This is a genomic window from Lactobacillus melliventris (assembly GCF_013346935.1).
Lineage (GTDB): Bacteria > Bacillota > Bacilli > Lactobacillales > Lactobacillaceae > Lactobacillus.
The window spans coordinates 57672-107248 of sequence record NZ_JAAEEB010000007.1 but is presented as its reverse complement, the minus strand read 5'-3'; the positions used below and the strand labels follow the sequence as shown (position 1 = coordinate 107248).

The window sequence follows — 49577 nt, the reverse complement described above, 5'->3', positions numbered from 1 at the left end:
CTGACTTAGCTTAGCAGGGCTGATTTGATAATCATGCCAAAGATGATAGATTTCAATTTTATCTTGTTTAGATAATTTAGACATAAAAATGACCCCCAAATTTGTCCTAAATTTGGGGGTCATATCAAGCCTGCTTTTTTTTGGATACATTCTATATAAAAAAGGAAATCAAACATTGCTAAATTGTTGCATATCCGTGAGCCGTCCAGTATAAACAAAATTTAAGTTAATCTTTTTGGTTTTGTCACTTAAATCCTGTAGAAGCTTTTGCTGCATAGTTGTTAGATGCAAATGCTGCAGCACAACAGAAGCTTGAATGTACAATACTAATTTGCCAGTATAATCTAATGGATGGTCTTGATTGTCAAATTTGCGCATGACCATACCAATGGCGTCACGAATTTGCTTATATTTATTGATATTCAATTCATTATATATATTAGAGTAAAAACTCTGATAAAACTGCTCTAAATCCTGATAAACTTCTTCGATTAGTTGTTGCTGCTTTTTTGAAAACAAACTACCAAAAAAGTTATGCATAACCTCACTTCCTTAAAACCGAAATGATTTGGGTCTTCGGCGAAAAATTTTTCTGAAATTTTTCGGACAAAGGCAAATCTGTGATCAAAACGTCAATTTCATTAAGTGGAATTGACATGTAAGGAGAAGAATTTTCACTATCAAACTTATATTTTTCTGCAACAACAATAACTTGCTTTGCTCTGGAACATGCGGTTTTAATTAACTCCGAATCACTCATTTTTGCTGAATAAATACCGTCATCTTTAACGTTGGAGGTGCCAATGAAAGCAGTATTAAAACTTATCCTATGTAAAAGATCAAGTGAAGTTACAGAATAATTAAACCTATGCTCTTTATCAATTTTTCCCCCCAGCAGTCTTACACTTGGTAATTTTGTTTGCATCAATGCTAATGAGTTGTCAATCGAATTAGTGACTATTTGCAAATCTGTACCACAAATTAATTCACACAATTTTTTAAGAGTAGTTGAGGGACCAATAAAATCGCACTGGTTAGGATGTACAAAACGTCTAGCCATCTGGGCCATTTTAATTTTAATAGGTGAATCGATTTGGTTTCTGGTAAGAAAATTAGGCACCTCATTTTCATCAATAGCAATTAATCCGCCATGAACTCTGATTGCTTGCCCAGTTGTGGTTAATCGAACCACGTCTCGACGAGCAGTGTCAAAAGAAATATTGAAATAACGTGCTAAGCTGCGAGTTCGTAAATGTTTTTCATTTTTAAGCATTTGCTTGATTTTTAATAGACGGTCTTCCTGTGACATCATACTTCTCCTCTAAATAAATTAACACTACAGCGAATATTGTTTAACTACTTTTTCAGCGTTTAGCTATAAAAATAAGCACTTATCAGTATTTGAGCATAAATATGCTGATCTGTAAATAAAAAGTAGAGGAATAATAGTGTTTTTACTCTACTGACTTTAAACAAACACGTTTTTATAAAATTGGGACGAACCAATTTTCAAAATGGTTGAACTTTTATCAAAAATTGCTATAATATGTTTATAAAATGAAATTAAGCTAAACAACTAAGGGAGAATTAAAATGGCAGTTGATTATGATTCAAAAGAATTCCTTAAAAGCATTGACGCTCATTGGCGGGCTGCAAATTATTTATCAGTCGGTCAGCTTTTCTTAATGAGCAATCCATTATTAAAGCATGATTTAAAAGCAAGTGAGGTAAAACCTAAGCCAATTGGTCACTGGGGTACTATTTCACCGCAAAACTTTATTTATGCCCATTTAAACAGAGTTATTAAGAAGTATGGCTTAAATATGTTCTATATTGAAGGCTCAGGTCATGGTGGTCAGGTTATGGTTTCAAACTCATATCTTGATGGTTCATATAGTGAGCTTTATCCTGAAATTCAACAAGACGAAAAGGGCATGGCTAAGCTCTTTAAACGCTTTAGTTTTCCGGGTGGCTCCGCTTCGCACGCTGCACCTGAAACTCCAGGATCAATGCATGAAGGTGGAGAATTAGGTTACTCACTTTCCCATGGTACTGGTGCCATATTAGATAATCCTGATGTGATTGCAGCTGTGGAAATCGGTGATGGAGAAGCTGAAACTGGTCCGCTTGCAGCAAGCTGGTTCAGTGATAAATTTATTAACCCTATTAAAGATGGTGCTGTGCTGCCGATCTTGCAAATTAATGGTTTTAAGATTTCTAATCCAACGATCGTTTCCAGAATGTCAGACGAAGAACTGACCAAATATTTTGAAGGTATGGGCTGGCATCCTTATATTATTTCCGCATATAATGGCGGCGAATTTGACGGTTATAAAGACCATATGCAAATTCACGCAGAAATGGCCAAATTAATGGATACTGTCATTGAAGAGATTAAAGCAATCCAAAAGAATGCACGTGAAAACAATGATTTAACCTTACCTCACTGGCCAATGATTATTTTCCGTGTGCCTAAGGGTTGGACTGGTCCCAAGAAAGACCTTGACGGTAATCCAATTGAAAACTCCTTTAGAGCACACCAAATCCCAATTCCAGTTGCTCAAGATGATATGGAACACAAAGATATGCTCGTTGACTGGCTTAAGAGCTATAAACCGGAAGAACTATTTGATGAAAATGGTACACCAACTGCAGTGGTAACAGCGGATAATGTTGCTGGTGATAGTCGAATGGCTATGAACCCAATTACTAATGCTGGTGGTGAAAAAGCTAAGCGCCTTAGCTTGCCTGATTATCGCAAGTACGCTTTGAAATTTGATCAACCAGGTTCTATTGAAGCTGAGGATATGACCGAATGGGCTAAGTACTTAAATGAAATCGCTGAACTTAATCCAAATACTTTCCGTGGCTTTGGACCAGATGAGACCAAGTCTAACCGCTTGTTTAAGTTCATTGATGAGCAAAAACGGCAATGGGAAAGCTCTGTTCATACTCCTAATGATGAAAACTTGGCGCCAAGCGGGCGTTTAATCGATTCTCAATTATCAGAACACCAGGACGAGGGCTGGCTTGAAGGTTATGTTTTATCAGGTCGTCATGGCTTCTTTGCTACCTACGAATCATTTGGCCGGGTTGTAGATTCAATGCTGACCCAGCATATGAAATGGTTAAGAAAAGCTAAGGAACAATATTGGCGTAAGGATTACCCCTCACTTAACTTTATTGCAACTTCAACTGTGTTCCAGCAAGACCATAATGGTTATACCCACCAAGACCCAGGTGTATTGACTCACATGTATGAAAAGAATCGTCCTGATTTAGTTCATGAGTATCTGCCTGCCGATACTAACTCATTATTGGCAATTTCCCAAAAAGCTTTCACTGATCGTGAATGTATTAATATTTTGGTAACTTCTAAGCAAGAAAGACCACAATGGTTCTCAATTGATGAAGCAACTCGTATTGCAAATCACGGCTTATCTTACATTGATTGGGCTTCAACTGACCATAATGCTAAACCTGATGTTGTGTTTGCTTCAACTGAAACTGAACCAACAATGGAATCTCTTGCCGCAATCGATATTTTGCACAAGAATTTCCCTGACCTGAAAATTCGTTACATCAATGTTATTGATGTTATGAAGCTAATGAATACCAAGGATAATCCAGAAGCAATTTCAGATGAAGAATTTGAGCAATTGTTCCCAAGCGATGTGCCAGTGATTTTTGCCTGGCACGGTTACAAGGCTATGATGCAGTCAATCTGGTTTGGTCGCAAACGCAGCAACGTTCACATTCACTGTTACGAAGAAGAAGGCGACATTACTACTCCGTTTGATATGCGGGTAGTTAACGAACTTGATCGCTTCCACTTAGCTAAAGATGCCATTTTAAGTGTTCCTCGTTACGCTGAAAAGAGTGCCGGCTTTGTAGCAGAAATGGACAGATTGCTTGCTAAGCATCACCAATACATTCGTGATAATGGTAAAGATATGCCTGAAGTTACAGAATGGCAATGGACTGGTCTTAATTAACAGAACATTGAGCGAAGGCAGTTTCTAAGTGACAGAAACTGTTTTTGTTTTAGCTAATTTTAATAGTCTTATTCTTGTTAAAAATAAAAAATTTATTTATAATAAATATCATCATGAGGGAGTAACAGCAATTACTTGCGATAAGCCCAACAACCGAAGGAATCCTTCTGGACTTATCTTAAATAGTGAGACTTGTGTGTGTTAAACATATGGGTCTCTTTTTTGTTAGTAGGAGGTAACAATGCCCCAGAAATTTTATAACCAAGAAATTGAAAATGTAGCTCAAGAGTTGTCAACATCAACTAGTCAAGGTTTGCAGACCAGTCAGATTAGTGCCTTGCGTGCAAAATATGGCACTAATAGTTTGGCCAGCAAAAAGAAAACTAGTATTTGGCAACGTTTTTTGGCTCAATTCAAAGACTTCATGATCATTGTTTTGATAGTTGCAGCGCTACTTTCAGGCTTTGTCGCACAAGAATGGACAGATGCTGCAATAATTATGATAGTGGTTATTTTGAACGCGGTCCTAGGCGTCTTCCAAGAAACACGCTCGGAAGAAGCAATTAACGCATTAAAGAAAATGGCTACTCCTAATGCTCATGTTCGGCGAGATGGTCAGATTGTTGAAATTCCCAGTCCAGAATTACTACCAGGTGATGTGGTTTTACTTGAAGCAGGAGATGTAGTTCCAGCGGATTTGCGCTTAACTGTTACCAAGAGCCTTAAAATTGAAGAATCCGCTTTAACCGGTGAATCAGTTCCAGTTGACAAAAATGTCGCCCCTATTAATGATGAAAAGGTGGCACTGGCAGATCAGGACAATATGGCTTTTGCCAATACCAATGTGACCTATGGCCGCGGTGAAGGTATAGTTACTGAAACGGGAATGAACACTGAAGTCGGTAAAATTGCCACAATGCTTAATAACACTGATGAAACGGATACACCATTAAAGCGCAACCTTAATCAGTTAGGTAAGACGCTGACGATCATGATTCTGCTAATTTGTGCTGTGGTATTTGTTGTAGGCTTTTTTACCAAAAAAGGAACGGAACCAACAGATAAATTAGCAATTGACATGTTCTTGGTGGCCGTGTCACTTGCAGTTGCAGCTATTCCAGAAGGACTGCCTGCTATTGTTACTATTATTTTGGCATTAGGCACGCAGGTAATGGCGAAACATAATTCTATTGTGCGCAAGTTACCTGCAGTTGAAACCTTAGGCGCAACAGACATCATTTGTTCCGACAAAACTGGTACCTTAACCCAAAATAAAATGACAGTTGAGCAGATTTATTATGATAATCAAGCACATAAATCTTCCAGCAGTATTAGTCATGATAATCATGCTTTAATGGCGATGGTTTTAGCTAATGATTCTAAACTTGATGAAAGTAATCAATTGCTGGGTGATCCTACCGAAACTGCCCTAATTCAATACGCTCTTGATCAAAAGATAGATGTGCATAACCTACTTACAAGTCATAAAAGACTGCAGGAAGTGCCGTTTGATTCTGGTCGTAAACTGATGAGCACCGTCAATGAAGACAATGGAAACTACTTTGTAGCTGTTAAAGGAGCACCGGATCAGCTGCTGAAACGAGTAACCCGGATTGAGCTAGACGGCAAAGTTAGTGCAATTAGCGAAAAGCAAAAAGACGAAATTATGCTTGCTAATCAAAATATGGCTAAAAATGCGCTGCGAGTTCTGGGCCTAGCCTATAAATCGGTTGAGAAGTTATATGATGACCCTTCAACTGATAATGTTGAACAAGATTTAATTTTTGCTGGGTTAGTAGGAATGATCGACCCGGAACGTCCAGAAGCCAAAAAGGCCATTGTTGAAGCCCATAATGCCGGAATTAGGACCGTTATGATTACAGGTGACTTTCAGGTAACTGCACAAGCGATTGCGGAAAGATTAGGGATTTTAAAACCTGGTGAAGATGAACGGGTTGTTACTGGTGCACAACTGGATGAATTCAGTGATGAATACCTGGAAAAGCACGTAGCAGATTTTAACGTTTATGCCAGAGTTTCACCTGAACATAAGGTTCGCATTGTCAAAGCTTGGCAGGCACAAGGCAAAATTGTGGCCATGACAGGTGATGGCGTTAATGATGCTCCTAGTTTGAAGCAGGCTGATATTGGGATAGGTATGGGGATTACCGGTACCGAAGTTTCTAAGGGGGCCAGTGATATGGTCTTAGCGGATGATAATTTTGCTACGATCGTTGAAGCTGTCAAACAAGGACGTAAAGTCTTTAGCAATATCCAAAAGGCCATCCTTTACTTGATGAGTTGTAATGTCGGTGAAGTTCTGACAGTATTCATGATGACGATGCTAGGCTGGGACATCTTAGCCCCTGTTCAACTATTGTGGATTAACTTAGTTACCGACACGCTACCGGCTATTGCTCTAGGGCTTGAACCAGTTGAAAAAGGCATCATGAAGCGGACACCACGGGGTAAAAAATCAAACTTCTTCAGTGGTGGAGTCGCAAGCTCGATTGTTTACCAGGGAATTTTAGAGGGTGCTATTGTTTTAACCACTTATCAGCTAGGATTAAATTTTGGCCCTCATATGAATGATGCTAACTTGCAACATGGTGATGCATTAACTATGGCCTTTCTTACCTTAGGCTTAATTCAACTGTTTCATGCTTTCAACTCTAAGTATATTCACCAATCTATTTTTTCAAGAAGAACCTTTGCCAACAAGTGGTTTAACTGGGCAATATTAATTTCTGCCGTGGTAATGGCAGCAGTAGAGTTGCCGTTTATGACAAAATTCTTTGATGTCACGGAATTGAATTCCACACAATGGTTGATAGTTTTAGGTGCCGGAATTTGTATGATCGTGATAGTTGAAATTGTCAAAGCATGTCAACGTCTAGCAGGCAAGAAATAAAAGTATCTTTAAAATAAAAAGTCCCGCAATCTTAATTTAGATTGTGGAACTTTTTTAGTTTATTTTGAAACAAGCTCAGCTATTTTTAGTAAATATTCAGCATCAATTTTGTCAAATCTGTTGAAACTGTTACTGTCAAGATCAAGAACTGCAAGCATACTGTTATTTTTAATAAGCGGCACGACAATTTCAGAATTTGTAGCAGCATCACACGCAATATGACCGGAAAATTCGTGAACATTGGGCACGATTTGAATTTGCTGAGTTTTTGCAGCGACACCGCAGACTCCCTTTCCGATTGGAATATGCATGCAGGCAATAGGTCCCTGAAAAGGTCCTAAAATTAATTCGTTATCTTTGAAACGATAGAAACCTGCATAACTAATTTCAGGTAAACTATTGTAAAGCAGCGAGCTAATATTACTCATATTGGCAATTAAATCATGCTCATTTTGAAGCAAATTATCAGCTTGTTTCAAAATCAACTTGTAATCTTTCATTTTTTCCATAAGCATTCTCCTAATGAAAGTGTAAGCCAGTTTAACTCTTTTTAAAAGTACCAATCTGTAATTGAAATAAATTTCTCACAGATATTTTTAATGATAAATCACATTTTTTGACAAAAAAATATTAGTATTGAACATACAATATAGCCATTATTATTGAATATTTGCTTATATGGCGGGAGCTAACAGACTTTTAGTTTGACGTAAATCAAACAGAGCTTTATCTAAATTTTTATTAAAAAAACTGTATTACTTTTAAAATTCTTAACCGTTATAGTAAAATAGAAACTACAACTTATTATTTCATGCATTGATTATGAAAGGGGCGATGACAATGTCGATGATAGAGTTCCATAACGTGCAAAAATTTTATGGCCATTTTCATGCACTGCACGACATTAATTTACAGATTGATCAAGGTGAGACGGTGGTTCTGATCGGGCCATCCGGTTCTGGTAAAAGTACACTTGTACGGACCGTTAACGGACTTGAATCAATCCAGAAGGGTAAGTTGGTAGTTAACGGTCACGATCTTTCTGACCCAAAGACTAATCTCAATATTTTACGTAGTGATGTTGGGATGGTTTTCCAGCATTTTAATTTGTACAAGAATAAAGATGTACTGGAAAATATTATGCTGGCACCTAGAATAGTAAGCCATATTCCTGAAGAAGAAAATAAAAAACAGGCATTAGACTTGCTCGATATGGTTGGGTTACGCAAATGGGCACATAATATGCCTTCACAAATTTCCGGTGGTCAAAAGCAGCGTGTTGCAATAGCACGAACTCTGGCAATGAAGCCAAAGCTTATCTTATATGATGAGCCAACGTCTGCTCTTGATCCGGAAATGATTGATGATGTTTTACAAGTTATGAAGAAAGTTACCAACGAAAGTGGTATGACTTCATTAATCGTTACTCACGAAATGGGCTTTGCCAAAGAGGTGGCTAATAGAGTTATCTTCATGGATCAGGGTCGGATTGTTGAGGATGATGATAGCGAGAGCTTCTTTAAACAGCCAAAGACGGAGCGGGCACAACAATTTTTGAGTAAAATTATTTCTCACTAAGGAGGCCAATTATGAAAAAGAAATTTTGGCTACTTCCTTTATTGGCATGTATTTTAATGTTAACCGGCTGTGGTAAAAGCGTTAATGATCAATCAGTTTTAAAAAATGCTAAGCAATCTAATACGATTGTTTGGGGTGTTAAAGGTGACGTTAAGCTTTTCGGTTTAATCGATGTTCGTGATGGCCAGCAAAAAGGTTTTGACGTTGATATGGCTAAACATCTTACGAAGCATATTTTAGGTCCTCAGGGTAAGGCAGAATTTGTCACTACAACCTCTCAATCCAGAATTCCTCTATTAAAGAATGGTAATGTGGATGCTGTGATTGCTACGATGTCGATTACGCCAGAGCGTAAAAAGATTATTTCTTTTTCAAAGTCATACTTTGATGCTGGTCAATCGCTTTTAGTTCCTAAGGATTCTTCAATTAAAAGTACAAAAGATCTAAATGGTAAGACGGTTATTGGTGTTGTAGGTGCCAATTCGGTTGCAAACATAAAAAAGGTAGCTCCCAAAGCTAAAGTGATCGAATTGCAGGATTATGCTCAGGCAATGAATGCATTGAAGTCACATCAAGGAGATGCTCTTACTACTGATAACGGAATTTTATTTGGTTTGGCAGTGCAGAACCCGGGCTACGAAGTTCGTGGTGGCACTTTTACTGTTGAACCTTACGGTGTTGCGGTTAATAAGGGACAAACCTCATTTACTGAAGCTGTAGACAAGGCAGTACTTGAAATGCAGCGTAACGGTGAATATAATCGCTTAATTAAAAAGTGGTTTGGCGACGTTCCAGGATTTAAGTATAAGGAGCTGTATCGCCGATGATTAATATTTTTTCAAAATTCAGCAGCCAGCTATTTGTAGGCTTAGGCTGGACAGTATTATCTAGTGTAATTGCTCTATTTTTCAGTTTAATAATTGGAACAATTTTTGCAATTATGGAAGTTCTTCCAAGTAAAGTAATGCGTGTAATTGGCCATGCATATGTAGAAATTATGCGTAACATTCCTTTGCTTGTAATCACTATGTTTTTCTATCTAGTAATTCCGATGTATATTGTCAAAATCAATGGCTTTACTGCAGGAACTATTGGCTTAACACTCTATACTTCTGCCTTTATTGCGGAGACTATTCGTTCAGGTATTCAATCGGTCTCTAACGGGCAAATGGAGGGAGCCAGATCAACCGGTATGACCTATTGGCAGGCAATGCGTTACATTATTTTGCCTCAGGCATTTAAAATAGTAATTCCGCCTTTAGGTAATCAATTCGTTAACTTAGTTAAAAACTCTTCAGTTTTAGCCTTTGTTGCAGGGTTTGATTTGATGTACCAGGCAAACTCAATTGCGTCTACTACTTTTGACACCATTAACAGTTATTTAGTTGTAGGTGTTTTATACCTGATCGTTACTTTGCCAATTAGCTACTACATGCGACACTTAGAAAAGAAATTAGGTTAGAAGGAGGTATTAGAAAATGCAAAATTGGATTAATGCCTTTTCATGGCTTAATGTGCGCTTTTTGTTGATGGGCCTCTGGGTAACTATTTATATTTCAGTAATTTCGGTTATCTTAAGTTTCATTTTTGGTTCAATTTTAGGCATAATCAGGTATTCTAAAATAAAGTATGTTTCACAGATTGTTGGCTTTGTAATTGATATTATTCGTAATATTCCGTTACTTCTAATTATCTTCTTTACTTACTTTGGACTACCTAACTTTGGCTTAAGACCAGAAACAATTCCAGCAGCGATAATCGCCATGACTGTTTTCGAATCGAGTATGATTGCTGAAATTGTACGTTCGGGTATTCAGTCTGTTTCTGTTGGTCAAATGGAAGGGGCTCGGTCTACAGGAATGTCATTTGTACAAGCACTATGGCATGTTGTTTTGCCACAAGCTTATAAAAATATGGTTCCTGCAATTATTAGTCAGTTTGTTTCCCTCATTAAGGATACATCTCTCGCAACGATTATTGTTGTTCCTGAAATGATGCAACATGCACAAGTTATTTACGGACAAGATGCAAACTATATCTTACCAATGTTTGCTGCACTTGCGGTTTTATATTTTGCTGTTTGTTTTACATTGTCAATTATTGGTAATGTGATTGGTAAGCACTTGTCTTAAAGGAAGATCGTTTTATTATTTAAAGCATTTCACTAATTGTGAGGTGCTTTTTTAGTATTTAAGAAGCTGCTAGAAATATTTATTATTAGATAATCATATATGTTAAAATACTATAAAGATAAAAACTAAATTTAAAAGGGAGAACTTATGCCTCGTCCTAAAACCAAACAAGAATTAATAGATGCAAGTAATGCATCTTACCAAAAGATTGTTGCTTTGATTTCTAAGTTGCCGGAAGATGCTCGCACAGGTAGCTTCAACTTTGATACTAGTAAATTAAAAGAAGCCCATTGGAAAAGAGATCGCAATGTTCGTGACGTGTTGATTCATTTATATGAATGGCAGAGATTATTACTGGAATGGGTTAAAAACAATCAGGCCGGTCATGCACAAGAATTTTTACCAGAAGGGTACAATTGGCGCAATTATGGTGAAATGAATCAGCAATTTTGGGAAAAGCACCAAGCTACTGCGCTAGAAGAAGCTGAAAAATTATTGGCGGAAAGTCATAAGCAAACGATGGCTTTACTTGATACTTTTACTGAGGATCAACTTTTCCAAAAGAAGGTATTTCCTTGGACTGGAACGAACGCTTTAGGCACGTACTTTATTGCAAATACCTCTAGTCATTATGAATGGGCGCTAAAAAAATTGCGTAAATATCAAAGATCATTGAAATAAGAAATAGAAGCAAACTAAAACAGATAGTCATATCAAAAGGACTATCTGTTTTTTTGATTAGTTAAATAATTTACTTCGTTGACATTTGATTTCTTTACAGATATAATTTCTAAAAAGAAAATATTTAGAAAGAGAAATTATAATGGAAAATAAAGCATTATATCAGACCTTGATGAATTTGCAATGTGAACTGGTTGCGGAAAGAAACTTGGTGAATCCAGGTCAAATAAGCTGGTTGCAATACGATATTTTGAATGCTTTACAAGAACATTCTAGTAAACCTACTGTTTTAAGTAGACAACTTGGTATTACACAAGCCAAATTGTCTAAAAATTTTACCAAATTAAGAGATTTAGGTTATATCAGCCAGACTCCAGATATACACGATCATAGAGAGATAATAACAGAGATCACTGAAAATGGGATTAAGTTTATGAATGGTATCGCTGAAAAGCACAATCAGTTATACAGTCAGGCCAAAGCAATTTGGACAAAAGAAGAGCAGGAACAATTTATTTTGTCAGCTAATGAGTTAATAGCTATTTTGAAAAAAGAACGGCTTAAAAATGAAAAGTAATTCAATAATTGTCGAAGGCGCACGTACAAACAATTTGAAAAACATTTCTGTTGAATTTCCCAAAAATAAAATTACTGTCATCACTGGTCTTTCTGGTGCAGGCAAATCATCATTAGCACTATCCACAATAGCAGCTGAGGCTCAACGGCAAGTTAATAAGACTTACAGTGCTTATATACAGCAACTTTTACCTCATTTTAAAGAACCTGAAGTTGATAAAATTAAAAATTTGCCATTTACTGTAGTAGTTGATCAAAAAGGTATCGGAAACAACAAGCGTTCAACTCTTGGTACTTATTCTGATATTTATTCAGCATTGAGATTGTTGTTTTCACGTTTGGCAAAGCCGTTTATTGGTTATTCAATGAACTACTCTTTTAATAATCCAGTGGGCATGTGTCCCAGATGCCAAGGATTAGGAGAAGTTAGAGAAATTATTCCAGAGGATTTGTTGAATATGAGCAAATCACTTAATGAAGGAGCGATAGAATTTCCTACCTTTCAACCAGGTGGTTGGCGATTAACTCGTTATACTGAGTCAGGCTTTTTTGATAATGATTTACCACTAAAAAAATGGTCTGAATCAAAAATTACTCTGTTATTGAATGGTGAGAAGCAAGTACCACCAAACCCAACGCGAAAATGGCATAAAAGTGCGAAGTATATTGGTCTTATCCCCAGGATAACTCAAACTTTTTTAAGCAAAAATAATTCTCAATACCAAAATGATTTAAAGAAGATTGTTAAAGTGAAGGTCTGTCCAGCTTGTCATGGGCAAAGGCTAAATGCGAAAGCACTTTCTGCTAAAATTAATAATAATAATATTGCTGATTGCAGTATGATGAGTTTAGTTGACTTAAAGGAATGGCTGAACAATATTAATGATGCAAAGACTAAAGTTATCATAGAGGAAATAGAAGTTAAGCTCACTAATTTAATTAATGCTGGTTTAGGATATTTGAATTTAAACAGAACAACTGCTTCTTTATCAGGAGGTGAAGCTCAAAGAGTCAAATTGGCAAATTATTTAAACAGTGATTTAACAGACTTGCTTTATATTTTTGATGAACCCAGTGTAGGGCTGCATCCATATGATCTTCAAAACATCAACAACATTTTTAAAAGACTAAGAGATAAGGGTAATACGGTCGTTATTGTTGATCATGATCCCCAAGTAATCGCAATTAGCGACAAGATTGTCAATTTAGGAGAGCTTGCTGGAAATAAAGGCGGTTATGTTACTTTTTCAGGAAATTTTGCAGATTTAATTCAAAGTAATACACTAACGGGAAAAAGTTTGCGTCACAAAGGAAAACTAAAAAGCAAGCAGAAATCATTTAAAGAGTTTTATTATATAAATAACGCATCTTTAAATAACCTGCATAATGTAAAAACTAAAATACCTCAACAGTCACTGACAGCAATTACTGGTGTTGCCGGTTCAGGTAAAAGCAGTTTAGTAAAATTAATCAAAAAAAGATATCCAGAGGCTGCAATATTAGACCAACATGAAATTCATGGTAGTAACAGATCAAACGTATTAACTTATTTAAATGTTTTTGAGCAATTACGACAGTATTTTGCTCAGGCTACCAGACAATCTTCAGGTTTGTTTTCTTTTAATAGTTTAGGAGCTTGTCCCGTATGTAAGGGTAAGGGAGTACTTAAACTTGATTTGGCCTATATTGGTGAATCTGTTACGACTTGCGACTCTTGTCACGGGCAACGTTATTCACAAAAGGTGTTAGAACTGAAAGTTTGCGGTATGAATATTGCAGAAGCTATGGCTTTAAGTCCTACAGAGTTTGCTGCTAAGTTTCCTATTCTCAAATACGCAATGGCAATACTAAAAGAAGTAGGCCTAAATTATATTAAATTAAATCAATCGTTAGATACTTTTTCAGGAGGTGAACTGCAGCGGCTTAAATTGGCTAAACTTCTCTTAGGTCAGTCCAGTAAAATTTTAGTTTTGGATGAACCAACTAGTGGTTTACACGAATACAATGTTCAGGACTTTATTAATCTTTTGCAAAATCTTATTTTTAAGTACGGTATAACAATTATTGTTATCGAGCATAATTTACGCTTAATTGGACAGGCAGACTGGGTTGTTGACATAGGTCCTAATGCAGGCAATAAAGGAGGCAAAATTATGTTTGCGGGTATCCCTAGGCAATTAGTTAAGCAAAAAACTTTAACGGCTAGAGCGTTAAGATATTATTTTGGCATTTAGGTTCTAAAAAAAAACAATAAAATTTATAGTTTTAAACTAAATTTTTATTATTTGCGGCAGTAGAAACTAATTTTTGCTTTAATATTTTACAAAATAAAAATGATAGCTGTTGAACATAGTTCCAGCTATCATTTTTTTGTTAGTCAATAATTATTTTTACTTTGTCACTAATAATAAAACTAGGAAAGCTAATGTATCAAACAAGAAATGTACTAAAAAGCTTACCCAGATATTATGCGTTTTGATAAAAGCCCAGTTTAAAACCAGACGTGTAAATGCTAATCCTAAAATGACATAACCCAGATTGTAATCATAAGTTGACAAATGAAGTAAAGCAAATATTAAAGCTGAAGCAATGTTGCCCCAGAAAAGCGGGAGTGGCATGTGCATAGAATCAGCTAATTGGGTCACAGCTAACAGAGGCATAATTGCTAAAAACTCCTCACCCAATATTTGAATAGCACTGCTGAAGCGCTGATAAATGAAAATGAGCCAAACGTGGGGTGTACTCATGGTTAGTCCAGCAGCTGCATTGCCAGAAACAGCACCAAACAACTTCTGAGAAATCGCTCCTGAAACAACGGATACGAAATAAGCTAAAATGAAAAAGACTAGAACCCAAAGCCATTCTTTGGCACGAGGAGTATGAAATAATTGCTGCCATTTACTCCCAGTAGCAATTTGCACTCCGATTATTTGAATTATCAGAAAGACAGTTACTACTAAGATTTGAAAGCCTGCTGCTATTAAAGTGGGATGACTTTCGTCAAAAATTAGAGAATCCGGGATTTGCACACCGGGCATAATCAAACAGCAGTATGCTATCAAATTTGAGAGTAATATTATCAGCCATTTTTTACCAGATAATTTGTATGAACTATTTAAATTGTTAACCATGTTTATTCTTCCTTTTATTTTGATTTTATATTGTTAATTTATAAAAGACAATTTGCTGGCTTGTGAAAGTATCACAAATTAAATTTAATTTTTAGCTAAATTGCCTTGCGCTAAAATTCAAAAATAACCTATAAATTAATAAACTTTCTGGCTAAGTGCTACAATTATCTTGGAAGCTAACAGTATTTTAATTTGTTTTATATTAAATTTAAAACCAGCAGTCATCAACTTTATATCTCAAAATATATTTATTTAACTAATTAAGAAGGTTCATTATATGAAAAAAGTCACAATTAATAATCAAGTATTACCAGCGCTAGGAATAGGTACTTGGGAAATAGGAGATGATCCTAAACTTCGAGATGAAGAAATAGCAGCAATTAGAGCCGGTCTTGATGCAGGCTTAAGTGTGATTGACACCGCTGAAATGTACGGAAATGGTCGCTCTGAAGAGTTGGTGGGCGAAGCCATTAAACCATATCAACGCGCAAAAATCTTCTTGATTTCTAAAGTTTTACCGCAAAATGCGTCTAGATCAAAAATGCGGCAAAGTTTGCAAAACAGTTTGCAAAGGCTCCAAACTGATTATCTGGATTTATATCTATATCATTGGCGGGGAATGGTACCTTTATCTGCGACCGTTTCTGAATTGCAAGCTTTACAAAATGAGGGACTAATTCGCTCTTGGGGCGTATCGAACTTTGATATAGACGATATGCAGGAATTATGGCAACTGCCGGAAGGCCAAAATTGTGTAGTTAATGAGGACTTATATAATTTAGAAACCAGGGGAATTGAATATAGTCTTTTACCTTGGCAAAGAGAGCATCACGTTCCACTAATTGCTTATAGTCCTTTAGGACGTGGACCAAAAATGGGCAGCACAATGATGAAAAACGAGGCTGTTTTACAAGTTGCTGAGGAACACGAGGCAAGTGCTTATCAAATTTTACTTGCCTGGGTAATGCAACAGCCCGATGTTTTGGCAATACCAAAGAGCAGTAGTTCAAAGCATTTATTATCCAACCTGAAAGCTTTGGATATTGAGCTAACCCCAGAAGACCTGCAAATTTTAGGAAAGGCATATCCTAAGCCTGAACACAAAGAGCCCCTAGCAATTTATTAAAACGAGTTTTAATTGTCCTTATAAGCAATAATCATTAAAAAACTAAAAAATAAAGTAAAAAAGCTTGAGTTATCTCAGGCTTTTTCTGTACCCTTATACTAGGTAAGAAATTGGGAAGTTAAATAATGAAAAGTTTTTTATTTCGGTTATATTTGACGGCAATGAAACTAATTGCTCGTTTTACACCAATACAAAGTAATAAAGTGGTTGTTCTTAATGGTGCAGGTCGTTCTGGCTCAAATGGCTATCTGTTTGGTAAATATTTGCAAAAAAGCCATCCCGAATATGAAGTTACTATTGTAGAGCCTTGGCCATCCTCACATTTGCCACTTAAAACTTGGCGAAAAATTGGGGCAGCGAAATTTGTGTTGACCACACATCAGCCATTTAAAGTTCATGCCAGGCAGGTTAATATTCAGTTTTGGCACGGTATACCCCTTAAACGCATGGGCTTCGTGGCCAATAATACTAGTTCCAAAGTTGACCTGCGCAATGCTAAGTTATGGCAAAAAAATGCTGATATAGTTTGTTCAAGCAGCGATTTGTATGAAAGCTTGATGAGTGCCTGCTGCGGAATTGAATCTAATAAGTATCACAAAACGGGTTTTCCTCGTATTGATGCTTTGAAAAATCCAGTTATTAGTAAAAAACAGCTTCTCAGTGATTTATTTAAAACTCAGGATGATGAGGCGCAAATTGGTATTTATATGCCAACATTTCGTTATGAAATGGAAGACAACCAAATTATGGACCAGGTTCAACAGGGTAATTTTTTAACTCTGTTTGATTTTAACATTGAGCAGTTAAATAATTCATTAAAAAAGAATCACCAATATTTAATAGTGAAACTGCATCCTTATGAAATGAAACTTTTTAAGCATTTGCAGAGTAATTATTCTAATATTGTCTTTCTTAATAATGATTATTTATATCAGCAAGATATTGACCTTTATGAGCTTTTGGGTAATACTGCTTTTCTGATTACTGATTTTTCCTCAATTTACTTTGATTATTTAAATATTGATAAGCCGATAATATTTGTGACCAATTATTTACGACAATACGAAGAAAAGCGTGGCCTCTTAATGGGTCCTTATGAAGAAATTGTACCTGGAATATGTGTAAAGACACAGCAAGAGCTAATGCAAGCACTGACAATGCCAGATCAATACAGTGCGAAACGGCGTTACTGGCTAAAATTAACGAATCAGGTTCAGAACCAATCAAGTTGCGCCAATGTAGTTGAGTTGTTAAAGAGTATTAGAGGGTAAGTTGTGAAAAGAACTTTTTTAAATATTCTATATAATGCGGTTTACCAAATTTTTCTAGTATTAGTACCGTTAATAACAGTTCCTTATCTTTCGAGAATTTTGGGTCCCAAAACGTATGGTATTTACAGCAACGTTAATAATATTGTTCAGTTTTTAATGATTTTCTGTACTCTTTCAGTCTCCTATATTGGGATGAGGACTATTTCTCAGATTAGAGCTTTCGGCAGTGAGCAGGATTTAACTAAAGCATTTTGGGGCTTATGGTACTTTCAGGCCATAGCGGGATTTGTCACAATTGGGATTGTAATTGCTGTTACCAGCTTTTTTAAGATTAAATATGGGCAATATTTACTATTAATGGTGCCCTATCTTATTTCAGCTCAAGTTGATATTTCGTGGTTTTTTCAGGGATTAGCTGATTTTGGCCGTGTGGTTTTAAAAAATACTGCGGTTAAGCTGGTCTCTGTTATCCTAATTTTATTATGGGTAAAAAGTCCGGGTGATCTCTGGAAGTACATGTTGATCATGTCAGTTTCAACAATGCTGGGTTCATTTGTTTTTTGGTTTGACATTCACCGCTATGTTGGTGGACCGGTCAGACATTTCTATCAATACCGCGCGACTGTTAAAGCAATCATTACCCTGTTAATTCCCCAAATTGCTACCCAAATTTATACCTCGCTTGATAAACCTATTTTGGGTCTTTTTCAAAATTCAACCCAGGTTGCTTTTTATGACAATTCCCAAAGAATTTCTAACATGGTTTTGGGTATTGTCACTAGTATATCCTTGGTAATCATGCCTAAAATGGCTGGTGAGGGGAAAAAAGAACAACGAATAGTTTTAAAAAAGTCCCTTGAAGCGACGGTTATGCTGGGCACTTTGTTTGCAGTTATTATTATGGCTAATACCAAGGAATTTGTACCCTTCTTTTTCGGTCATAAATTCATTCCTATGACGCCATTGATGTTTTTCTTTACTCTCACTATCATTATGATTCCAACTGGCGGAGTATTCGCTAATCAATTTGCGCTTGCCAATCATCGAGATCGCGATTATGCCATTCCAGTCATAGTTGGTGCTTTCTTGGAAGTAATATTAAGCTATTTTCTGGATCAACTGTACGGTGCAACAGGTGCTATGATAGCAATTTTAATAACCGAGTTTATAGTTTTACTTTTGCGTTTGTGGATTGTGCGGGATGGTTACGATTTTAAATACTCTTTTCGTGAAATTCCCAAGTATTTTATAATTGCTGCTATTGTTTTGCTAGTAGGTCTCCTTTTGCCCCAAATGTTTGCTTCGGCATTTCTTAATATGCTCTGCAAATCAATCATTATGTTTGTTTTATATATCGCGTTAATGTTTTTGTTAAAACTTGATTTTAACCAAGACATAATTTTGTTATTGAAAAAATTTTTTACCAGAGGTTAATAAATGATTCCCAAAATAATTCATTATGTGTGGGTAGGGGGTAACCCTAAACCACAAAATATTCAGCGTTGCATGAAGACCTGGTCAAAGCACTTGCAGGATTATCAAATTATCGAATGGAACGAACACAATTTTGATATTCACGAAAATAAATATGTAGAACAAGCATATCAAGCTAAAAAATGGGCCTTTGTTTCAGATTACATTCGAGCTAAAGCAGTCTATGAAATGGGCGGTATCTATATGGATACGGATGTTTTAGTTTTGGATAATTTACACGATTTGTTAAATAATAAAGCTTTTGTTGGCTTTGAAAATAAGGATAATCCTTTTACAGCAGTATTTGGAGCGGAAAAAGGTCATCCACTGATTAAAGACATGCTTTCTTATTATGATGACCGTAATTTTACGTTTGACAAACAAGACCAATTAGCAGGAGTGAATACTGTTTCTGTATCTGATATTTTAAAAAATAAATATGGTGCTCAGCCTAATAACAAGGAGCAGCAATTGCAGACCGGTATACACGTTTATCCGGATGGCGTACTTTGTAATCCTTCTGCGCAGTCAAAGACCATCCATGTTTTTACCGGAACATGGATGGAAGGAGCTAAGCCACTGAAAAGAAAAATAGTGACAGCTCTGAAAGTCAGGATCAAAACGAAAAAAGAGGCAGCACTATATGCCAAAGTTTTCAGATAATCTGACTGAAGAAGAATTACAGAACCTGGTGCAAGAAGTTTCTCTTAAATATTTTGGCAGACAGTTTAAGCACAAAGTAAAAATTAATAAGCGCATGACAACAACTGGTGGTCGGTATCACTTAGATGATCACCACATTGAAATTAATGCGCATTTTTTAGTGCCGCAATATTATCAAGAATTGATTGGCATAATTAAGCACGAATTGACGCATTACCACCTACATTTAAATCACAGAGGATATCGTCATCAAGACCATGACTTTAAAGTTTTACTTAATAAAGTTGGTGGTTCAAGATATGCACCAGATATTGGTCTCAGGCGCAAAAGAAGAGCAAAATACTTATACATTTGCACAGTTTGCGGACAAAACTATTGGCGAGTTCGCCGGTTAAATTTACGACGATATGCGTGTGGTCATTGTAAAGGTAAATTAAAACTGGTTGACTACGGATGAATAAAAAAATTTAAACATTTTTGTTTGACAAAATGTTAGGTACCAAACTATAATTAATTTATAAAATATATTAGGTACCTAACTTTTTATTAAAGGAGTTTAACTATGAGTCAAACAAGTGATCAATTAATGAAACAACTTCATTTTATTATGCGTGCCAGTCGCTACTACCTGTTTCAGAATAAAGAGCCGATATCTGGTCAAAAACGAGTTTTAGCAATCTTAAAGTTGGAAGACGGCTTAACTCAAAATTATCTGGCTGAGATTTTAGCTCTGAAGCCGGGCTCTTTAGCAGAATTATTGAAAAAAATGGAGTTAAAAGGCGATATTCGACGTGAAGTTGATGAGCAGGATAAACGGGTTAAACGAGTTTATCTAACAGAGAGCGGAAAAGAAAAGGCCGCAAAGTTAGCCGAACAAAAAGCCAAGCAAGATACTGCACCGTTTTTTGCTGGTTTGACTGCGGAAGAGCAAGAGCAATTTGGGCAGTATCTGCAAAAAATTGCTGCGGGCTGGGATGATGATTTTAAGGATAAAGCCAGTTCTTTTGTTGATCCGACCTATCGAATGGAAAGAATTAAAAAATGGCGTGAATATGCCGCTGAGCATAACTTTTCAAGATCTGATATGCGCGCTATGTGTCATCATATGCATGAACGGCATCACTACCATCATGACTGCCCTCGCGCTGATTTTAACAGAAATTATTGCAATTATGATAAGATGCACGGTTATGACCGCGACTTTTGGCGAAAATTTTGGCATAATGAAGATGAAGATTTATAATTAGCAACATGATTAAAGTTTTTCAATTATTGAAAAACTTTTTTATTTAGTCTAAATAAGGAAAGCCGGTATCTTTTATGGCATTTAAGTCACGTAAAGATGGAAAGCAAAATGTTAAAATTAGTGACTTTTTAGACCTGCTAAAAAGTTTAAATGTGAAAAAGTCTTTGTTCATAATTGGCTTATTACTTAGTCTTATCACAAGTGCGGCCAATTTAGCATTACCTTTATTAACCAGGCAGCTGGTGGACACTAGTAAATGGGATAACTTTAATTATTCAAGTTTAGTTATTATCATCGTGGTTTTTGTGTTGCAGCTAGTTTTAGGAACTTTGGGCGGATACGTACTGCGCTATTTTGGTGAAAGCGTAGTCAAGACCCTGCGTGAACGGTTATGGGCTCACCTGTTAAAATTACCTGTTACTTATTTTGATGCTAATAAAGTGGGTGAAAGCAGCTCGCGACTAGTCAATGATACTGGAATAATAAAAGATTTACTGGCTTCGCAGTTTCCTAATTTTATTACCGGCGCAATCCAATTATTTTTCTCATTAATCATTTTATTTGTGATGGATTGGGAAATGGCCACCTTAATGTTTGTCGTAGTTCCTATTGTGGTAGTAATTTTATTACCGGTTGGTCGCATAATGGTGAGACTAGGTCGGAAGCTACAAGCGGAAACAGCCAAATTTAATGGTGAGGTCAGTGAAAAACTATCTGAGGTCCGCTTAATTAAATCCAGTAACGGCGAAAAACATGAGCAGGAAGCTGGTAATCACCGAATCAATAAAATTTTCACTATTGGAGTTTTAGACGCACGCGTCGAAGCTGTTTTACAGCCAATCATTATGACCTTGATGATGGCTGCTTTTGCCGGCATTTTGGCTTTTGGCATTATTCGCGTTGGTCAAGGTTCTTTAACAAGTGGTTCATTAGTGGCCTTTTTACTGTACTTATTTAATGTTATTGGCCCTGTTGCCAATTTTGCCACCTTTTTCTCCCAGATTCAAAAAGCCTTAGGCTCAACTGAACGTATCCAAGAAATTTTACGAATGGAGCCCGAAAAGAACTTGGGTCAACAGACCTGCGATTTAACTAATAAAACTTTAACTGCACAAAATCTGAATTTCAGCTATGTGAAAAATGAACCAGTTTTACAGTCAATTTCATTTGTTTCACGACCCAATTCTGTGATTGCTTTTGCTGGTCCCAGCGGTGGCGGGAAGTCAACTATTTTTGCATTACTAGAGCGGTTTTACCAACCGGATAGTGGCAAAATAACTATTGGAGAGCAGGATATTCAAGATATTGACCTGGCAAATTGGCGCTGCCAAATAGGCTATGTTTCTCAAAATAGTGCTATTTTTTCTGGAACAATTCGGGAAAACCTGGTTTATGGTTTAACTAAAAAGATGACCGATGAAGATCTTTGGCATGGACTTTCTTTGGCTTATGCGGACCAATTTGTCCGTGAATTTCCTGATCAGATGGAGACTGAAATAGGTGAGCGCGGAATTAAGCTCTCTGGTGGTCAAAAGCAACGCTTAGCTATTGCCCGGGCCTTTTTACGTGATCCCAAGATTTTAATGCTGGATGAAGCTACGGCAAGTCTCGATTCAGAATCAGAGGGAAAAGTGCAACAAGCTCTTGATAAACTGATGGTTAACAGAACTACTTTGGTAATTGCACACCGACTGGCTACGATTGTTAATGCCGATCAAATATATTTTATAGAACACGGTAAGGTTACAGGCCATGGAACCCACCACGAATTGATGCAAAAGCATAGTTTATACGCCAAGTATGTCACCGAGCAGATGGTAAATTAACCGCTTTTACATAAAAATGATTAAGAAAACTCTTGTGCTAAATTCAATTTTGGGTTATAGTATTGAATGTGTTGCGGGCATGGCGGAATGGCAGACGCGCAAGACTAAGGATCTTGTGATCGCTTTTAGATCGTGGAAGTTCGAGTCTTCTTGCCCGCATTTGCTTTAATGGAGCTTTGGCTCCATTTTTTTGTGCTTAATTTTTTTAAGCAGATTTATTTTGCAACCGACTAACTTTATTTTAAAAATTAATTATGTTGCATAGTTTTATAATTAAGAGAGGTTATACTTAAGAAGAGATTTTTTAAAGCAAGGGAAAACAAATGGCGAGAAAACGAAGAAGCAAGAAGTTATCTAATACAGCAATCATTATGCGAACTTTTATTATTTTATTTTTGTTAATAATTGCTTTTGTGGCTTTTCGTTATTATCGGAGGCAGGCAATTCAGTCTGAACAGATTAGACAAGAGCAACTTGCGCGTGAAGAGGCAAGGCAAAAGATTATCAGACAGCATAAGGCTTTTATCCGCGAAATTGGACCGATAGCTAAAGAAGTAGATAAATCTTTTGATCTTTTACCCAGTATTACAATTGCTCAAGCCTGCCTCGAAAGTGATTATGGTAAAAGCGATCTTTCGCAAAAATACAATAACCTCTTTGGCGTCAAGGGGAATAACCCTAATACCTCTGCTGTCTTAAAAACCAAAGAATTTGAAAAAGGTAAGTGGATTGAAATCAAAGCTCGCTTTCAAATTTATGACTCTTATGAAGCTTCAATCAGGGCTCATGCGCGGCTGTTCCAAAAGGGAACAACTTGGGATGCTAAGCAGTACCGGCACGTTCTGGCAGCCAAAAATTATGAGGCTCAGGCTCGTGCGTTAGTTAAAGATGGCTATGCCACCGACCCTGATTATGCGGACAAACTGATTAAATTAATTGAAGAATACAATCTTGACCGTTTTGATAAATAGAATGCACAGGGTAACAAATAAGGCTACGATTTTTGGTACAATAGAAGAGTTATAAAATTTGGGGTGAGAGGATTCAGAATGAGCGTAGAATCAATTTTAAAGGGTTTAAATCCACAGCAAAAAAAAGCAGTACAGATTACAGAAGGGCCTTTATTAGTCGTTGCTGGAGCTGGTTCTGGGAAAACGTCCGTGCTAACGCGGCGAATTGCTTATCTAGTTGCTGAAAAAGGGATCGCGCCTTGGAATATTTTGGCTATTACTTTTACCAATAAAGCCGCTACTGAAATGAAAGAGCGCGAATATAAGTTATTGGGCCAGCAGGCTGACGGTATCTGGATGTCGACTTTTCATGCTATTTGTGTCCGTATATTAAGACGGGATGCCGAAAAAATTGGTTATAGCAGTAATTTTTCGATTGCTGATTCAGCTGAACAGCTCACTTTAATTAAACATATTCAAAAAGAGCAAAATATTAATCCCAAAATGTATGAACCACGGAGGATTTTGTCTGCCATTTCCAATGGCAAAAATGATTTACTTACTCCAGCTGCATTTTCAGCCAGCGCTGCCTCACCTTTTGAAAAAATAACAGCTCAAGTGTATCAGGAGTATCAAAAACGCCTAAAGAATGATCAAATTATGGACTTTGATGATTTGATTATGCAAACTCTGGTTTTATTCAAAAAGGCTCCGACAGTTTTACATTATTATCAAAATAAATTTCGTTATTTATTGGTAGATGAATACCAGGATACCAACCAGGCACAATACGAACTGTGTCATGCTTTAGCTGCACAATATAAAAATATCTGTGTTGTCGGTGATGCGGATCAGTCAATCTATGGCTGGCGCGGTGCTAACATGGAAAACATTATGAATTTTGAGCAGGACTATCATGATGATGGCGTTCAAACTGTCAAACTGGAGCAAAATTACCGTTCAACTGGTCATATTTTAGCAGCCGCTAATGCCGTAATTAAGAATAATCGTAACCGCAAAGCCAAAAAGCTGTGGACAGACCAAGGTGAAGGTGCAAAAGTAACTTATTATCGCGCCCAAAGTGGCGACGATGAAGCGCACTTTATTATTGCTAAAATACAAGAAGAGGTAAAAGAGAAAAAGCGCTCTTACCACGATTTTGCGGTATTATACCGTACTAATGCGCAATCCAGAACAGTTGAGGAGTCCTTTGTTAAGTCAAATGTTCCTTACCAAATTGTTGGTGGTCATAAGTTCTATGATAGAAAAGAAATCATGGATATTATGGCTTATTTAAAGTTAGTTGCTAATCCCAGCGATTCCATGAGTTTCAACCGGATTATTAATACCCCTAAGCGCGGTATTGGACCAGTAAGTGTGCGGCGTTTTATGGACTTTGCCCATGATAACAATTTATCAATTTTAGGAGCCTTTGATCACATTAGTATGTCAGGCGTTACTGCTCGGGCAGCCGTTAGACTAAGTGATTTTGGCGCTAAACTACGCGATGCGATTAATTTTGCTAAAGATCATACAGTTACTGGTCTGACTGAAAAAATACTGCAGGACTTTGGCTATACTGCTGCCTTGAAAGCTGAACATACAATTGAAGCAGAAACTAGATTAGAAAACCTGGATGAATTTTTGTCTGTTACTAAGCGCTTTGATGATGAATATGAAGAAAATGATGACGCTGAAAATGCTTTGAGTGAATTTTTGGCCGAGGTTTCTCTTTTAAGTGACCAAGATGATTTGGCCAATAATGATGATCAAGTTGCGTTAATGACATTACACGCCGCGAAGGGACTGGAATTTCCAGTAGTCTTTTTAGTGGGAATGGAAGATGGACTTTTTCCTTTGTCCCGCGCTTTGATGGAAGATGATCAGCTGGAAGAAGAGCGCAGATTGGCTTATGTGGGTATTACCCGAGCTAAGCGCGAACTGTTTTTAACCAATGCTTACTCACGCATGATGTATGGCAGAATGCAAAATAATCCTCCTTCCAGATTTTTGGCAGAAATTGATCAAGACGACCTGAATATTGAAAATTCCGTTCCAATTACTTTGACTAGTGTCAACTTGCAAGCTGAAACCGCACCTTTTGCTAATAGTGATGAACGGGCACGTGCACAGGTTTATACTCCCAAAGTTAAACCTGCTGGTGCAGTAGGAGCGGAGAAAAAAGGCTGGAATGTCGGAGACCAGGTAGAGCATAAGTCCTGGGGCAGAGGCGTTGTAACTAAAGTTAACGGCAAGGGCGAAGATATGGAGCTTGATATTGCTTTTAGTGGTAAAGGAATCAAGCGGCTTCTAGCAGCATTTGCACCAATTAAAAAGGTATAATAAAAGCAGAAATAAAAAAATAGTTTTAAATCAGGAGGAAGAAAATGGCAGATTTAACTCTTGATGAGGCCAGAAAAGAAGTCGCAGCTCTAAGAGATAAACTAGATGAATGGGCAAATGCCTATTATACAAAGGACACACCTGAAGTTGAAGATAATGTGTACGATAAAAACTATAATCGTTTAGTTGAACTTGAGCAGGAATTTCCACAACTGGTGTCACAAGATTCCATTACTCAAAAAGTAGGGGGACAGATTGACAATCAGTTTACTAAGGTTTCTCATGAAATTCCGATGTTATCAATGGGAGATGTTTTTTCTAAAGAAGAACTGCAGGAATTTGATGACAGAGTGCAAAAACAAATAGGTCACGAAGTTGCTTATAATGTCGAATTAAAGATAGATGGTCTGTCTATTGCCTTAGAATATACTGACGGTAAATTAACCAGGGCTTCTACCAGGGGAAATGGTCAAGTAGGTGAAGATGTTACTCCTAATGCACGCTATATTTCTGATATACCGCAAACCTTGCCTGAAAAATTGACCACAGAAGTCCGGGGTGAATGTTACATGGGTAAAGAACCATTTGCTAAACTCAATGCGGAACGTGATGAAAACGGCGAAACAACTTTTGCCAATCCGCGTAACGCTGCAGCCGGCTCTTTACGGCAATTAGATGCAAGTATTACCAAACACCGGCACTTGAGTACATTTATTTATACCTGGGTTAATCCGCCAGCAGAAATTACCAGTCAACACCAAGCCATAGAAAAAATGACGCAGCTGGGTTTTCACACTAACCAAACCGGGCGCAGAATTGCGAAAATGGCCGATATTTTTGCTTTTATTGACGAGTATACTGCTAAAAGAAATTCGCTAGATTACGGTATTGACGGGATTGTTTTAAAAGTTGACGATTTGGACTTACAACAAGAACTGGGAAATACCGTCAAAGTGCCACGGTGGGAAATAGCGTATAAATTTCCTCCTGAAGAGCAGGAAACTGTGGTTCATGAAATCAAGTGGACGGTTGGTCGTACTGGAGTTGTAACGCCAACTGCGATTATGGATCCTGTCCAGTTAGCTGGTACTACAGTTTCTCATGCTGTTTTGCATAACGCCGATTTATTGCAACAAAAGGATGTCCGTATTGGCGATACCGTTATGTTACATAAAGCGGGCGATATTATACCCGAGATTTCAGAAGTGGTATTAGCTAAAAGGCCGAAGGATGCTCAACCTTATCCGATTCCGACAACTTGCCCGTCGTGTGGAGAAAAATTGATTCATCTAAAAGATGAAGTAGCATTGCGCTGTGTTAATCCGTCGTGTCCTGCTCAAATTGAAGAGGGTATAACTCATTTTGCTTCAAGACCGGCTATGAATATTGACGGCTTAGGGCCTAAGATCGTGCGGCAGTTAATTAAGAATGGTCTAGTTCATAATGTAGCTGATTTGTATCATTTAACCGCTGCTGATTTGGAAAAACTGGATCATTTTAAAGATAAATCTATCAGCAATTTATTAAACGCCATCAATAATTCAAAAAGAAATTCCGTTGAATTATTGTTAACTGGACTTGGAATTGATCATGTCGGAGCAAAGGCTGCCAGATTAATTGCACAAAAGTTTAAAAATATGGCAAAGATTATAACTGCAGACGTGCAAGATGTAGCTGCTATCGCTACAATAGGAATGACAATTGCAGAATCTTTAACCACTTATTTTGCTCAAGATGAAGTTAAAGATCTAGTTAATGAACTTAAAAATAGTGGTGTTAATATGGATTATCTGGGTGCAGAACCTGAAGACACTACAGCAATCCCAGACAATTACTTTAAAGATAAAACTGTCGTTTTAACAGGAACTCTGGCGCATTATACTAGAAGTGAATTTACCAAGAAATTACAAGCACTTGGTGCTAAGGTAACTGGTTCAGTTTCTGGAAAAACCGATTATGTAATTTATGGTCAGGACGCTGGTTCCAAATACACCAAAGCGCAGAAGCTCGGTGTCGCATTATTGACTGAGGAAGAAGCAATTGCTCAAGTTAAATAAAGGAACTTTTAAAGTGAAAAAATACTTGCAAATATTAACGCTTTTGGGAATATCATTGAGTTTGACGGCTTGCGGCAACTTGAAAAATTCCAACTTGGCGAATAACGCTAAAACATCATCGAATTCAAGCCCTAAAACATATCAAACTACTGATACTGGTAATAATGGGTATACTGTTTTGCTAAAAAACGGGCATTATGTAACAAGCCCAATATCTGGCCTGACAGCGACTGATAATGATAATTCTGTTGACACCAGAGAATTAGAACGAGGCTTGGTCCAGATTTCTAAAGGTGTTTATTCAACAAATTCATATGTCTTTCAGGAAGGCCAGTACATTTCTGCCACTGTAGCCAATCAATGGTTGGGACGAAAGTCAAAGTCAAATCCCACTGGCCTTAATCCCAAAATAGGGACTAAGAAAAATTACCAGCCAATTTATTTAGAAGAAATAATTGAACAAGATTTTTTGACGGGTTCCGGTTCAAATTACCACATAGGTGGTATTAGTATTGGGCTTGCTCTTAATTCAATTGACTATTATCAAAAGAAAAAAGATGGTCCTGAATACCAGGCACAAATTTCACGTGCTCAGCAAAAGCAGTACGGACAAGAAGTGGCCCAAAAAGTAGTGGCTCGTTTGCGGAAAAAGAAAGCTTTAAAGAACATTCCAATTACGGTTGGTCTTTTTGCCAAAGAAAGTAAGGACTCTTTAGTGGCTGGAACTTACTTTTTGAGCGGGACAGCGGCCGCTAATAGTAGTAAAATAACTAAATGGAAAACTATTAATACTCAAGCGGAAGTTTTACCAACGGTTGGTGGTAAAAAAGCAATTAATAGCAGTGATGCTTCCAGTTTCAATAGTTTTAAAGAATCTATTCAAAATTATTTCCCTAATATCAGTGGTGTAACAGCAACTTTACGCTATGAAAATGGTAAGTTAGCTCAAGAAAATATTACAATTACTACCCAGTTTTATGGGTATGAGCAGATTCAAAGTTTTACCAGGCTGGTTTTATCAACCGCAAAGAAGTATTTGGCTAATAACGTGCCCATCGAAATTAAGATTGGTTCAGTTAATGATATCCAGGCTTTAGTTGCTAAAGAAACAGGGGATAGTAGTTATCAAGTCCATATTTATGGTGGCGAATAAGGAGGTATATTTGCGTGGAAATTACAGAAGATACAATTAAACACGTTGCGACTTTGTCGCGGCTTGAGATTGATGAAAAAGATATCAGCAAGGTAACTGAACAAATGAGTTCAATTATTAATATGGCTGATCAATTATCAGAAGTTAATACTGCTGGTGTGAAAGAAACCGTTCAGGTTGTTGATCGCGATACGGTTTTCAGAGAAGACAAGCCTGAACACTGGCAAGATCGAGCTGAATTAATGAAAAATGTTCCTGAACAGGCCAATGGCTTCATTAAGGTTCCGGTAATTATTAATAAGGATGAGGACGAGTAATGAATTACTTAAATGAAGATATTGACTCTTTAAATGAAAAACTTGCCCACAAGACTTTGTCAGCCGACAAATTAGCGCAAGATACAATTGATAATATTAAAAAGACAGATGACAAGTTGAACGCCTGGATTACTGTTCAAGAAAATGCAAAGCCACAAAATGATTTAGACTTTGCTCATAATAAACTTGCTGGCATTCCCATTGCCATTAAAGACAACATTATTACTGATGGTGTTAAAACAACGGCAGCTAGTCACATTCTAGATAATTACATTCCGGTATATGATGCGACTGTCATTGAAAGATTAAAAAAGGCGCAAGTGACTTTTGTGGGTAAAACCAACATGGATGAATTTGCGATGGGTTCTTCTACTGAACATTCATACTTTGGCATTACCCACAATCCATGGAATTTGGATAAAGTACCGGGCGGTTCATCTGGTGGTTCAGCTGTTGCTGTTGCCTCGGGCCAAGTCGTTGCTGCTTTGGGTTCAGACACTGGTGGTTCGATCAGGCAGCCTGCCGCGTTTACCGGCATTTTTGGTATCAAGCCAACATACGGCCGCGTTTCTCGCTGGGGCTTAATTGCTTTTGCTTCTTCATTAGATGAAATCGGCGTGATGAGTAAGCGGGCAAAAACTTCGGCTCAAGTTTTAAATGTTATTGCGGGTAGTGACGAGCACGACTCTACTCTTTCGACTAGAGCAGTGCCTGATTTTACCAAGTACATTGGTCAAGATGTTAAGGGTATGCATGTAGCGGTAGTTAAAGAATACATGGCTGCTGTTGATGGCGATATGCGCAAGGCAATTCAAGAACAAATTGATGCTTTGGAAAATGCGGGAGCAATCATTACTGAGGTATCTTTACCTTTAACCAAGTATGTAGTTCCCGACTATTACATTATTGCTTCAAGTGAGGCTTCATCAAACTTGCAAAGATTTGATGGTATTCGCTACGGCTACCGTGCTCAAGATACTAAGAACCTATTAGATGTTTACGTTAAGTCGCGTTCAGAAGGCTTTGGCGAAGAAGTTAAGCGCCGGATTATGCTAGGTTCCTTTGCACTTTCGGCTGGCTCTTATGATCGTTTCTTTAGACAAGCATCTAAAGTCAGAACGTTAATTTGTGACGAATTCGATCAGATTTTTGCTGAGAATGACGTGATTGTGGGCCCGACTACGACAACTCCTGCTTTTGGCATCGGTAGTGAAATTTCCGACCCAATTAAAATGTACAACAACGATATCTTGACAATTTCAGCCAACTTAGCCGGAATTCCTGCTGCCAGCGTTCCTGCTGGTTTAGTTGACGGAATGCCTGTAGGACTGCAGATTATGGCCAAACGCTTTGATGAAGGCAGCATTTTCCAAGTTGCTGACTTTATCGAAAGAACTAATAAGTTTTATGAAAAAACACCAACTGGAATGGAGGATTAACTGATGAATTTTAAATCAACGATTGGGTTCGAAGTTCACTTTGAATTAAAAACTAAAAGTAAGATTTTTTCACCTTCGCCAGTAAGTTATGGTGCAAAGCCCAACACGGAAACAAATGTCATTGATTGGGCAATGCCAGGTGTTTTACCTTACGTTAACAAAGACGTTTACCGTTTAGGAATTATGGTCGCGTTGGCCACACATGCTCATATTTTGCCAACCACTCATTTTGACCGGAAAAATTACTACTATCCAGATAGCCCTAAGGCTTACCAAATTACCCAATTTTTCCAACCACTAGCTCGTGATGGCTACGTTGAAATTGAATCTCACGGTAAGAAAAAGCGTATTGGAATTCATGAAATGCACATCGAGGAAGATGCCGGCAAGAATACTCATGGGACCAACGGTTATTCTTACGTTGACTTAAACCGGCAGGGTGTTCCTCTACTTGAAGTTGTTTCTGAGCCCGAAATTGCAGATCCTGATGAAGGCTATGCTTACCTTGAAAAATTGCGTAAGATAGTGCAATTTACCGGTGCTTCCGACGTTAAGATGGAAGAAGGGTCAATGCGTGTTGATACCAACATTTCCATTAGACCTGCCGGGCAAAAGAAACTGGGTACCAAAGTTGAAATGAAGAACTTGAACTCTTTTGAACATGTGCGTAAGTCTTTGGCATATGAAGAAAAAAGGCAAGCGCAAGTTCTCCTTTCTGGTGGTCGAGTGCAACTTTCTACTCGCCGTTTTGATGAAGCAACTGGTAAAACTGTTTTGGAGCGTGTCAAAGAAGGCGATGCAGATTACCGCTACTTCCCTGAACCTGACATTGCTCCTGATCATATTAGTCAAGAATGGATTGATGAAATCAAGTCAACTTTGCCGCGTTCAGCCGAAGAACGTTACAACCAATATGTGAATGAATTTGGTCTGAAAGAATATGACGCAAATGTTCTTCTGCAAACCAAAGAAAGTTCAGATTTCTTTGATCAAACGGTTGCTGCTGGAGCTGATCCACAACTTGCTGCTAACTGGATGAACACCCAGGTTAATGGCTATTTGAATGATAATCGGGTTGAACTGGCTGATATTAAGTTGACACCGGAGCATTTAGCTGCCATGATTAAACTGATTAAAAATGGCACGATTTCTTCTAAAATAGCTAAAAAGGTCTTTGCAGAGACAATCGCTAATGGTACAGACCCTAAGAAATACGTTGAAGACAAAGGTATGGTGCAGTTATCTGATACCAGCGTCTTAGCACCTATGGTTAAAGAGGTTGTTGATAACAACCCACAATCGGTAGAAGACTTTAAGAACGGTAAGGATCGGGCAATTGGTTATCTTGTCGGACAGTTGATGAAACAAACCAGGGGCAAGGCCAATCCAAAGATAATTAATAAGTTGCTGAATGAAGAATTGCAAAAGCGTTAAGTAAGTTTTGAAGTAATAAGGGTAGAAATTATGACTGAAAAAGCAAGATTGATCTATAATCCTGTATCTGGTCACGAACAGATGCCTAAAAATGTCGCGGATATATTGGACGTTTTGGAACAAGCTGGGTATGAGGCAAGTGCATTTAGAACTAAGCCAGAAAAGCAGAGTGCGCAAAAAGAAGCAACTCGGGTAGCTAATGAAGGCTTTGATTTGATTGTTGCCGCCGGCGGTGATGGCACCATCAATGAAGTGGTCAACGGTATTGCGAATTTGGAAAAAAGACCAAAGATGGCAATTATTCCTGCCGGTACTACTAACGATTATGCTCGTGCTCTGCATATCCCGCGAGATGATATTGCCGAAGCAACAAAGGTTATTCTAAAAAATAAAACCCGTAAAATGGATATTGGTGAGGCAACTTTTGCCAAGGATATTCAGTATTTTGTTAATATTGCGGCTTGTGGCTCACTAACCGAATTAACTTATGGAGTTCCATCAGAAGTAAAGTCTGCACTTGGCTATACTGCCTACTTAATTAAGGGTGCGGAAATGCTGCCTCATCTTACTGAAAACGAACTTCGTCTTACCTATGATGAGGGCGTATACGAGGGCAAACTTTCAATGTTATTGCTCGGAATGACCAATTCCATCGGGGGCTTTGAACAAATTATGCCTGATGCTGAATTAAGTGATGGCTTGTTTCAATTAATAATTGTCAAGCCGTCTGAACCAGTAAAGTTGTTAAAATTAATGGCTTTAGCTTTAAACGGCAAACACGTTGATGATCCTGACATTATTTACACTAAGACGCGTAGTTTAAAGATTGAATTAATGGGTAAAAGCAAAGGCGAAAAATTGCCGGTTAACCTTGATGGTGAAATTGGTGATTATTGTCCTGTTACTTTTAAAAATTTACAACAACGAATTGAATTTTTCGTTGGTGAATAGATAAAGCACAAAAAAGAAGCAATTACTTTCACGAGTAATTGCTTCTTTAGTTTAGTAACAAAATCTATTAGTTGCGACTATTGCCACTGCCACCAAAGATTTCTAGTAAGAACATAAAAATGTTAATGAAATCAAGGTAGAGTTGTAATGCACCAAGCACTGCTAAGCCGTTAGTTGAAACTTGGTCGCCATAATTAGTGTAAATGGCTTTCATTTTGTTGGCATCGCTGGCAGTTAAACCTGTAAAAAGAATAACCCCAATAAATGAGAAGACATAAGTAACGGCCGGGTTACGTAAAAACATATTAACTATCAAGGCAACAACAAAGCCAAGTAAAGCGGCACTCAAGTAAGAGTTCCAGTTAGTCATATCTCTTTTAGTAAAAGTACCAAATAAAGCCATGGCAATGAAAACCGCTGCTGCTGAAACAAAGGCAGAAGTGATTTGCGTGCCGGTATAAAAGCCAGCAATTAAAGCAAATTCAAAACCATAAATTGCTGATAATATTATTAACATAACTAAACTGGCAACTGGATTGCGATCAGCTTTAAAACTAATACCCATTGATAAGCCAAACGGGACAAATAAAATGAGCCACATCATGGCCACTGGCATGTTCATCACAGCACTTCTGAAAACAGTCATTGTTAAGTAGGCTGCTAATGCAGAAACAAGTACCGCGCCGGCCATCAAAGCATACATTTTAGTTAAAAAAGTATTGGTTTCGGAGATGGTGTGGATTTGGCGCCTGTCTGAATTAGTATCATAATTGTTCATGAAAAACGTCCTTTCTTTAAGTTATTAGTATTAAAAGTAACACAGACAACAATAAGTGTGAAGGGATAAAGTTGAAATTAATCCAATATTAAGAAACCGACTTGTGCATTACTTTTGCTAGGATTTTTAGTAAAATAAAGATATTAATTAGTGTTTGTAAAAAAGGACAAAAATATGGAAAAGAATCAAATTATCAAACTTGAAATTACAGATTTATCATATGAAGCTATGGGAGTAGCTCATTATGAGGGCATGACAGTATTTGTCAATAATGCTTTACCGGGAGAGACGGTAGAAGCCAAGATTTTAAAAGTCAAAAAGCACTTTGCTTTTGCTAAAATCGAGCAAATCATTAAGGAAAGTCCTGATCGGGTTAACATTAAACTTAACCAATGGGTTCAAACTGGCTTGGCATCTTTAGCACACATCAAATACGATAAGCAGCTGGAGTTTAAACGTAATCAAGTAGTAAATTTACTGCAGAAAGCACATTTAGATGATGTAAAAGTAGGCGAGACTTTGCCTAGTCCAGAAGAAACAGGCTACCGTAATAAGGCACAAGTGCCTGTTCGTGAAGTTAAAGGCCAACTTGAAATTGGCTTTTTCAGAAAACATTCACACGACTTAGTGCCTCTGACCAATTTTTTTACGACTGATCCTGAAATTGACCGCGTTTTAGTCGCTGTGCGTGACATTTTAAGACAGTATCATGTTCCAGCATACGATGAAATTCATAATCAGGGTGAAGTCAGGTACTTGGACGTTCGCCGCAGTAAAGCGACTGGTGAAATTATGGTCATCTTGGTTTGCCTGCATAAGGATTTTCCGCAACTACCTAAAGTGGCAGAGGCAATTAAACAAATCGATGGCGTAACTAGCCTAGTCTTGAACTATAACCCGAAGAAGACCAACGTTATTTTAGGTAAAGTTGATTACTTAATCTTTGGTAAGCCACAAATTACGGATCAAATAGGTGAAGTTAAGTTTAAGATTTCCCCTGAAAGTTTCTTTCAAATCAATTCACTGCAAACTCCCCGCTTATATGATTTAGCTATCAAAAAAGCTGATTTAAAACCTGATGATATCGTGATTGATGCCTATTCTGGTATTGGAACTATTGGTTTAAGTGTTGCTAAACACGTTAAATCTGTTCGCGGAATTGAAAGTGTGTCTGACGCGGTGAAAGATGCCAATAATAATGCCAAACTGAATGGTATCAGTAATGCGAAATACGTGACTGGTAAGGCTGAAGAAGTGATGCCAAGATGGGCAGCTAAGGGGATGAAAGCTGATGTCATCTTTGTCGACCCGCCACGAAAAGGATTAACACCAGAATTTATTGAAGCAGCAGTAAAAACAAGTCCGAAGAAGATTGTTTATATCTCATGCAATCCCGCAACCATGATTCGCGACCTGCAGGAATTTATGAATGAAGGCTATACCTTTAATCAAATCGATCCTGTTGATATGTTTCCACAAACGCCGCATGTTGAAGCGGTTACGGTGCTGAAACGGACTAGGAAATAAATACTAAATGTTTGTATAGTGGTATTTTTAATAGAATAAAAGCGTACTAATTCATTTTTAATGATTTGAATTAGTACGCTTTTTGTTTTCTACTTGGTAATATCTTAAATTATTGGTCTTATTGACGTCTCCAGATAACAGTGTTATATTGTTAATTGCAGATAACGATGTTATTTAAGGAGGTATGTAAAATGGACAATACACAAGATAAAATCATTCAAGCAACGATAGAATGGATTAAAACAGATGATTATAAGAACTTATCGATGCGTAAATTGGCAACAAAAATAGGAATGACTACTGGGGCCATTTATAAATACTTTCAAAACAAGGATGAGTTGTTTTACCAAGTGTCGATTAAATTATCACAGCAATTTGCTGAACAACTGATTACTACTTCTGAGAGTTCACCAAAGGATGAATTACTTTCATTAGCTAATGAATTCTGTAAGTTGAGCCAGGAACAGGCGAAGCTTATCAACTTCCTATTTTTTAATTCAAGTTTGCAGAATTTTTACCAACATGCCAATCATGATTTTCAATTTTACGATCAGGTAATGAGGTTAGTTCATCAGATAAACAGTGGTGCAGTTACTGATCAACAATTCTTTACTCAAATTTGGGCCTTTATTCAAGGGTATTCGTTGTTAATCATAAACGGGGTAGCTGAATATGAGCCCATTTTAGTTGAAAAAACCTTAAATGAAATGATTGGGGGTAGTAAAAAATGATTTTGATAATTTATTGTCATCCCTATGATCAGAGCTTTAATCATGCGGAACTAGAAATAATTAAAGAAAATCTAAGTGCTGCTCATCAGAAATACGAAATAATAGACTTGTATGCGGATCAATTTAATCCAGTGTACTCAAAGGAAGAATTGAGGCTCTATCATCAAGGTCAAACTACCGACCCTTTAGTTACTAAATACCTAAAACTATGTCAACAAGCGGATACTTTGATTTTTATTACACCCTACTGGTGGAATGATATTCCTGGGATGCTAAAAGGCTTTATTGACAAGGTGATGAAAGAAGGAGAAGGTTTATCACATACTGTTACTAAAATAGGAGTGAAAGGTGAGTTGACTAATGTTAAACACTGTTATGTGCTAACCACTTCAACTTCACCAACATGGTATATCCGTTTCTTTTTAGGTAATGCTATTAAAAAAATTCTCATTAACAAAACTCTGCGCCAATTAGGTTTTAGGCACTGTTATTGGCAGAATTTTGGTGGTATTACTAATTCTTCGCTTGAACGAAGGAGGAAATACTTAGATCAATTAACTAAGCAGACTTTTAGCTAAAAAGTTTCCACTTGTTTTTTCAATTGTTTAATTAACAAGAGAAATTTGTACTAAATAATTTGTTCTTAAATCATGCTTTATTTATTTCAAATGCTTTGTTAACAAAATTAATTGATATAATTTTGAGCATTAACAGGTATTTTGGTAAAACAATTAATAGAAGTAAACTAAAAAGGAGGCATAGTTATGAACCGCGTTTTGATTGGTAAAGTTTCACAAAAAGGACAAGTTGTTATTCCAGCACCAATCAGGAAAGCTTTAGGTTTGAAAAAGGGAAGCAAAGTGTTATTCGAGTTAAATAATGGTGAAATCACTATCAAAAAATTACCAACGGCATTAGATTGGTCTAATTTGGTTAAGCAAATTCCAGTTGAGGATGTCAAAATCGATGAAAATGGTTATTTTGATCCCAAAAAATCACCGGATTTCCATGACTGGATGGTTAATGGCTAATAAAGTCAGGGGGAACGAACGACTTTTGCAAGTATACTTAAAAAACATTGAACGTTTGAAAAATTTCTATCAAAGTGATTATTACAGTTGGTTGGAAACTAATGATCCTAAAATGGTCAAAAATGTTGAAGATACTCTATATGAAGATCCAGATAATTGTGATGTTGAATTATACAAAGATCTAGCTCTTAAGTATGATTTAGAGTGCAAGAAATGTAATTTATTTGTTGACGTCAATAATCAAAAAATAAAAATGTCAGCAGATATTATTTGTGGAGTTAAGAGTTCAAAAAATCTGGGGTCAACTACTTCAGAATTTTTATCCAATTATGCCAAAATCAGATCAAGTGTAAAGTTACATTTCATATGGCCCCAGCATAAAGTTCCAACAATAAATACTTATCGTTATCAAATTTATCACGATCGCATTGATTACTTGTTATATGATTTGAAACATTACTTTATCGGTGAAGCAACGCCGATGCAAAAAGCCTATCAAAATAATAATACTAAAATTTGGCTAGATGCCTTTACTGATGATTTTCCAAAATTTATTCATGAAATGCACTTTGAAGATTTTGTTAATGAAAATTATGATGTGTTAGATATTGAATTTGGACAAAGAAAAGTTGTTACTGGCGGTTTACAGCAACTTCAGAGTAAATCTAAGAATAAAATTGTTCAAAGACAATACATGAAACAGCTGTTAACTTTGGACAAGTTGTTTTAATAAATTTAGTTTGAATCGTTTGTTGTGAAATAGTATTTAGTAATAAAATTTAGTTAGGAAGAATTTATTATTAATAAAACTATGCATTTAAATGCATAAAAAATAGGACAAATGAAAATGGATAAATGGCAAGAAGAGTGGGCCTATAATAAATATTGGGTGATGGCTCATTCGCAACAGTGCTATGAGCAGATTGGGCTGCTAGCTAAAGACAACGAATGGTCAGAACAAAAGAATATTGAATTTAAGGACTTATTAGAAAAAGCAGCCAGTCAAACCCCAACGGTTAAAACTTTAACTAACGCTTATCAGCATGTCTGGGGCTACTTTAAAAAAATATGTACACCAGAGGAAAAACAAACATATTTACATTTATTGCAAAACTTATCACCAACAGAAGATGAATTGGGTCCATTTTTAAGTCGTTTAGCTGAAAAGTATCAAGTTTCTTATTTACTAAATTCACGTTTAATTCAGGAGAATAAAGAAAAATCATGAGATTATGGCATCAAGACTTAATTTGGCGTTTGCCTAGGCAACAATTATTAGGGCAACACCGCGAAATTGCTGCTTTGCGTGGACGTGGCTGGGGTAAGCCCCACGCTACCGTTAACTATGTTTTTCAACATTCACCTTACAAATTGTATCAATTTCATTTGTTAGTATTAGCTGAGATGCAACGGCGCCATTATCATCCAGATCTTAAATGGTTTGATCCTTATTATAGAGGACAACATTGTCCTAAGTACGAAAGTTTACCAGCTATTCCGTGGACTGATCCAATTTATCCAGAGCACAATGATGCCTATTTACAAAGTTGCTTAGATAATTTGCACCAAAAAGGAATTGATTTATATTAAGTTTAGTTTACTAAAAAGCGGAAGATTAACATGGATTGATGATATTTTCCTAAATCTCTTTATTAAGAAACGCAAGTAAAAAAGTTGAGCACTTTGATATGAATGCTCAACTTTTTTGACATTGTAATTAGATTACTCTTTTTTGATTTTATGATTAATATTTGCAATTTCCTTTGCAATTTTATGGTAATTATAATACCAGCAAATTAAGTAGATGATGACAAAAATCACAGTAAATTTTGTGAAGTTAATCAAGTCTAACGAAACCCAACCAGCTAAAAGGGCTAAAAAAACAAACCCAAGATAGTAGGTAAAGAAATTTATAACCGTCTTCTTTAATAATGACCAATGGTTAATAGTGAAGATAAAACTGCCAAAACCGAAAAATATTCCAGTCACTGCCCAAAGAATAATTGAGGCGGTAAAAGCATTAAGCAAATTGCTAAAGTTTGTCGTAAAAGATGGGCTGGATGGAACATAAACTGGACTATTCGATGCATAACTGCAAAAGATAGAAATCATTAAACCAATGAAGATTCCCCTAACGGCAAAATTAAACAAATAATTGATAAATCTCTTTGTATTTTTCATATTCCTAACCTCTCTTTCAGGGTCTTAATATTTCTTCTTGATATTTGTACGCGATGCTTATTAGTCAGAACAACATCGATTAATCCATTATTAAGTAATTCAAGGTGATCGATGTGTTGATAATTAAATATAGCGCTGCGTGAAGCTTCAATAAAATAGTTGGGTAAATCTGCTTTCAAATTTGATAAACGATCATTATATGTAAGTTGCTGTTTTTCTGTATAAACATTAATATCTCTATTAGCAACTTCAAGTGAATAAATGTCTTCAAAATTAATCGGATAAATTTGAGATTGATAATGGCACCATAAAGAATTTTCAGACTGCGATAATTTTTGCAAAAGTTCATTAATTGCTGGTGTCATTTTTTTGATCCATAATTCACCGTGCTCCTCACTAATATTAGGATCGATGTGACAATTAATTTTCATTTCTGGCTTCTCCTTTCTGTTAATAAGTATAGTAGATGAATTTCATTTTTATCATGGAATACTGCAAATGGTTGATTGAATGTCATTAATGGTTACAAAATTTGTGTTTTTGGCTAAAATTTATCTTTTATAATTAAAAGAGAGTTTGAGTGCATAAATATACTAAAGTATAATTTAAAAGAAATGAACTAAGATTAGATTGCATCTATCAAATCAAATAAGGTGATCAACTTAAAATTGCATTTTTGAATAGAAAGGAAGATAATTTTGAAAAAAAGAGATCTAGAACCAACTGAAGAAAATATAATAGATACTTTTGTTAAGAACAGTGTTGGAAGAAATAATAGCTTATTTAAGTTTATAGAAATGCTTAATTATCAGGATGATTCATACTCAATTGCTTTTGATGGTCGGTGGGGTTCAGGTAAAACCTTTTTTGTAAAACAATGTAAATTAGTATTAGATTGTTTAAATGAAGAGAATCAGTACTCATATAAAGATCAAATTTTAGATGTAATAGGTCAAGATGAAATTGCTAAACTTACAAAAATTAAATTTAAAACTGTTTATTTTGACGCTTGGAAAAATGATAGTGATTTGGATCCGATTGTGTCTTTATCTAAAAGTATAGCTACAACTGCTTTTAACATTAAAACGAAAGCTAAGACTGTAGCTATTGAAGCGGGAAAAGAATTAGTTAAAATAGCAGCTAAAGAAATTGCAAAAGCTGATATTGATAATATCTTAGATATATTTCATACAGAAGAAGATATTGAAGCCAAATTCAAGAAGGAATTAGCTTCTTTAATTCCGAAAAATGGACGTCTAATTGTATTCATCGATGAATTAGATAGATGTCGTCCAACATATGCTGTTAAGCTATTAGAAAGAGTACAACATTTTTTTGATAACAAGAAAATTACCTTCGTTTTTTCCGTCAATCTTTATGAATTAAAAAATACAATAAAAAAGCTTTATGGTTCAAGTTTTGACGGTGATAGATACCTTGATCGATTTTTTTATTCAATTATCAGCTTACCGGATGCAAATTATACTTCTGAAAATATACAAGGTATGTCTTCAGATGAAAAAACGTATTTAAAGTATTGTGACGAGATCACTCAGAAATTCAATTTTAGTCTTAGGGAAGAGAATCATTTTACAAGCATGATAGATATTACTGGTGTTAAAAATAGATTCTTGTCTTCTAATTACCATGCAGATGTATTCGGAAATGGTAATGAAATAATAGATTTCTTTATAATTCCCTATTTGATTGCACTTAAGATGGTCGATAGCGATCAATTCAATGCTTTTGTTTATTATAATGATGGTACAGACTTTATTGATTTCTTAGCATCGAGTAAAATCTTTTCAATCTTTTTGTTGATTAATGATTCAAACACTCTTAAGAAAGCTGCAAAAGACATTTACGATTGTATTTTTGTGAGAAATGAAATTGTAGAATCTGTTGGAATTACTCAAGAACCCAAGAACATCTATATTAGAGAACCTTATAAATTAAAAACAGAAGTCAATGATATTTTAAGTTTGGTATCAAATGATTCGGTTTATGAAGATAAAGATACCAAATCCACTAAGAAATAAGTATATTAAAATTTATCTGATTGATAAATATATAATGGTACAATTAAATAGACATTGATTGAGCTAATTTCAATCAACTAATTAAATTAGAAAATAACTTTGAATATAAATTTTAAAATTAAAGGAGATAACATTGTCAAATACAACTACAAGTTTACAGCAAGGACTGTTTAGTGCAGCAGATTCATTACGATCGAAAATGGATGCGAGTCAATATAAAAACTATTTATTGGGCACAGTCTTTTATAAATATTTATCTGATCACATGCTTTACAACGTTTTGGAATTATTAGCTGATGAACCTGATGGAACGCTAGATGAAGCTCAAAAAATTTATGAAGATAATGCCGATGATGCAGAACTAGTTAATGAGTTGCGGGTATCATTAGGTTATGTAATTGAACCTGAATATACATACAATAGTATTTTAAAAGCGGTCAACAATCATACTTTTCAGGTCAAGCAATTAGGTGATGCTTTCAATAAACTTGAAAGCTCGGATCAAGACTTTGAAGGGTTATTTGATGATTATGATTTGTATTCTAAAAGTTTAGGAAGCACAGCGCAAAAAAGAACAGATAGTATAGCTGGAGTTATTCAAGCAATTGGCAAAATAGAATTGGTTAAAACTTCAGGTGATAGTCTGGGAGATGCTTATGAATACTTAATTAGTCAGTTTGCTTCAGAATCTGGCAAAAAAGCGGGTGAATTTTATACACCTCAACAAGTTTCTGAGCTGCTAACGCGCTTAACATTAGTGGGTAAAGATTATTCTGCCGGAATGACAGTTTATGATCCTGCTATGGGGTCTGGGTCTTTGCTCTTAAACTTTAAAAAATATGGTTCAGCTCATGATCGAGTTACTTACTATGGGCAAGAAATTAATACTTCTACGTATAACTTGGCCAAAATGAACTTGATTTTGCACAACATTGACCAAGCAAACAGGCATTTGCGTAATGGCGATACTTTAGACGAAGATTGGCCAGCAGAGGAAGCCAATAATTTTGACGCGGTTGTTATGAATCCACCGTATTCATTAAAATGGTCAGCAAGAAAGGGCTTTTTAGATGACCCCCGTTTCTCACCTTATGGAGTTTTACCCCCAAAATCGAAGGCCGATTATGCCTTCTTACTTCACGGTTATTATCATTTAAAGCATAGTGGTGTGATGTCCATAGTTTTACCTCATGGCGTTCTTTTCCGTGGCGGTACTGAGGGGAAGATCAGACAAAAGCTGCTTGAAAATGGTGCTATTGATGCAATTATTGGTCTGCCAGCAAATTTGTTTTATAGTACTGGTATTCCAACTGTGATTGTTGTACTTAAAAAAGATAAGCAAGACCGGGATGTCATGTTTATTGATGCGTCTAAAGGCTTTGAAAAGGTTAAAACGCAAAACAAATTACGTGAAGAAGATATAAATCGAATTTTAACTACTTATTCTGCTCGTCAAGATTTTGAAAAATATGCTCATTTGGCAAAATTTGATGAGATTAAAGAAAATGATTTTAATCTAAATATTCCACGTTATGTTGATACTTTTGAAGAAGAACCACCGGTTGATGTGCAAAAACTAGTTGCAAATATGTCTAACATTACAAAAGAACAAAAAGAAATAACTGATGAAATTAAGCATTCTTTGGATGAATTGGTTGGCACAAACCCAGAAGCACAAAAAACACTTGATCAGTTAAAAGAAATTCTATAGTAAGGTTTGTTGAAAAATGAAAAAACATAATTCAGTGCCAAATATGAGATTTAGTGGTTTTGAGGATGAATGGAAAGATAAGAAACTTGGAAAGATAACAAAATATGTTAAAGGTTTCGCATTTGAATCAAAGTTATATACAGAAGACGGAATAAGAATTATTAAAGTAACCGATTTGACTAATAAAAAAATAAAAAACGAAAATGGAAGCTCAACGTATATTTCTGAAACTATGGCTACTAAATTTAAAAAATATATAATTCATCAAAAAGATATAATCATTACTACTGTAGGATCAAAAACAAAGTTAAAGAGTTCATCAGTAGGTAGAGCGATTTACATTGATATGAGTAAGAACTATTTATTAAACCAAAACTTAGTTAAGTTGACTGCTTTAAGTGGTTTTGATAGTTTTTTTATTTATTCTCAACTAGAACAACCTAAATACATAAATTATATTTCTAAAATAGAACGTGGAAATGCTAATCAAGCTAATATTGAAATTAAAGACTTATGGAATTATATCGTTAAGGCCTCAAGTATTAAAGAACAACAAAAAATCGGTAACTTTTTTGCTAAATTAGATAAGCTACTTGATTTGCAGCAGCAAAAGATTGACAAGTTGGAGCTATTAAAAAAGGCTTTGTTGCAGAAACTATTTCCTAAGCATGATGCTAAAATACCTGAATTACGATTTAAGGGGTTTGAAGATGACTGGACAGATAGAAAATTTGTAAATTGTTTAACGAAAATTATTGACTTTAGGGGAAAAACCCCAAAAAAGCTCGGCTTAAGTTGGTCTAATAATGGTAAATATCGGGCTTTATCAGCTATTAATGTAAAAAATGGTTTTATAGATAAAAATATTGATGTTCATTTTGGTAACTATGATCTATATAAGAAATGGATGGGTAAAACAGAACTAGAAAAAGGGGATATACTTTTTACTACCGAGGCACCTATGGGCAATATTGCTATTATTAACGATAATGAAAAATATATTCTTAGTCAAAGAACTATTGCCTTTAGGGTTGATGAAAAAAATATAAATAGTCGTTTTCTTTTATATAGATTAAATACAGTTTCAGCTAAAAACAAGTTAATGAGTTTATCTACTGGTGGTACAGCTCAGGGAATTAGCCAAAAGAATTTATCATATCTATTTATTTCTATTTCTAATAGTATATATGAACAGAAAAGAATAGGTAATATTCTAGCTAAAGTTGATCATCTAATTTATCTAGAAAATAAAAAATTACAAAATTTTCAACAAGTTAAAAAGTGTCTTTTACAAAATATGTTTGTTGAATAGTAGGGAAAGGAGACAGATATGTCAGTGGCAACTGTTAAAGAAGATCAAATGGAAAAAACTTTGATTGAGCAATTAACTCAGGGTATTAATCAATGGCGCTTACGTGAAGATTTAAAAACAGTTCCGCAATTATGGGCTAACTTTTTTCAAATTCTTGAAGATAACAACCGTGATCAACTTCATGATGTTCCACTAACACAAAATGAAAAGGAAACTATTCGTACGCAAATAACCCAGCCTAATTTTTACCAAGCTGCTAAATTCTTGGCTGGTGCTAACAGACAGGTTAGGCATCACTTAAAACGTGATAATTCTTCTTTGCCGGATGCCGATTTGTTGATTTTAGATAACACCAATATTGCTGGTGGAACTTCCGTTTATGAAGTGGTACACCAAGTAGAAGTCAATAAGTCGAGCTTGTCACCGCTTGATCAAGATAGGCGCTTTGATGTTACTCTCTTGATTAACGGCTTACCCCTAATTCATATTGAATTGAAGACACCGAATTTTCCCTTTATGGATGGGTTTCGTCAAATACAAAAGTATATAGATGAGGATAAATTTGGTGACATCTATAATTTTGTAGAAATGTTTGTTGTCACCAATGGTACTAATACTCAGTACATTCCTGCTGGGCAAAATTTACGTGCTAATTTTTTGATTTCTTGGATTAATCAAGATAAGCAACAAGTTAATGATTACTTAGATTTTGCTCGTGATGTCTTATCCATTCCGATGGCACATCACATGATTGCTGACTATACTGTTTTAGATGATAATGCTCAAAGAATTATTCTGCTGCGCCCGTACCAAATTCAAGCAATACAAGCAATTTTCCAAGCATCGCGTGAAGGAAAATCTGGCTTTATTTGGCATGCTACGGGTTCAGGTAAAACCTTGACTTCCTATAAAGTTGCCCGTAATTTATTACAAATACCAGCTATTGATAAGACAATCTTTCTAATAGATCGTAAAGATTTGGACATGCAAACTGTTTCAGCATTTCAAACTTATGCAAATAATGACACGATTGATGTTGATGAAACCTCAAACAGTTTTGAATTGGCTAAGAAATTGGGTGATGGCAACCGCAATGTGGTTGTAACTACCAGGCAGAAACTGCAAACGATTTTTAAACGAAGGGAAAATTCACCTGAAATTGCTAAAAAATATGAAAAGTTGAAAGATTTACGATTAGCTTTTATTGTTGATGAATGTCATAGAGCAGTTACGCCAACTCAAAAAAGAGAACTAGATCGATTTTTTAATCGTCAACCATTATGGTATGGCTTTACCGGTACCCCAATTTTTGCGGAAAACGCACGGGCTGAAAATGGGCAAGATGCCCGCACCACAGAGCAACTTTATGGTCCAATATTGCACAAATATACGATTGAAGACGCAATTCATGATAAAAAAGTACTTGGTTTTAAAATAGATAACGAAGGAAATGCGAATCAAACAGATAGTGATGATATTTATCTCACAGATGCTCACATGAAGGCAGTGGTCAAGCAAATTTTAGCTTTAGCTTATCGTAAACAAGGTCTTAGCAATGGCAACAGATATTCCGCACTGTTTTCAACATCTTCTATCAAACAAGCGCAGAAATACTATCACTTGTTTCGAGAGGCAATTGCCAACGGTGAAGTGCCTAATCGTATTCAAAAAGTGGCACCAGATTTTCCCCGCCTAGCTATTACGTATTCAATCTCTCAAAACGAAGATGAATCAATGGTTAACCAAGCAGAAATGAAACAATCATTGGATGACTACAATAAAATGTTTAATACCCAGCTTTCTATGACTGATATTCCTAGTTATAATCGCAATGTCAATGATCGTTTAGCATGCAAAAATAAAGCATATCAAACACGAGACCAACAACTAGACATAGTGATCGTAGTTGATCGGTTATTGACTGGATTTGATGCACCAAGATTATCCACGTTATATTTGGACAGACCACCAATGAATGCCCAAAACCTCATACAAGCTTTTTCAAGAACAAACCGTATTTATGATGACGGCAAAAAGTGGGGTCAAATAGTAACTTTCCAGTATCCTAATCAGTATAGTGATGAAATAGATAAAGCGTTGACACTTTATGCGAATGGTGGCACTAATGGCGTTCTTGCCCCAGATTGGAATACGTCACGTAAGCGTTATGTACAAGCACGTAAGAAACTAGACAAATATGTCGATAATCCACAGATATTGGCTGCACTTATTGATGCCCCTAAAAAAGAACAGAAACAGTTTGCTGAAGCTTTTCAAAAATATGATCAGGCGCTTGCTGCTATTAAAACTTATGATGAGTTAGATAAGCAGGACAAACTTCCTGCTTCTGCACAAGTTAATGTTGCTGATATCCCACCTGAAATAGAAAATACTTTAGAAGGTACATACCAAAATATTATCGATAATTTAAAAGCAGAAAATAAAAATGATGATGACCCAGTAGACGTTGATCTTGACGAAGATTACGAGCTTGAATCTATTCATATTAAAGAAGTGGATGAACGTTATATTATGTCACTCATTCAAGATTATATTTCAACAGCAAATCAGCAAAGCCAACAAATAAATGTTTCCCAAAAATCTAAGGATCAAAGCGAAACTTCACAAGTTGGTGATTACATTGATCAATATGCTAAAACTAATGAGCCACGTGCGAACCATATTCGTTCGATTTGGCAAGATGTTCAACTTAATCCACAAAAATATTCTGATCAAAAAGTTGAAGATGTATTAGAAAACTCTATCAAGCAGGAAAATAAAAAAATTTTAAGTCAACTGGCAGATGATTTCGGTCTTGATTATGGCAATTTGAACTATGTTGTTAACAATTATAAGCCTGATGAAATCAATCATAAAGGTATGGGAGATTTGGTAAGTAAAAGATATTTTGATAGGTTCAAAGAGACTCATCCTGATAGTAAATTAAAGAATTGGCTTAGCTGGAAGACTGAGGTGCGCGAAAGGGTTAAGCTAGTCTACAATACAAAGATCAAACCTTTAGAATCTGAAGAGTAAAAATTGATAGTTATTATTTGTAAATATAATTTCTCGAAAGTTGTGAGACGTGTTGCCAAAAAGTGAATATGATTTTTTAATGAAAAAGCCAATTATTGAAATTTTGGATGGGGACGCTTGCTTAGAAAATTTAATTAGTGAGGATAAAATACATAATGGCCAACCTATGAATGTAGAGATTCATATGCCGTATTTATCAGGTCCAGATATTTGTGACTTATCTGAAAAGTTTGGAAGTCCAATTGAATATGATATATTCTCTCGCTGGTCATACATGCAAGAGATGTTTGAAAAGGCAAAATATAAAAATAAGACACAGGAAATTTTGAGCTATTTGTTTAGTAAAACTAATTTTAGCATGTGTAAAAATATTTCTGACTTGTCCGTTGAAATGTTCGAAGAGTATTATCAAAAAGCAACAACTCTAGCTATTAAAAAAATTAATAACTTCATTGATTATACTGGGGATAAATTAATTATTAAAAATAATAATGTGTTTTTAAAATCTGACCTGTTTGAAATAAAGAGCAAATATATCCAAAAGATTGACAGAACATACATTAAAGAGGTTCAAAGTAAAGCAAATGAAAATTTAAGGCAAGGCAACTTTGATAGTGTTTTAACTCAAGCAAGAACTCTTCTTGAAGAGGTATTTATGTATGTTCTTGAAGTAGATGGGATTCAACCTTCAAGAAAGGGAAATATTAAGAAACTGTATGGACAAGTTAAATTAGCTTATTCAATGAGTACAGGCAAAGATGTTGATAAGAGAATAAATGAATTACTTTCCGGTCTAGAAAATATCGTTGATGCGATAGCAGAAATGAGAAACAAAGAAAGCGATGCTCATGGTTTGGGAAGAAAAAGAATAAAAGTTGAAGAACACCATGCGCGTCTTGCTTTAAACGCTGCTTTAACTATGGCAGATTTTATTTTGTCAGTATCGGCAAAAAATATAAGTAAGAGAAAATAATTTCATATAAAAATTTATATTTATAAAATGGAGATAAAGTGAATGGCTAATCGACAAATTAATATTGAGAATCTAACTATGAAAGAAATTCTGATTGCAATGCGTCGCCTTGGTGGTCAGGTAACAAGACGTGAAATTTGTTCAGATATTCGTGACAATTCCACTGCAATTTCTGAAAAAGAAGTGAATGAAATTAAGGTGTCTAAGAAAACTGGTAATAAATATAAACCTTTTGACTATACGTTTAATTATGCAGTTATGTATTTAGTAAGAACTGGTTTTTTAACTGAAGATGATCATCAAGTAGAATTATCTGAAAAAGGCCGTAAAGTTGATCTTAATACTTTTGATCCGGAAAAGGATGTTCGTCCCTTTTTGGAAGATAATAATTCTCAGGAATTGAAGAAAAAGAACTTGGCCGAAATTGACTCTGCTAAAGATACTACGGATGAAGTCACAGAAGAAGATCAGTGGAGACAAGATTTGCTAGATGCTCTAATGAAAATGAGTCCGAAAAAGTTTGAACTTTTTTGTCGCGGTTTACTTACAAAAATGGGAATTGACGTGGATAAGACGATTGGCGTTAACTATGTTGCTGATGGGGGTCTTGATGGTTTTGGCTATGTTCGTTCAAATGATTACCGTACTACTAGAGTGGCATTACAAGCAAAACGCTGGCAGTCTAATGTTTCAGCGCCAGAAATAGACAAATTTCGCGGAGCAATGGATAAATATAACGCTGAATTTGGTATTTTTATTACTAATTCTGATTTTACTCGCGGCGCAATTAAGACGGCACGTGAGGGGACCAGAATCATCACTCTGATTGATGGTGACGAAATCTGTGATTTGGTGGCAAAGTACAATTATTACGTTGAGCCTGTGACTACATATCGGTTGAAATCATTTTATACTGATAAAGATTAAACAACCTTTATGTTAACTGATTTATCGTTATTGCTTTACAGATAAGGTGATACTATGTCGACTATACAATTTGGAATT

General features: G+C 35.9%; 45 protein-coding genes and 1 tRNA gene (1 of these 46 only partly in view). 39 read left to right on the top strand and 7 right to left on the bottom strand.

The window, feature by feature from the left end; genetic code table 11:
- Positions 1 to 168: 168 nt before the first annotated feature.
- Together GYV61_RS07335 and GYV61_RS07330 are read right to left on the bottom strand one after the other, a co-directional pair.
- Positions 169 to 540 (bottom strand): bacteriocin immunity protein, encoded by a 372-nt coding sequence (locus GYV61_RS07335; protein WP_122025777.1) that lies wholly within the window; start codon positions 538 to 540, stop codon positions 169 to 171.
- Positions 541 to 544: 4 nt separating this feature from the next.
- Entirely contained in the window at positions 545 to 1309 is a 765-nt protein-coding gene (locus tag GYV61_RS07330; protein ID WP_122025778.1) for a DeoR/GlpR family DNA-binding transcription regulator, read from the bottom strand.
- A 283-nt stretch (positions 1310 to 1592) separates the two neighbouring features.
- Here GYV61_RS07330 and GYV61_RS07325 point away from each other — a divergent pair, with 283 nt between their 5' ends.
- The gene (locus tag GYV61_RS07325) at positions 1593 to 3995 is read left to right on the top strand and encodes a phosphoketolase family protein (protein WP_174795335.1); all 2403 of its coding nucleotides are present in this window, start codon (positions 1593 to 1595) and stop codon (positions 3993 to 3995) included.
- Between the two features lie 241 nt (positions 3996 to 4236).
- Positions 4237 to 6906 carry a calcium-translocating P-type ATPase, PMCA-type gene (locus GYV61_RS07320; RefSeq protein WP_174795334.1) on the top strand — a complete coding sequence of 890 codons (2670 nt, stop codon included), beginning with the start codon at positions 4237 to 4239 and terminating at the stop codon, positions 6904 to 6906.
- A 59-nt stretch (positions 6907 to 6965) separates the two neighbouring features.
- Here GYV61_RS07320 and GYV61_RS07315 read toward each other — a convergent pair whose 3' ends face one another.
- A complete protein-coding gene (locus tag GYV61_RS07315) occupies positions 6966 to 7415 on the bottom strand; it encodes a GAF domain-containing protein (RefSeq protein WP_238786764.1) in 450 nt (149 codons plus the stop codon).
- Positions 7416 to 7746: 331 nt separating this feature from the next.
- Between GYV61_RS07315 and GYV61_RS07310 the strand changes: the two genes are divergently transcribed.
- The 7 genes from GYV61_RS07310 (at position 7747) to GYV61_RS07280 (ending at position 14107) form a co-directional block, all read left to right on the top strand.
- The gene (locus GYV61_RS07310) at positions 7747 to 8484 is read left to right on the top strand and encodes an amino acid ABC transporter ATP-binding protein (RefSeq protein ID WP_122025782.1); all 738 of its coding nucleotides are present in this window, start codon (positions 7747 to 7749) and stop codon (positions 8482 to 8484) included.
- Between the two features lie 11 nt (positions 8485 to 8495).
- Positions 8496 to 9311 carry a glutamate ABC transporter substrate-binding protein gene (locus GYV61_RS07305; protein WP_174795332.1) on the top strand — a complete coding sequence of 272 codons (816 nt, stop codon included), beginning with the start codon at positions 8496 to 8498 and terminating at the stop codon, positions 9309 to 9311.
- Positions 9308 to 9946, top strand: coding sequence for an amino acid ABC transporter permease (locus GYV61_RS07300; protein ID WP_174795331.1), 639 nt, complete (start codon positions 9308 to 9310; stop codon positions 9944 to 9946). The genes GYV61_RS07305 and GYV61_RS07300 overlap by 4 nt, the downstream gene beginning before the upstream one ends.
- 16 nt (positions 9947 to 9962) lie before the next feature.
- Positions 9963 to 10616: an amino acid ABC transporter permease gene (locus GYV61_RS07295; protein WP_122025784.1), complete on the top strand. Its 654-nt coding sequence runs from the start codon at positions 9963 to 9965 to the stop codon at positions 10614 to 10616.
- Between the two features lie 147 nt (positions 10617 to 10763).
- Complete coding sequence (locus tag GYV61_RS07290; RefSeq protein ID WP_174795330.1) at positions 10764 to 11297, top strand: ClbS/DfsB family four-helix bundle protein; 534 nt, start codon at positions 10764 to 10766, stop codon at positions 11295 to 11297.
- 142 nt (positions 11298 to 11439) lie between these two features.
- Positions 11440 to 11874, top strand: coding sequence for a MarR family winged helix-turn-helix transcriptional regulator (locus tag GYV61_RS07285; RefSeq protein WP_174795329.1), 435 nt, complete (start codon positions 11440 to 11442; stop codon positions 11872 to 11874).
- Positions 11864 to 14107, top strand: a complete 2244-nt coding sequence (locus tag GYV61_RS07280; protein WP_174795328.1) for an ATP-binding cassette domain-containing protein — start codon at positions 11864 to 11866, stop codon at positions 14105 to 14107. Before GYV61_RS07285 ends, GYV61_RS07280 begins: the two co-directional genes overlap by 11 nt.
- 156 nt (positions 14108 to 14263) lie before the next feature.
- Here GYV61_RS07280 and GYV61_RS07275 read toward each other — a convergent pair whose 3' ends face one another.
- Positions 14264 to 15004, bottom strand: a complete 741-nt coding sequence (locus GYV61_RS07275) for a CPBP family intramembrane glutamic endopeptidase (protein ID WP_174795327.1) — start codon at positions 15002 to 15004, stop codon at positions 14264 to 14266.
- A 277-nt stretch (positions 15005 to 15281) separates the two neighbouring features.
- Here GYV61_RS07275 and GYV61_RS07270 point away from each other — a divergent pair, with 277 nt between their 5' ends.
- The 16 genes from GYV61_RS07270 (at position 15282) to GYV61_RS07195 (ending at position 33253) form a co-directional block, all read left to right on the top strand.
- Positions 15282 to 16130, top strand: a complete 849-nt coding sequence (locus GYV61_RS07270) for an aldo/keto reductase (protein ID WP_174795326.1) — start codon at positions 15282 to 15284, stop codon at positions 16128 to 16130.
- Positions 16131 to 16255: 125 nt separating this feature from the next.
- Positions 16256 to 17401, top strand: a complete 1146-nt coding sequence (locus GYV61_RS07265) for a CDP-glycerol glycerophosphotransferase family protein (protein WP_174795325.1) — start codon at positions 16256 to 16258, stop codon at positions 17399 to 17401.
- A 3-nt stretch (positions 17402 to 17404) separates the two neighbouring features.
- Positions 17405 to 18835, top strand: coding sequence for an oligosaccharide flippase family protein (locus GYV61_RS07260; RefSeq protein ID WP_174795324.1), 1431 nt, complete (start codon positions 17405 to 17407; stop codon positions 18833 to 18835).
- A 3-nt stretch (positions 18836 to 18838) separates the two neighbouring features.
- A complete protein-coding gene (locus GYV61_RS07255; protein WP_174795323.1) occupies positions 18839 to 19537 on the top strand; it encodes a glycosyltransferase family 32 protein in 699 nt (232 codons plus the stop codon).
- Position 19538: 1 nt separating this feature from the next.
- The gene (locus GYV61_RS07250; protein WP_174795339.1) at positions 19539 to 19994 is read left to right on the top strand and encodes a SprT family protein; all 456 of its coding nucleotides are present in this window, start codon (positions 19539 to 19541) and stop codon (positions 19992 to 19994) included.
- Between the two features lie 105 nt (positions 19995 to 20099).
- Entirely contained in the window at positions 20100 to 20780 is a 681-nt protein-coding gene (locus tag GYV61_RS07245; protein WP_174795322.1) for a MarR family winged helix-turn-helix transcriptional regulator, read from the top strand.
- Between the two features lie 77 nt (positions 20781 to 20857).
- A complete protein-coding gene (locus GYV61_RS07240; RefSeq protein ID WP_174795321.1) occupies positions 20858 to 22609 on the top strand; it encodes an ABC transporter ATP-binding protein in 1752 nt (583 codons plus the stop codon).
- Between the two features lie 73 nt (positions 22610 to 22682).
- Positions 22683 to 22768 (top strand) — tRNA-Leu (locus GYV61_RS07235).
- A gap of 164 nt (positions 22769 to 22932) precedes the next feature.
- Complete coding sequence (locus GYV61_RS07230) at positions 22933 to 23580, top strand: glycoside hydrolase family 73 protein (protein WP_046324524.1); 648 nt, start codon at positions 22933 to 22935, stop codon at positions 23578 to 23580.
- Between the two features lie 78 nt (positions 23581 to 23658).
- Positions 23659 to 25902 (top strand): DNA helicase PcrA, encoded by a 2244-nt coding sequence (gene pcrA / locus GYV61_RS07225; RefSeq protein WP_174795320.1) that lies wholly within the window; start codon positions 23659 to 23661, stop codon positions 25900 to 25902.
- Positions 25903 to 25946: 44 nt separating this feature from the next.
- Complete coding sequence (ligA, locus tag GYV61_RS07220; protein ID WP_174795319.1) at positions 25947 to 27959, top strand: NAD-dependent DNA ligase LigA; 2013 nt, start codon at positions 25947 to 25949, stop codon at positions 27957 to 27959.
- Positions 27960 to 27972: 13 nt separating this feature from the next.
- A complete protein-coding gene (locus GYV61_RS07215; protein WP_174795318.1) occupies positions 27973 to 29112 on the top strand; it encodes a CamS family sex pheromone protein in 1140 nt (379 codons plus the stop codon).
- A gap of 14 nt (positions 29113 to 29126) precedes the next feature.
- Positions 29127 to 29429 carry an Asp-tRNA(Asn)/Glu-tRNA(Gln) amidotransferase subunit GatC gene (gene gatC, locus GYV61_RS07210; RefSeq protein ID WP_174795317.1) on the top strand — a complete coding sequence of 101 codons (303 nt, stop codon included), beginning with the start codon at positions 29127 to 29129 and terminating at the stop codon, positions 29427 to 29429.
- On the top strand, positions 29429 to 30868 hold the full coding sequence (gatA, locus tag GYV61_RS07205; protein ID WP_174795316.1) for an Asp-tRNA(Asn)/Glu-tRNA(Gln) amidotransferase subunit GatA: 1440 nt from the start codon (positions 29429 to 29431) through the stop codon (positions 30866 to 30868). Before gatC ends, gatA begins: the two co-directional genes overlap by 1 nt.
- 3 nt (positions 30869 to 30871) lie before the next feature.
- On the top strand, positions 30872 to 32302 hold the full coding sequence (gene gatB / locus GYV61_RS07200; RefSeq protein WP_174795315.1) for an Asp-tRNA(Asn)/Glu-tRNA(Gln) amidotransferase subunit GatB: 1431 nt from the start codon (positions 30872 to 30874) through the stop codon (positions 32300 to 32302).
- A 30-nt stretch (positions 32303 to 32332) separates the two neighbouring features.
- A complete protein-coding gene (locus GYV61_RS07195; RefSeq protein ID WP_046324530.1) occupies positions 32333 to 33253 on the top strand; it encodes a diacylglycerol kinase family lipid kinase in 921 nt (306 codons plus the stop codon).
- Positions 33254 to 33320: 67 nt separating this feature from the next.
- On the opposite strand, the gene GYV61_RS07190 is transcribed toward GYV61_RS07195, so the two are convergent.
- Complete coding sequence (locus GYV61_RS07190; RefSeq protein ID WP_110445800.1) at positions 33321 to 34031, bottom strand: Bax inhibitor-1/YccA family protein; 711 nt, start codon at positions 34029 to 34031, stop codon at positions 33321 to 33323.
- Positions 34032 to 34205: 174 nt separating this feature from the next.
- On the opposite strand from GYV61_RS07190, the gene rlmD reads away from it, so the two are divergent.
- The 7 genes from rlmD to GYV61_RS07155 all read left to right on the top strand — a co-directional run bounded on the left by rlmD (position 34206) and on the right by GYV61_RS07155 (position 38910).
- The gene (rlmD, locus tag GYV61_RS07185) at positions 34206 to 35558 is read left to right on the top strand and encodes a 23S rRNA (uracil(1939)-C(5))-methyltransferase RlmD (protein ID WP_174795314.1); all 1353 of its coding nucleotides are present in this window, start codon (positions 34206 to 34208) and stop codon (positions 35556 to 35558) included.
- Between the two features lie 191 nt (positions 35559 to 35749).
- Entirely contained in the window at positions 35750 to 36289 is a 540-nt protein-coding gene (locus GYV61_RS07180; RefSeq protein WP_174795313.1) for a TetR/AcrR family transcriptional regulator, read from the top strand.
- Positions 36286 to 36867 (top strand): NAD(P)H-dependent oxidoreductase, encoded by a 582-nt coding sequence (locus GYV61_RS07175; RefSeq protein ID WP_174795312.1) that lies wholly within the window; start codon positions 36286 to 36288, stop codon positions 36865 to 36867. Before GYV61_RS07180 ends, GYV61_RS07175 begins: the two co-directional genes overlap by 4 nt.
- A gap of 186 nt (positions 36868 to 37053) precedes the next feature.
- On the top strand, positions 37054 to 37320 hold the full coding sequence (locus GYV61_RS07170; RefSeq protein WP_174795311.1) for an AbrB/MazE/SpoVT family DNA-binding domain-containing protein: 267 nt from the start codon (positions 37054 to 37056) through the stop codon (positions 37318 to 37320).
- A complete protein-coding gene (locus tag GYV61_RS07165; RefSeq protein ID WP_174795310.1) occupies positions 37313 to 38050 on the top strand; it encodes a DUF6994 family protein in 738 nt (245 codons plus the stop codon). Before GYV61_RS07170 ends, GYV61_RS07165 begins: the two co-directional genes overlap by 8 nt.
- Before the next feature lie 117 nt (positions 38051 to 38167).
- Positions 38168 to 38548 (top strand): YbgA family protein, encoded by a 381-nt coding sequence (locus GYV61_RS07160; protein ID WP_174795309.1) that lies wholly within the window; start codon positions 38168 to 38170, stop codon positions 38546 to 38548.
- Positions 38545 to 38910 (top strand): TIGR02328 family protein, encoded by a 366-nt coding sequence (locus GYV61_RS07155; protein ID WP_174795308.1) that lies wholly within the window; start codon positions 38545 to 38547, stop codon positions 38908 to 38910. Before GYV61_RS07160 ends, GYV61_RS07155 begins: the two co-directional genes overlap by 4 nt.
- Positions 38911 to 39042: 132 nt before the next feature.
- On the opposite strand, the gene GYV61_RS07150 is transcribed toward GYV61_RS07155, so the two are convergent.
- A complete protein-coding gene (locus GYV61_RS07150) occupies positions 39043 to 39501 on the bottom strand; it encodes a DUF3021 domain-containing protein (protein ID WP_174795307.1) in 459 nt (152 codons plus the stop codon).
- Entirely contained in the window at positions 39498 to 39932 is a 435-nt protein-coding gene (locus GYV61_RS07145; RefSeq protein ID WP_174795306.1) for a LytTR family DNA-binding domain-containing protein, read from the bottom strand. Before GYV61_RS07145 ends, GYV61_RS07150 begins: the two co-directional genes overlap by 4 nt.
- A gap of 267 nt (positions 39933 to 40199) precedes the next feature.
- Here GYV61_RS07145 and GYV61_RS07140 point away from each other — a divergent pair, with 267 nt between their 5' ends.
- From GYV61_RS07140 to GYV61_RS07110, 7 genes are all read left to right on the top strand, one after another.
- Complete coding sequence (locus GYV61_RS07140; protein ID WP_174795305.1) at positions 40200 to 41540, top strand: KAP family P-loop NTPase fold protein; 1341 nt, start codon at positions 40200 to 40202, stop codon at positions 41538 to 41540.
- A 133-nt stretch (positions 41541 to 41673) separates the two neighbouring features.
- Complete coding sequence (locus GYV61_RS07135; protein ID WP_194240828.1) at positions 41674 to 43251, top strand: type I restriction-modification system subunit M; 1578 nt, start codon at positions 41674 to 41676, stop codon at positions 43249 to 43251.
- 16 nt (positions 43252 to 43267) lie between these two features.
- Positions 43268 to 44563 (top strand): restriction endonuclease subunit S, encoded by a 1296-nt coding sequence (locus GYV61_RS07130; RefSeq protein WP_174795304.1) that lies wholly within the window; start codon positions 43268 to 43270, stop codon positions 44561 to 44563.
- 18 nt (positions 44564 to 44581) lie between these two features.
- Positions 44582 to 47599 (top strand): type I restriction endonuclease subunit R, EcoR124 family, encoded by a 3018-nt coding sequence (locus GYV61_RS07125; RefSeq protein ID WP_174795303.1) that lies wholly within the window; start codon positions 44582 to 44584, stop codon positions 47597 to 47599.
- A gap of 52 nt (positions 47600 to 47651) precedes the next feature.
- The gene (locus GYV61_RS07120) at positions 47652 to 48572 is read left to right on the top strand and encodes an abortive infection family protein (protein WP_174795302.1); all 921 of its coding nucleotides are present in this window, start codon (positions 47652 to 47654) and stop codon (positions 48570 to 48572) included.
- Positions 48573 to 48614: 42 nt separating this feature from the next.
- Entirely contained in the window at positions 48615 to 49499 is an 885-nt protein-coding gene (locus GYV61_RS07115) for a restriction endonuclease (RefSeq protein WP_110445812.1), read from the top strand.
- 54 nt (positions 49500 to 49553) lie between these two features.
- Positions 49554 to 49577 carry the start of a hypothetical protein gene (locus GYV61_RS07110; RefSeq protein ID WP_174795301.1) on the top strand. It continues 282 nt past the right edge of the window, so 24 of the gene's 306 nt are visible here — the first part of the coding sequence; its start codon is at positions 49554 to 49556; its stop codon lies beyond the right edge, outside the window.

Excerpts from the sequence above, each read along its gene's own strand:
- GYV61_RS07335 (WP_122025777.1), bottom strand. The coding sequence starts at position 540 with ATGCATAACTTTTTTGGTAGTTTGTTTTCAAAAAAGCAGCAACAACTA.
- GYV61_RS07330 (WP_122025778.1), bottom strand. The coding sequence starts at position 1,309 with ATGTCACAGGAAGACCGTCTATTAAAAATCAAGCAAATGCTTAAAAAT.
- GYV61_RS07325 (WP_174795335.1), top strand. The coding sequence starts at position 1,593 with ATGGCAGTTGATTATGATTCAAAAGAATTCCTTAAAAGCATTGACGCT.
- GYV61_RS07320 (WP_174795334.1), top strand. The coding sequence starts at position 4,237 with ATGCCCCAGAAATTTTATAACCAAGAAATTGAAAATGTAGCTCAAGAG.
- GYV61_RS07315 (WP_238786764.1), bottom strand. The coding sequence starts at position 7,415 with ATGGAAAAAATGAAAGATTACAAGTTGATTTTGAAACAAGCTGATAAT.
- GYV61_RS07310 (WP_122025782.1), top strand. The coding sequence starts at position 7,747 with ATGTCGATGATAGAGTTCCATAACGTGCAAAAATTTTATGGCCATTTT.
- GYV61_RS07305 (WP_174795332.1), top strand. The coding sequence starts at position 8,496 with ATGAAAAAGAAATTTTGGCTACTTCCTTTATTGGCATGTATTTTAATG.
- GYV61_RS07300 (WP_174795331.1), top strand. The coding sequence starts at position 9,308 with ATGATTAATATTTTTTCAAAATTCAGCAGCCAGCTATTTGTAGGCTTA.
- GYV61_RS07295 (WP_122025784.1), top strand. The coding sequence starts at position 9,963 with ATGCAAAATTGGATTAATGCCTTTTCATGGCTTAATGTGCGCTTTTTG.
- GYV61_RS07290 (WP_174795330.1), top strand. The coding sequence starts at position 10,764 with ATGCCTCGTCCTAAAACCAAACAAGAATTAATAGATGCAAGTAATGCA.
- GYV61_RS07285 (WP_174795329.1), top strand. The coding sequence starts at position 11,440 with ATGGAAAATAAAGCATTATATCAGACCTTGATGAATTTGCAATGTGAA.
- GYV61_RS07280 (WP_174795328.1), top strand. The coding sequence starts at position 11,864 with ATGAAAAGTAATTCAATAATTGTCGAAGGCGCACGTACAAACAATTTG.
- GYV61_RS07275 (WP_174795327.1), bottom strand. The coding sequence starts at position 15,004 with ATGGTTAACAATTTAAATAGTTCATACAAATTATCTGGTAAAAAATGG.
- GYV61_RS07270 (WP_174795326.1), top strand. The coding sequence starts at position 15,282 with ATGAAAAAAGTCACAATTAATAATCAAGTATTACCAGCGCTAGGAATA.
- GYV61_RS07265 (WP_174795325.1), top strand. The coding sequence starts at position 16,256 with ATGAAAAGTTTTTTATTTCGGTTATATTTGACGGCAATGAAACTAATT.
- GYV61_RS07255 (WP_174795323.1), top strand. The coding sequence starts at position 18,839 with ATGATTCCCAAAATAATTCATTATGTGTGGGTAGGGGGTAACCCTAAA.
- GYV61_RS07245 (WP_174795322.1), top strand. The coding sequence starts at position 20,100 with ATGAGTCAAACAAGTGATCAATTAATGAAACAACTTCATTTTATTATG.
- GYV61_RS07240 (WP_174795321.1), top strand. The coding sequence starts at position 20,858 with ATGGCATTTAAGTCACGTAAAGATGGAAAGCAAAATGTTAAAATTAGT.
- GYV61_RS07230 (WP_046324524.1), top strand. The coding sequence starts at position 22,933 with ATGGCGAGAAAACGAAGAAGCAAGAAGTTATCTAATACAGCAATCATT.
- pcrA (WP_174795320.1), top strand. The coding sequence starts at position 23,659 with ATGAGCGTAGAATCAATTTTAAAGGGTTTAAATCCACAGCAAAAAAAA.
- ligA (WP_174795319.1), top strand. The coding sequence starts at position 25,947 with ATGGCAGATTTAACTCTTGATGAGGCCAGAAAAGAAGTCGCAGCTCTA.
- gatA (WP_174795316.1), top strand. The coding sequence starts at position 29,429 with ATGAATTACTTAAATGAAGATATTGACTCTTTAAATGAAAAACTTGCC.
- gatB (WP_174795315.1), top strand. The coding sequence starts at position 30,872 with ATGAATTTTAAATCAACGATTGGGTTCGAAGTTCACTTTGAATTAAAA.
- GYV61_RS07195 (WP_046324530.1), top strand. The coding sequence starts at position 32,333 with ATGACTGAAAAAGCAAGATTGATCTATAATCCTGTATCTGGTCACGAA.
- GYV61_RS07190 (WP_110445800.1), bottom strand. The coding sequence starts at position 34,031 with ATGAACAATTATGATACTAATTCAGACAGGCGCCAAATCCACACCATC.
- rlmD (WP_174795314.1), top strand. The coding sequence starts at position 34,206 with ATGGAAAAGAATCAAATTATCAAACTTGAAATTACAGATTTATCATAT.
- GYV61_RS07180 (WP_174795313.1), top strand. The coding sequence starts at position 35,750 with ATGGACAATACACAAGATAAAATCATTCAAGCAACGATAGAATGGATT.
- GYV61_RS07175 (WP_174795312.1), top strand. The coding sequence starts at position 36,286 with ATGATTTTGATAATTTATTGTCATCCCTATGATCAGAGCTTTAATCAT.
- GYV61_RS07170 (WP_174795311.1), top strand. The coding sequence starts at position 37,054 with ATGAACCGCGTTTTGATTGGTAAAGTTTCACAAAAAGGACAAGTTGTT.
- GYV61_RS07165 (WP_174795310.1), top strand. The coding sequence starts at position 37,313 with ATGGCTAATAAAGTCAGGGGGAACGAACGACTTTTGCAAGTATACTTA.
- GYV61_RS07160 (WP_174795309.1), top strand. The coding sequence starts at position 38,168 with ATGGATAAATGGCAAGAAGAGTGGGCCTATAATAAATATTGGGTGATG.
- GYV61_RS07155 (WP_174795308.1), top strand. The coding sequence starts at position 38,545 with ATGAGATTATGGCATCAAGACTTAATTTGGCGTTTGCCTAGGCAACAA.
- GYV61_RS07150 (WP_174795307.1), bottom strand. The coding sequence starts at position 39,501 with ATGAAAAATACAAAGAGATTTATCAATTATTTGTTTAATTTTGCCGTT.
- GYV61_RS07145 (WP_174795306.1), bottom strand. The coding sequence starts at position 39,932 with ATGAAAATTAATTGTCACATCGATCCTAATATTAGTGAGGAGCACGGT.
- GYV61_RS07130 (WP_174795304.1), top strand. The coding sequence starts at position 43,268 with ATGAAAAAACATAATTCAGTGCCAAATATGAGATTTAGTGGTTTTGAG.
- GYV61_RS07125 (WP_174795303.1), top strand. The coding sequence starts at position 44,582 with ATGTCAGTGGCAACTGTTAAAGAAGATCAAATGGAAAAAACTTTGATT.
- GYV61_RS07115 (WP_110445812.1), top strand. The coding sequence starts at position 48,615 with ATGGCTAATCGACAAATTAATATTGAGAATCTAACTATGAAAGAAATT.